The sequence below is a fragment of the Collinsella aerofaciens genome, assembly GCF_040910325.1.
Classification (GTDB): Bacteria; Actinomycetota; Coriobacteriia; order Coriobacteriales; family Coriobacteriaceae; genus Collinsella; species Collinsella aerofaciens_BL.
On the sequence record NZ_JBDGAV010000001.1, the window covers coordinates 194,324 to 251,994 of the forward strand.

Here is a 57,671-nt window from a genome sequence, read left to right on the forward strand (position 1 = left end):
GAAGAACGTCAACACCGGTTGGCTTCTCGCGATCGCCATCGTGGGCGGCATCGCCCTCTCCGCGGCCGGCATTCTGGCCTAGTCGCGACCAAGCGCCTAACCGCTTTCCCCCGGGGGCCTGCCTGGCATCCCATACCCCAGGCAGGCTTCCATCCCCAAAATGCGACAATGGGACAGTCCCCTTGTCGCATCCTCAACGGACCGGCGACTCGGTCCAAACCACGGTAACCCTGCGAGCGCCCGGCAATGTGGCGCCGCAAAAATCGAAAGGAATGTGTCAGATGTACGAGATCGACCTTAACCTCCCTAAGCAGATCGTCGCTGACGTCCTGTCCAACCACGAGATCCACAGTGTCGCCTTCGTCGGCTGCGGTGCTTCCATGTCCGACCTGTACCCCGCCAAGTACTTCCTGGCCAACAACACGGACAAGCTGAACGTTCAGATCTTCACCGCTAACGAGTTCAACTACGACACGCCTTCCTGGGTCAACGAGCACACCTTCGTGATCACCTGCTCCCTCGGTGGCTCCACGCCCGAGACCGTCGAGGCCAACAAGACCGCCAAGAAGCACAACTGCCCGGTCGTCTCCCTCACCAACAAGGCTGGCTCCGCTCTGACCGTCGACGCCGACCACGTCATCGTTCACGGCTTTCACGCCAACTTCGCTGCCAAGTGCGAGAAGCCCGGCTATGCCATCGCTCTTGCTCTCGAGATCCTTCAGCAGACCGAGGGCTATGACAAGTACGACGACATGATCACCGGCCTCACCAACGTCTTCGATCTCTGCGAGAACGCTGCTCAGTCCTGCAAGAAGCTCGCCAAGAAGTTCGCTGAGGACTTCAAGGACGACAAGATGATTTACTTCATGGCCTCTGGTGCCTCCGAGAAGATGGCTTACTCTCACGCCGCCTTCCTGTTCACCGAGATGCAGTGGATCGACGCCGCCGCCTACAACACCGGCGAGTACTTCCACGGCCCGTTCGAGGTTTCCACCGAGGGTAAGCCCTACGTCTTCTTCATGTCCGATGGCGCTACCCGTCCGATGGACGCCCGCGCCCTCACCTTCCTTGAGCGCATGGGCGCCAAGGTCGCTCTGATCGACTCCAAGGACTACGGCCTGGCTGACGCCGTGCCCGCGAGCGTCGTCACCTACTTCAACCCGCTGCTGCACCTCGCCGTTATGCGTGAGTACGGCAACCAGATCGCCGAGGCCCGTCAGCACCCGCTGACCATGCGTCGCTACATGTGGAAGCTTTCCTACTAATCACAAGTAAGTAGACCTTACGGGTTGATTGAGAGGGGATGGGGTTTGCGCCCCGTCCCCTTTTTTGCTCTGGGGAGGGCGTGTCTGTCGCGTCGCAAATCCCAGATAAAACCTACCAAAATAAACCTGTCCCTTTTTGGCAGGTGGGAGGAGATGCGTATGATCAAGGCAGTGCTGTTTGATATGGACGGCGTGCTGGTCGATACCGAGTGGTTCTACAACCGTCGTCGCGTGGCGTTTATGGAGGAGAAGGGCTTTCGCTTTGACGAGATCCCCGATCTTTCGGGGTCTAACGAGCCGGCCATTTGGGAGGCGCTGGTGCCCGACGATGTTGAGCTGCGCGAGCGCCTGCGCGTGGAGTATAAGCAGGTCTACAGCCCGGACCACCCCGTTCCGTATGCCGAGCTGCTCAACGAGCAGACGGAGCCGGTGATGCGCGAGCTGCACGAGCGCGGCGTGAAGTGTGCTATCGCGAGCTCGTCTTATCGTGAGCTCATTGACGAGCTGGTAGAGATTGCCGGTATCGCCGATGTGCTGGACTACACCATCAGCGGTCACGAGTGCAGTGCGTTTAAGCCCGACCCCGAGATCTACCTGCGTGCCATGGAGGCGCTGGGGGTGGAGCCTGCCGAGTGCCTGGTTATCGAGGATTCGCCTTTAGGCATCGAGGCCGGCAAACGCTCCGGCGCCCGCGTCCTGGCACTGCGTCCGCACGAGGGCGTCAACCTCGATCAATCGCGAGCCGATGCCGTTATCGATAATCTGACCGACATTCTGGCCGCTTTGTAGTGTCAATCCGCCGCGAGAAGCACGGGTTCACGCGTCTTTTGCTGCGGATTGGCTTAATTTGTCATCTATTTTGATCCGTTTGGCTTCGATTCGGACTAAGTGAGTAGACTTTTTGGCGCAGGCCGAGCACAATGCATATCTTCCTTTGTAAAACCGCAGGTCACAGAGTTGGCGGTTTTGGGTGTGCTCGGCAGATCGTAAAAAGTCTACTCACTTGTAATTTGGGCCTTTGGTCGTGGGGGTTGTTGGTCCCGCTTTGGTTGTCGAGGGAGGGTGAATTGAAGCGCCCCCGTACACTCCATGCTACAATCGCGGGCATGCCCCACAACTACATCTGCCTTCGAAAGGAGCCTGCGTGGCGAACGCCATCGATCAGCTCACGGACCGAGTGCTCGTGCTCGGCCGCCTTACCATCGTCCGCCGCGCCATTACTGCCGTGGCGGTCACCATTTCCGCCGTTCTCCAGACATTCCTGATCCAGGCGTTCATTCGGCCCGCCGACCTGCTTCCGAGCGGTCTTACCGGCGTCGCGGTCCTGCTCGATCGCGTTACCTCGCTGGGCGGCGTTCACATCGACATCTCTCTCGGTATGCTCGCGCTCAACATTCCCGTGGCGCTCCTATGCTGGAGCGGCATTAGCAAGCGCTTCGTCATCTTCTCGATGATGCAGGTCGTGCTCTCGTCGCTGTTCCTCAACGTCTTTCACTTCGCGCCGTTTTTGGGCGACAAGATTATGCTCATCATTTTTGGCGGCGTGGTCTCGGGTCTGGGCGCTGCCATCGCGCTTAAGTCCGGCGCATCCACCGGCGGCACCGACTTTATCGCGCTGTGGGTTTCCAACCACACGGGCAAGACCATCTGGGGCGTCATCTTTGGTTTCAATTGCTTTATCCTGGCGATCTTTGGCTTTATGTTTGGCTGGGACAAGGCGGCGTACTCCATTGTGTTCCAGTTTATTTCGACCAAGACCATCGACAGTTTCTATCGTCGCTACGACCGCGTAACGCTGCAGATCACGACGCGCAAGGCGGACGAGGTCATGACCGCCTATGTTGACCATTTTCAGCATGGCATTAGCTGTGCCGAGGTCATTGGCGGATACAGCCGCGAGAAGATGTACCTGCTGCACGCCGTTGTATCGACCTACGAGAGCCAGGACATTATCAAGCTGGTGTGCGACATTGATCCCGGGGCCGTGATCAACGTGTTCCACACGCTCAACTTTGTGGGCGGCTGGTGGGGCGGTCATGTCGACGAGCCCATGCCCACGGCCGTTCCCGATCCCGACAAGCCCGCACGCATGGCCAGCAGGCAGGCGCGCCTCAGCGAGCAGGACAGCCTGCAGCAGGACGACGGCAAGTAGGGTTTTGGCATTTTGCCGGCCTAGCGCAATCCTGTCCGCTTGAGCCTCCCGAAAGCCTCGCTGCTTTCGGGAGGCTCTCGTTTGCCCAGATAAAACCTACCAAAATGAAGCTGTCGCTTTTTGGTAGGGAGGGTGTATCGTTTTATCAATATGAGGTAACATGAAACTAGACGTTATATACGTATTAGTTATTTCAATATTCCGATAAGAGTGATTAGATATGCCTGCGCCCAAAAATGCACCGCTTTACCAGCAGATTTACGACGAAATCAAGGATGCGATCGAGAAAGGTGTTTATGCACCCAAGGAGCGTATTCCGTCCGAGCTTGAGCTAGCCGAGCAGTACGACGTGAGCCGCATTACGGTGCGCCGCGCCGTCGAGGAGCTGTGCTCCGATGGCTACCTGGTTAAGCAGCAGGGCCGTGGCACCTTTGTCTCCACGCCGCACATCAACCGCCAGTTCCACGCTTCGACGCTGCAGACGTTTACCGCGCTGTGTGCCGATAATGGCATGAAGGCGGGCGCGCATGTGGTCGATCGCCAGATTGTGCCGGCACGTCAAAACGAGATGGAGTTCTTTGGCCTGCAGAAGGACGCGCTGCTGTTGCACATCAAGCGCGTGCGTACGGCCGACGGCGAGCCCATCTTTGAGGAGAACATCTTTGTGCCGTTTGACGCCTACCGTGAGCTGTTGACGGCCGATCTTGAGGACAAGTCGATTTTTGCCGAGGTCGAGCGTGTTGGCGGAACGCCGATTGTCTCGGTTGGCTACCGTACGGTCAAGGCCGTTCGAGCTAACGCCGAGCAGGCGGCCGAGCTGGGCATTGCTCCGCACGATCCGCTGCTCAACCTGCGTGCCGGCTTTACCGGTCCCGATGACGAGCCGGTTTTGATGGGTAAGCAGTACTACGTGGGTAGCCGCTACGTCATGGTGATGTAGGGTTGGTTCCGCCGTTCTGACGAACGGCGGACCGGCCGACGCTGCGCCTTTGGTTACGCGGTTTTACCAAACCGCGTAACGGCTCGACGCTGCAAGCCCGCCAGAGCGGCAATCTGCCTTTCAACTTCGGCGGCATGATCAGAAGTTTTGTTCCGCCGTTCTGACGAACGACGGACCTGCCGACGCTGCAAACGCCCCTAAGCGGCAATCTGACGTTCAATCGTCGGTCGCGTACCGAAGTACGCTTCCCTCCTCTTTCACGTCACCTTGCTCGCTTAGGGGCGTTTTCACTGACTTATGCTCAACCGGCAACGTTTTCGCGCTTGTCAAGATGGTCATTGGGGACGTTCTTAAACGACTAGTCATTCAAGAACGTCCCCAATGACTACCTGCAGAATGAGCGTGGATAATCTCCCGTTTTTGGCTCGGTGACGGTCTCAAAGTGGGAGATTATCCACGCTCGTTTGGCAAGTGTCCGAAAATCCACGGTTGCCCGCCTTGGATCGTATTGCCCGTGGTCGGCAGCCGGGCGACGCCGGTCCGCGTGGCGGCGTATAATCGGCGGCAGATGACTTGGACGTTAGGAAACCATGACCGATAGCATGCAGCAGATGGCGCTCGACACGCTCGGCGCCTATTTTGGCTACACCTCGTTTCGCCCGGGGCAGGACCGCATGGTGGATGCGATTCTTGCCGGCCGCGATGCGCTCGGCGTTATGCCCACAGGCGCCGGCAAGTCCATTTGCTACCAGGTCCCCGCGCTCATGCTGCCTGGTATCACCTTTGTGGTGAGCCCGTTGCTGTCGCTTATGGAGGACCAGACCCGCGCGCTGCTCGCGGCGGGTGCGCGCCCCAGCTATCTCAACTCCAGTCTTACTCCGGCCCAGCAAAACACCGTGCTCAAGCGGGCGCGCGAGGGCCGCTACCAGCTTATGTACGTGGCGCCCGAGCGCCTGCTCGAGCCGCGCTTTTTGGCCTTTGCGCAGGAGGCTGCGGCCGAAGGCGGCATCGGCGTTCCGCTCGTGGCCATTGACGAGGCCCACTGCGTAAGCCAATGGGGCCAGGATTTTCGCCCCGCCTACCTGCAGATTCGCGAGTTCATCGATTCCCTGCCGCAGCGCCCGATTGTGGCGGCCTTTACCGCTACGGCGACCGAGCGCGTGCGCGCGGACATTCAGCAGATGCTCGGCCTGCAAAATCCCGCGACGGTGGTGACGGGTTTTGATCGCAAGAACCTCTACTTTGGTTGCGAGGAGATGGGCGACAAGGCCAAGGCTGTGTGGGTGCGCGACTACGTGATCGCGCATTCGAGCGAGAGCGGCATCGTGTATTGCTCGACCCGCAAGACGGTCGACGCGCTGGCCGCGGAGCTTGCCGAGGTACTGGGCCCCAGCGGCATTCGCGTTGGCCGCTACCATGCCGGCATGGGCAACGACGCCCGCCGCCAGAGCCAGCGTGCCTTTATCGACGACGACATTCAGGTGATGGTTGCCACCAACGCCTTTGGCATGGGCATCGACAAGCCCAACGTGCGCTATGTGATTCACAACAACGTGCCCGAGAGCATCGAGGCCTACTACCAGGAAGCGGGCCGCGCCGGCCGCGATGGCGATCCGGCAAGCTGCCACTTGCTGTGGAACGGTAACGATTTCCGTATGCGCCGCTTTTTGATCGACCGCGGCGATGCGGCCGACGAGGCGCTCGACGACGAGCAGCGCGCGTGGGCGCTCCAGAACCGTTATCGCCTGCTCAGCCAGATGGAGGGCTACTGCAATACCACCGGCTGCCTGCGCGAATACATGCTGCGCTACTTTGGCGACGAGGCTGCGGCCGAGCATGCGGCAGCCGCCGCGGGCGGCATGGCAGACGACGCCGACGGCTGCGGCAACTGCAGCAACTGCCTCACGCAGTTCGAGGTCGAGGATGTCACCGATATGGCCCGCGCCGCTGTGCGTTATGTGGCCACGCGTCCCATGCGCTTTGGCAAGTCGCTCATCGCCGATGTGCTTCACGGCGGCAACACCGAGCGAATTCGCCAGATGCGTCTGGACGAGGACCGCGGCTACGGTGAGCTGTCGAGCGAATCGGTCGGGCGCATCAAGGACATCATCGGCCAGCTGTGCGGTCGCGGCTACCTGGCCACCTCGCAGGGGCAGTACCCGGTCGTGGGGCTGGGCCCGCGTGCCACCGAGGTCGAGGACGAGGCGTTCGCCTTTACCATTAAGCGTCGCGCGTCCAAGCGCAAGGCCTCGACCCGCGCCCGCCGCGCGGTGGATCTGCTGCGCGAGGAAGCCGAGCTGGATCAGCGCCCGCGCGTGGGCGACGATGCCGAGCTGTTCGAGCGCCTGCGTGCCCTGCGCAAGGAAATCTCGACGGAGCTGGAGATGGCGCCGTACATGGTCTTTTCCGACAAGGCCCTGCGCGGCCTGTGCCGCCTGCGCCCGCAGACACGCGACGAGCTGATCCAGGTCAACGGCATCGGCGAGAAAAAGGCCGACGCCTTTGGTGAGCAGTTTATGGCGGCGATTGAAGAATTTGAGTCCGAGCATGCGCGGGATGGAGCGTAACGATGGTAGCCGATAACAAGACCGAACGTTCCGAGCACGCCGAGGTGTCCGCCGTGCCGCTGTACCAGCAGGTCATGGACGACCTAAAGGGCGAGATCGCGCGCGGCGTGTACCCAGCCGGCTCGCGCATCCCTGCCGAGATGGAGCTCGCGAAGTCCTACGGCGTGGGGCGCATCACGGTGCGCCGTGCCATCGAGGAGCTGTCGCGCGCGGGGTATCTCAACCGCCAGCAGGGGAGGGGTACCTTTGTGTGCGCTCCCAAACTCAAGCGCAAGATTCGCCAGAAGGGTGACGTCCAGAGTTTTACTGAGGGTTGTGCTGCCAACGACATGGCGCCGGGTGCGCGTCTGGTGACGCGCACGGTGGTCGCGGCGACGCGCGAGGATGCGGCGTTCTTTGGCGTGGAGCCCGGCTGCGAGCTCATCGTGGTCGAGCGCGTGCGCACGGCCGACGGCATCCCCGTTATGCTCGAGAACAACGCCTTTGTGCTCGCCGACCATCCCTACCTGCAGACGCTGGCCGACGAGGACCTCACCGATAACTCGATCTTTGCGCTCGTTGCCGAGCATTCGGGTCGCGCGCCGCTCAAGTCCGACCCCTGCACCGTGGAGATTGCGCTTGCCGATGCTCAAGCGGCCCCGCTGCTGGAGGTGCCGGTCGGCGAGCCGCTCTTCTATATGGAGGCTTACTTTACCGATGAGGACGAGCGGCCCTTGCTGCTCGGACGCCAAAAGATCGTGGGCTCGCGCTACGTCTTCGACATCTAACGTCCACAGATAGAACAATATAGAACAAATTTGCCGAGATAACTTCACGGGCGTTGTTGCACGTGTTATAAATAGGACAACATAGAACGACAGCAGGTACGAGCTGCCGTCGCTCAAAGCCGCCCCACAAGGAGGAACATCAGGATGAACGCACATGATCTGGTTCAGGAAATCATCGAGCGCAAAGGCAGGATCGAGAACGTCTTTTGGATCGCCTGCGGCGGTTCGATGATCGACCTGATGCCGGCCAACGAGCTGCTCAAGCGCGAGGCCACCACTTTTACTTCGACGGTCTACACGGCACGCGAGTTTTGCCTGATGGCCCCCAAGAGCCTAGGGCCGAAGTCGCTCGTTATTGCCTGCAGCCACAGCGGCAACACGCAGGAGGTCATCGACGGCTGCGAGATGGCGCTGGCCGCCGGCGCCGAGGTCGTTGCCCTCACCGACTGCGAGGGCTCCAAGATCGACAACGGCAAGTGGACCACCTGGGTCTACCCCTGGGGCGAGGGCGTGCCGCAGGCCGAGGTGCCTCAGGGTATCGGCGCCCTGATGGCTGCCGAGTTGCTCGACCAGCAGGAGGGTTACGAGGCGCTTGCCGACATGTATGCCGGTCTTAAGCAGATGGATGCCCTGTTGCCCGCTGCCCGCGAGAAGGTCAACGCCGAGCTGGGCGCCCGTTTTGCCGAGCTCTGCCAGCAGCACAAGTTCTTCTATATCCTGGGCTCCGGCCCCAACTTTAGCCAGACCTACGCCATGGCGATCTGTTCGCTCATGGAGATGCAATGGCAGCACTGCTGCTATATTCACTCCGGCGAGTACTTCCACGGCCCGTTCGAGGCCACCGAGCCCGGCGTGTTCTACTTTGTACAGCTCGGATCGGGCGAGTGCCGCCCCATGGAGGAGCGCGCTCTTGCGTTCCTCAACACGCACACCGATACGATTATGGTGCTCGACGCGCTTGAGTACGGCGTGGGCGAGGTGCCTGCCAGCGTGCGTTCGTTCCTGGAGCCGATCTTCTTCTACAACATGAGCTGCGAGCTGCGCGCCGCCCGCGGCAAGGTCTTCGACCACAGCCCCGAGGTTCGTCGCTACATGGGCATCGAGCAGTACTAGGTACCGGGAATTATCTTTTTTGACGGGGTCTGCGCTGCGTGCGGGCCCCGTTTTGCGTTGTGGCGGCTGGATTCGTGTCTGCGCGAAAACGAAGGTGAATACTTTTCCGCGAAGTGAACGACCTATTTTGGACCCACGAAGCATCCACACTTTTTGACGGCAGAACCGCAGGAAAAACTCGGCGAAACCGCAGGAAACGGCATCTGAAAAGTGTCGATGCTTCGGGGGCTCGTTTTTGCTCGTTCACTTCGCGGAAAAGTATTCACCTTCGATTCGCAAGGGCACTGCGTGAGTCAAAAAAGCGGGCCGCGCCGGGGATTTCCGGCGCGGCCCGCTTAGTATCGTGCTTCGATTCGCAAGGTTGCGGCAGCCAGCGGCCTACTTTGCGTCGTAGGCCTCGGCGTCCCACCAGTCGAGCTGGGCGATGTTGTCACGGATGTGCTGGCAGCTCTTGTGGAAGCCCTCGAGCTCGTGCTCGGACAGGTCCAGCGTATAGACCTCCTCGACGCCCTCGGCACCGATCACGCACGGCAGGGAGGTAAAGATGCCCTCTTCGCCATACTGGCCGGTCATGAGCGTGGAGGCGGAAAGCACGGCGTGCTCGTTGTGCAGCACGGCGGCGCAGACGCGCGCGGCGGAGTTGGCGACGGCGTACTCGGTGCACTGCTTGCCCTGGTAGGTCACATAGCCGCCCTTGCGCGCGAGCTCCTCGACCTCCATGTGGTCAAAGGCGTACTTGTCGGGGTTTTCGGCCTGAAGCTCGTTGAGGCTCTTGCCGGCGATGGTCGCGGCCTTAAAGGCGGCAAGCTGGCTAAAGCCGTGCTCGCCGATCATGTAGGCGTCGATGGACTTGGGGCTCACGCCGACCTTCTTGGAGATCTCGGTGCGCAGGCGGGCGGAGTCCAGGCCGCAGCCCGAGCCGATGATCTTCTTGGGATCGTAGCCGGTCAGGTGCCACAGCTCGGTGCACACGACGTCGCAGGGGTTGGAGATGCTCACAAAGATGCCGTCGAAGCCGGCGTCGACGATGCGCTTGGCAAAGGAGCGGGCGGCGTCGGTGGTAAAGAACAGCTCGCCGTCGCGGTTGCCGGCGGCCAGCGCGACCTTACCGGCGGCGTTGACGATGACATCGCAGCAGGCCAGCTCCTCGTAGTGGTCGTAGCAGTTGACGATCTTGGTGTTGTACGGGACAAACGAAAGGGAGTCGCGCAGGTCCTGGACCTCGGATGTCACCTTGGCCTCGTTGATATCGCACAGGTACAGCTCGTCGGCAATGCCCTGCATAAGCAGGCTGTTGGCGACATGTGCTCCTACGTGGCCCTGGCCGACCACACCGATCTTACGCGTCTGGTACATATATGTATCCTTTCGGCCGAGTTTTTCGCGTCGAACCATTGTAGCGTCCTGCCGTCACTTTGCTAGGCTAAAGCGAAGTAGTTTTTTGGGACATGCCTTAATTTCTACTTTTGGAGCGATTTGGGCCGCTGACGGCATCGCTGGGCGATGTGCTCGCGCGGATGGGGCCGCTCGTTGTACCATAGCTGCAACTGACTCGTAAGGAGCATCCATGCCCATTCGCATCCCCGACGCCCTCCCTGCCGCCGCGCAGCTCGAGAGCGAGAACATCTTTGTCATGACCGAGTACCGCGCGTTGCACCAGGACATCCGTCCGCTGCGTGTGCTCATCCTCAACCTCATGCCCACCAAGATCGCCACCGAGACGCAAATCATGCGCAAGCTCTCCAATACGCCGCTGCAGGTGGAGGTGGACCTGCTGCGCACCAAGACGCACGAGGCCACGCACGTAAGCGCCGGCCACCTGGAGACGTTCTACCGCACGTTCGACGACATCCGCGACATCCACTACGACGGCCTGATCATCACGGGCGCGCCGGTGGAGCAGATGCCGTTCGAAGAGGTCGACTACTGGCCCGAACTCTGCCAGATCATGGATTGGTCCACCACGCACGTGCACTCTACACTGCACATTTGTTGGGGCGCGCAGGCCGGCCTGTACCATCATTACGGTATCCAGAAGTACGATCTGCCGGCAAAGGCGAGCGGCGTGTTCGAGCATTATCTAGTGAAGCCGAAAAGCCCGCTGGTCCGCGGCTTTGACGACCGCTTCTATGCCGTACATTCGCGCAACACCGACGTGCGCCGCGAGGACGTGGAGGCCGAGCCGCAGCTTGAGGTCGTGGCCGTGTCCGACGAGGTGGGCCTGTACATCGTCAAGTCGACCGACAGCCGTCGCTTCTTTGTCTTTGGTCACCCCGAGTACGATACCGACACGCTGCGCCTGGAGTACGAGCGCGACGTGAAGCGCGGCCTCAACCCTCAGGTGCCGGCGCACTACTTTCCGGGTGACGACCCCACCGCCGAGCCGCGCAACGTCTGGCGCAGCCAGGCTCAGCTGTTCTACACCAACTGGCTCAACTACTACGTCTACCAGACCACACCCTACGACCTGGCCCGCGCCGGCGAGGAGCACTAGGCTACGGCTGCTGCTGTGCCGGCGGCGTGACGAGCGTGGATATCCGGACGGACGAGCGTGGATTTTCGGACATTTACAAATCGAGCGTGGATAATCTCCCACTTTTGGCTTGAAACTAGGCTCAAAACGGGAGATTATCCACGCTCATTTTTTAGGCATGTAGATGCCGATGGCTCGGCTAAGCGACGGTGCGTGCAGAGGCAAAGTCGCATTTGGCGTAGTCTTGAATCTCGACGGGTTTTTCTTTCTGATAATCCGATGGACCAAGGCCTCAAAATGTGGAGACAGGGACCTCTCGACAACCGCCCTACCTGCAGATATAAGACATCAGCCTAAAACGTCCAAAACCGTCAAGCATTTGGTCAGCGCCTGGACGGTATTTGGTCAGACTTCGCATGAAACCGTCTGGTACGTTTGCGCCGTTCCAAGATTTGGGAGGCGACATGGGAAACATGACGGCGAATCAAAGGCTTGCAAGTCACATTAAAGCATGCGAACAGCAGATGAGCTGCGTGTACGCGCGCACGGCGGCGGAGGCAAAGCAGATTCAGCGGCGGGCGGAGGCGGGAAGTCTCGAAGCGGTCATGCCGGGGCTGTATGCGCGTCCGGAATACTGGTCCGAGCTCAAGTTTCGGCAGCGTTATCTGCATCGGGTGCGGGCGCTTGCGCAAAAGCACCCCGACTGGACATTTTGCTCCTATACGGCGGCTGTTATCTATGGCCTTTCGGTTTCGCATGCCAATTTGACGCACATCCATATCGCCGCGATGCCGCCCCAATCGACGACGCCGGGCTCTCAGGTCATTCGTCATCGCTATGCTCGTCAAACACGGGCCACCCAGATGGATATCGCCGTAACCGATATCGATCAAACGATTACGGATTGCTTGGTCGATGCATCGTTTGTCGAGGGACTGATCATCGCGGATTCGGCGCTCCATGAGCAACTTTTGTCGAAGGAGCATCTCGTTGAGACTGTCGACAAGCTTGGCCTGAATCGTCGCGGTGTTGTGACGGCGCGCAGGGTTGCACGATGTGCCGATGGGCTGTCGGAAAGCGGCGGCGAGTCCAAGGCGCGTGCCCTGATGATCGAGCGCGGCTGGCAGACGCCGGAGTTGCAAGTTGAGCTGTTCGACCCGGTTGAGCCGGGACGACCGTATCGCGTCGACTACTTGTGGCGCGTGGGCGACCGGCTGATTATCGGGGAGTTCGACGGATTTGTTAAAAGCGAGAAGGCGGCGGAGGAGGGCAAGCTCGCGAAGACGCAGTTCGATGAGCGCCAGCGCGAGTCGAGGCTTTCGCTGCTTGATAACTGCAAGATCGTGCGCTTGTGCTGGGATGATCTAAGGGATCCGACAAAGTTCGATCGCAAGCTCAAGGTCGCCGGCGTGCCGCGTGCGTGCTGAGGCAGTTGCAGAGCGTTTGGCTGCACAAGCGTGGAAAATCGGACGGACGAGCGTGGATTTTCGGATGCTTGTTGAATGAGCGTGGATAATCTCCCGTTTTTAGCTCGTAAGGGGGCTCAAAGTGGGAGATTTTCCACGCTCATCTTGCGGGTGCGATACAGCGGCGGCTAGGCGCTGACGATGTGGGACAGCGGCAGGTCGTGCGCATCGGTGGGAACGTGGTCGACGCGTTGCTCGTCAAAGGCGATGCCGACGACCTGGCATGTTGCCGAAAGCGTGGGCAGGTAGCGGTCGTAACAGCCGCCGCCGTAGCCCAGGCGCGCGCCGGTGCGGTCGAAAGCCACGAGCGGCACGACAACCATGTCGAGCTCGGCGGCGGGCACGATGGGGAAGTGGTCGCTGTCGACGTCCGTGGCTGCGAAGGCCCGCGTAGGGTGGGCGATAAACGGGGCCTCGGACGCATCGCCGGCAGAGACTGCCCGCATGCACGTGCGCTGGCCGCATGCGGCGGCGTCGCTTGCCGAGAGCATGCACGGATAGGCTACGCGCCAGCCACGCGCGGCGGCCGCGGCGGCAAACGCGGCGGGGTCGACTTCGGAACCCATCGCGGCATAGACGGCAACGGTGTGCGGTGCCGCGGCACCCAAGCGATCCATCAGCTCAACAAGCCGCGCGCATACAACAGCAGACTTCGCCGCCCGCACATCCAAATCAATCGCATCGCGCCGAGCAATCACCGCCCGCCGCAACTCAGCCTTATCCATCCCAGCCTCATCTCCCAAACCTTCCAAAAAGGGACAGGTTTATTTTGGCAGGTTTTTTCTGGGCAAACGCGATATGGGCAGTAAAGTCACCGCAAATATGCCTGTGAACTGCGCCCTTTGTGGTTGTTTGGGCCTATGCGTTAATGCTATAACGCCGCAGCGATTGCTTCAGTCACAAACTTATTGAGTGACTCACCCTTCTTTGCCGCTGCCAGCGCTGCTTGCTTGTGGAGCTCAGAGCCCGTTCTTACGTTGAACGAGCCCTTAAAAGCCCGCTCGGGTTCCTTGCCCTTCTCGGCGCAAAACTCAAGGTAATCGTCGACGGCGTCGTGGAAGCATTGCTCCACTTCTTCAGCCGTGGAGCCTTCAAATATGATTGCGTCCCTAATGCCGGTGACCATACCTGTTAGCACATGCTGTTCGGCATCGAACTCGACTGGGGCGAAATAACCCTTGTATGCCAAAACGTTACTCATGACTACCTCCGACATCTTGCAGAAATCGAACGATGTTTCGAATGGTCCCCGCTGTCAATTCGTCAGATGGATGTGGCGCGTGCATTACGAACATCCTGCCATCCGATGGCCTGTAGAAGCGAACGCGCGATCCGGATGTCTTGCCTTTGTTGTCCATTTCAAAGCCATATGAAGCCATGACTTTTAAAAAATCGGTATACCGATACGTCGAAGGGCAGCTAAGCAGTTGGGCGATGAGTTTATCGGTCCGAGTCATCCCGCCTCACATTCTGCAACTATATCCTAGTTGCAATTTAGGTCCGATGCAAGCACCCCTACTATAGAACATATGTACGTATGGAACAAGTGTTCGAAGCACCACAAAGGCACCTGTCCCCTTTGCGGTGGTTTTTGCTGAAGGGCGGATGTCTGCGGCGGTTTGTCTCGATCTGTAACAGTAACTCGACATAAATGGGCCTAGATGTTACAGATCGAGACAAAACTGGTGGGACGGGCTGAGCTGCCCCGCCCAAGCGGCGGAAAAGAAAAGGTAGATTTTTAGGCATGTCCCAAAAATCTACCTTTGTGCGTTAGCCCAGCAGGTCGATGACGTTAAAGCCGGCGTTGCTCTTGGCGATGACGTCTCGGCCGCCAAAGACACAGGTGGGCGACGCGGCTGCGATGCGCGTCACGTCGGCGCCGAGCGAGCGCAGCTCAGCGGGCGTGGCGGCGAGCATCTGGGCGCGACGCTCCTCGCGCGCATGCGGATCGAGCCCGGCCAGGTAGGTCGTGTTGCGGCGCTTGGTGAGCGCGTACGGCTTCACCGGCGCGTCCATGCCGCTTACGCAGCTCACGATAAAGCCCTCAAAGGCGGCTTCGTCGGGCTCAAAGCTGCCGAGCCATTCGCCTGCGCGCTCCACGCGCTCAATCGAAGGATCGATCGCCGGGTCGCGGTAGGTGTAGAACGCCGTCTGGCGCTCGCCGGCTGCGCGGAATCCGCAGCCGTACGCACCGCCCTTCACGCGAATCTCGTTCCACAGGTAGTCGTAAGAGAGCGCGTTGGCAGCCACGGCCCAAGCGCCTGTCACGTCAATGCCCAGGCGACGCGGATCGCACGCACGCGCGGCAAAGCAGATGTCGCTGGGGATCACGAAAGCCTCGTGGCGGTCGCACGGCGCCGGCACCACGAGCGCGTTGCGGCCGGCATCGGCGCCGTCGCCCGTGCCAAGCCCCAGGTCGCCCGCGGCATCCCAGTACGCGTCAAAGTCTTCGTCGCTGCCGGTAAAGCTCGCCATGCAGCCATCGGCCACAAAGATGCGGTCTGCCAGCGTGGCAAGCTTGGCGCGCAGGTCGTCCAGTCGCTCGTCAAAGTGGTCAAGCAGATCGCGCAGGAACAAGTAGAAGTCCACGCCCGAAAGCTGCTCGCGCACTACGGCCGAAGGTGAGCTGTAGCTCATCGCGCGACCGAGCGCCGCCGAGTGACCGTTGTTGATAAAGCCCTGCTCAAGCCCAATGCGAATCTGCGTGAGCACGTCGCGCATGCGGTCGGCGTCGGCATCGAGCAAAAGCGTGCTCGACCACACCTCGCGCGGCAGGCTCGCCAGCGCATCGATCTTCTCGGACAGGGCTCCGGCGCTCACCAGCAGATAGGGGCGCACGCCGTCCACGTCGGGCTGGGTCATGACCTCGGTCGTAAAGCTCAAAAAGCCCAGCTTGCCGGCGAGCAAGTTGTCGAGCTCCTCGGCCGAGTGCTCGCGCGTGGGCAGCTGCTTAAGCAGGCGGCAGAGCAGTGTCACATAGGGCAGGTCCTCAAACGCGACGCAGCTCAGGTCGAAATACTGCATGGCGTAGGCCAAACGGTTGGTGGGGATGCCGTGGCGCAGGCAGGGGATGGGCGCGGTCGTGTCTACGACCAGCGGCGGCTCGGGGCGCGCCTCGCCAATGTCGGACACGCGCAGGCGCGGCAGCGTGGCCTTGGCCTCGGGCGTGTCTTCCGCCTCCTGTGCGGCACGCAGCGCGGCCGTGCGCTCGACCATGTCGGCCAGCTCGGCATCAGTCATGGCATCGCACTTGGCTGCCAGCTCGGCGGCCTCGGCACCCTCCGAACCCTCGGCGGCGTCCACCGGCACCAGCTCGACCAGTGCCATGTGATTGTTCTGCAGCACCAGCTCGCGCAGCAGGTCCTCAAAATAGCTGCCGTCCAGCTCGCTACGCAGCTCCTCGTACACCGGGCCGTACTTGAGCGCCAGCGTCGCGGCGTCGTCATCGTAGAGCCACGTGCTCAGCGCGTCGCACGCAATGGCCACGCCGTCGGCGATACCGTAGTCGCGCTGGCGCAGGTCGTATTCGTTGCTGCTGATGATGGCTTCCAGGCGCTCGCGCGGAACGCCATGCTCGCATAGGTCGCGGCAGGCGTCCTGGAACACGCGGCGCAGCTCGCGCGCCACGCCGGGCTGCGCGTTTTGCAGCATGATGAGCTCGTAGGGCTGCAGGCTCTCGGCCGCGGTGTAGCTCACCACGTTGCCGCCCAGGCCTGCGGCCAGAATGGCCTTCTTAACCGGCGCTTCGTTGGAGCCCAGCAGTGCCTCAAACAGAATGTCCGCCGCGATCGTGCGCTTGCGGTCGAGCGCGCTGCCCAGCACCAGACCCAAGCCCACCAGGGCGTTTTCGGGCGAGGTGGCCATCTCGACGCGCTTGTACTCGCAGGTCACGGGCGCCTGCACGTCCAGCGGATTGGGCGCCAGCGTGGATGGGTCCTCGCCGGCGGCGACGGCAGCGTCCATGCGGCGGCTCGCAGCACTCGGCTGCGACAGATAGCGCTCGTCCAAAAACGCCAGCGCGCGGTCCACGTCCAGGTCGCCGTAGAGTGTGATGTAGGAGTTGGAAGGATTGTAGTGGCGCGCGTGCGTGTCCAGGAACTGCTCGTAGGTGAGCGCGGGGATTGCGCGCGGGTCGCCGCCGCTTTCGTGCGCATAGGCGGTGTCGGGATAGAGCGCGGCGTTGACGGCGTCGTCCAGCACGCTCATGGGGTCGGACAGCGCGCCCTTCATCTCGTTGAACACCACGCCGTTATAGCGCAGCGTGCCCTCGCGCAGGCTCGCGCCGCCGCCCTCGCCCTCGGCGCCCTCCGGCAGGTCCAGCTCGTAGTGCCAGCCCTCCTGCTCAAAAATGGTGGGTTTGGTATAGATGGCCGGGTTGAACACCGCGTCCAGGTACACGTCCATCAGGTTGTACAAATCCTGCTCGTTGGTGGTGGCAACGGGGTAGATGGTCTTGTCGGGGTAGGTCATGGCGTTGAGGAACGTCTGCATGGAGCTCTTGATCAGGTCGACAAACGGCTCCTTGACGGGAAACTTGGCCGATCCGCACAGCACCGAGTGCTCAAGAATATGGAACACGCCGGTGGAATCGGCCGGCGGCGTCTTAAAGCCAATGGCAAAGGCCTTGTTTTCGTCGTCGCACGCCAGGTACAGCAGGCGAGCACCCGAGGCAGTGTGGCGCAGCACGTAAGCGTCAGAGTCGAGCTCGGGCACGGTCTCGCAGCGCTCGACGGTAAAGCCGTGGCAGGTGGTGCCGGGCACCAGCAGCGCGGCGGCAGCGGCGCGCGGGTCGGTTGAGGTGGTAGGCATATGCAGTCTCCTTTGACGCCCCAGCGGGGGCGAATCGAGTCGAATCCTCGAGAGTATACCCATATGGGGCCGCGACTCTGCGGCGAACTGACGACGATGCAGCCGGATTGGGCATAGGCCCCGCGTGACCGCCGCACGAGCGTGGAAATTTGGACACTCGCCAAACGAGCGTGGACTTTCGGGCGAAATCGGCCGCCAAAAGCCCCAAAAACCGTCCAAATATCCACTCTCGATATCCGACCCTCCGAAAATCCTCGCTCGTCCATCACTCGCGTATCTCTCGTCTCTCATTCGTCTCTAATATGAGAGATGACAGGAAGATGAGAGAAAAATATGAGAGATAACTGAGCAGCAAAGAGACAGGCAATCATGGTATTGTCTCAATACCGATTGTTCTACCAGCAAAAATATGTATAAATGAAGCAAATGGTAGACATTCCATCTCTATCTATCTTTCTATCTCTAAGCCGAGAGATAGAAAGATAGATGAGAGATAATTACGAGAGATAACTGAGAGACGAGGGAAATCTATCCGTGGCATTCTCCGCAGGACCGAGCGAAAGGACGTGCAGATGAACGAAAACGAGCTGACCGGTCTGCTTGAGTCTTTAAGGCGTATGGGCTCGGATGACCTTAGCGTCGAAGTAAAAGAGAGCGCCATGACGCTTTCCCGCGACGTATGGGAAACGGTCAGCGCTTTCGCAAACACCGCCGGCGGCATCATCGTGCTCGGAGTGAGCGAGCGCGCGGGTTTTGTCCCAGTTGCAAACTTTGAGACCGAGAAGGTGCTCAACCAATTCGTGGCAGGCATGGGTGATGCGGGAGGTCGAGGAAAGCTGGCCAATCCGCCCAAATACACGATCGAGCGAGTGGAGCTTCAGGGCGCCATCGTTCTCGTCATTACCATTGAGGAGCTCGATCCGTCGAGCAAGCCCTGCTATGTCATAGAGCGGGGCGCCCAGGGCGGCAGCTACAAGCGCATCGATGACAAAGATGTGCCGCTTTCATCGACCGAAGTCCTGTCCTTGTCGTCGTATGAACGAACGAGCCCCAGTGATCGCGATGCAGTGCCGGGCGCGGGCGTGGGCGACCTCGACGAGGCCCTGATTGACCGCACGATAGAGCGTGCTTTCTCGCTGACGCCCCGAGCTATGCGCGGCGCGACGGACAAGAAAACAAAGCTGGAGCGCCTGAGTTTCCTCGACTCCCAGGGTAATGTGACTAAGGCCGGGCTCCTGGCTGCGGGCACCTACCCTCAGCAGTTTTATCCCAAGCTCTTTATCGATGTGGCGGTCCATGCCGGAACGCAGAAGGGCGCCGCGGGTTCGTTGAGGTTCATGGACCGCACAATCTGTGAGGGAACGTCGGGCGAGATGATCTCGGATGCTGTCGTGGCCGTCGCCAAGAATTTGCGGCGAACCTCGACCGTCCAAGGCGTCTCGCGTGTCGACTCGCTTGAGATTCCCGAGGAGGTTCTGCGTGAGGCAATCGCAAACGCCGTAATCCATCGAGAATACGGGGATCGGTTCTGTGGACAATCGATTGCCGTCGACGTCTTTGACGATCGTGTCGAGGTGACGAATCCTGGCGGCCTATACGGGGGAAAGACTCGCGAGAACTTGTTTGACGGCAGCTCCCGATGCCGTAACGCGACGCTCGTGAAACTCATGTCGATTGTTCCACTGCCGGATGGCGCAGGCTCGCTGGCTGACGGAAATGGCTCGGGCATCCCGATGATGATCGATGCCATGCGCGCGCATGGTCTGGTAGAGCCCCTGTTCTGCCCGGGGTTCGATCGGTTCAAGGTTGTACTTTACCGTTCAAAGATCGAGCCGGTCGATCATGGCGGGGGCTTAATTGTGACGGCACTCAAACACTACGGCGAGCTGGGGACGCGTGAGCTAGCAGAACGCACGGGGCTTACAATTTCCCAGGTTAGGTCGCGCGTCAACGCGCTCATTGCTCAAGGCGAGCTTGAGCCCACGGCGCCGGCGACGAGCCGCAACCGCAAGTATCGACTGTCAGAGCGCGTGGAATAAATGCGTTAGTGGACGAGGCGAACCAATAATCGACCCTCAATTGGCGCCCACTAAGATAAAGCGGTTGTTGCTCAGTCGACGGTGATGCTAAAGACTCGGCTTACGCCGGCATGGCCCCGAACCCGTCCATCAAGAACAGCCTAAGAACCAGCTTGATGACATATCCCGGTTTGACTTCTGCCGCGTCAAAGACGTGGCGCTCGGCGAGCTCGCTGCAGTATGCATAGATGTCGCGGATAAGGTCCGCGCCCGAAAGCGTAAACATGTAGCCTGCGTCCGAAAGCGCATTGGGCGCGGCAGGCAACTTGGCCATGTGACAGAACGTTTGCAGGTCGGGCGCCATAACGTTCTGGTAGTCGAGGTGGCCGTTGGCATCCTGCGCGGCAAGCTCCAATTGGCGCACAAAATCCAGCGCCGCCGCTAACACAAAGCTCGGCGTAGGCGCATTGACGTCCTGAGTGGTCGCCACAAGCCTGCCCGCCGCCTGCGTGACAAGCCAAGCGACCTCGCGCTGGCAACGCACGGCCTTGCGCGTAACCGGCTTGATGGACGAAGAAGAAACGCTCCCCTTAGGCGGATTCGAGGCAGCCATAAGACCCTCCCATGAACGACCCGGCCCAACAAGCCCGGATGAAACACGTGCTACATCAGTATACAGGGAAGTGGGGCAGCGGGGTACAAACGCGCCAGCGGCAAACCGAGAGCATCAACGATGTGCCGATCGCGGAATGAGATCTCGTAATAATTGACTCTCGGCCATATTATTGAGGGGCATGACTCGCGTTCGTATGGTTGTAGGTGCTGGCGATGAACGACATTGACCTTGCTGTTCCGTTGATGGATGGACCAAGCTATGACCGCGCCTGCAGTCTCGTGCCTTCCGAATACGTTGAGGCATGGGAGTGGTTTCTGGGTGAGGAACAGCGCGGCGGCGTTTGGACCAGCCTTCCGCACCACACCAAGGAAGATAGCCCTCAGTATCAGTATCGTTTGAGAATTGGCTCGGACTTCTTTCCCGTAACGCGGGATTCAGGGATCTTCTGGCCGGGCCAGGATCGGGTGAAGCAAGATCCCAATAAGATCTTTGCGCTTTCGGTCCATAACTCTAAAAAGAGCTTCTACACCGATGTACCTCCGCTCTATTTGGACGATGGTACGTGGGTCATTAAGTATTCGGTCCAAGCGCCAGGCGCCGTTGGTTCTCGAGACCAGAATTACAACCGTAAAATGCTCAACTGCATGGAATGTGGCGTTCCAGTCGGAGTCATATTTGCAACCGAGGTGGGCTACAAGGTGCTCGGCCTTGCGTTTGTTGAACGGTTCGAGCCCGAAAACGGATGGTTTGTTCTGCACGGTCCTGTTCATAAAGGCGGACCGGACCCCCGTTTTGCGCCCGACATGAGCTATCTGAAGCACATGCCCGTCGATATTGAGTTTGCCGGACAGGGTACGACCGACGACGAAAAGGTCCGCTATGCGTTAAGGCGCGAGCGATTGGGGCAGCAATGGTTCCGCAAGCAGCTCGTTGCCGCCTATGATGGCCGTTGCGCGGTGTCGGACTGCGGCGTCAGCGAAGCTCTGGAGGCTGCACATATCGAGAATTACTCGGGACCCAAATCGCAGGTTGCCAGCAACGGCATTCTGCTTCGGCGCGACTTACATGCTTTATTCGATGCTCATCTGATTTCGTTTGAGCCTGTTTGCGGCGAATATCGGCTGTGCGGATCGTACCTGCTGGATAAGACCGACTACGCTTCCTTTGCGGGTGCGACGCTAAGGCAGCCGGATGAGCGTCAGTGGCGACCCGATACGGTGTTTCTTGAGGCACATCGCATTGAGTTCGATCGCTCGGAAAAGAAGCGTGAAAAGGCGGGGCTTCTGCCGTATTAGCGTATTTGGCTTTGGCATTCTTTGACGATCGTGTTGTTTGATCGGATCGCGTGGCGATGCAATCTCGCGCACGCCCGCCGGTGCATGCTCTTCCTGATTTGTATAGCGAGAGGGGAGCGTGTATGAGCTGGCGAGGCGATATTGCGATGGGGAAGTACGGAAAACTGCCGTGTGCCCTTATAGACAACAATATGTTTCCGAGCGTAGAGGTTGATTGCGGGTCGTTTGTCGTCACCTGCCCTTGCTGCGGCTCGCAAATACCGTGTCTCGACATTCGGTTTATCGATGCGCGCGACAGACTCAGCGACGAAGTGAGAAAACGGACAGGCGTTCATATGCCGGTGTATCCGGAGAAATGCCCTGTTTGTGGCCTCGATATCGTGTACGACGCCGGCGACGAGGGATAGGTGATGCGGAGGAGTTGGCTGTGAGTGTCTTTTGCCTCTACAAATAAATCCCCTCACCGAGTTGCTTGTGGAACTCGGCGTGATGGTCGCGTGCCCAGGTAAAGAGCGCCTGGTCAAAGTCGGTACGCGTGACCGGGACGCCAAAGACGCCGGCAACTTCGACGCGTATAAACTCCAGTGCCGGCAGCTTGTTGATGGCAGTGAGGGCAAACGGGGACGAGGGCTCCTCGAACAGATAGCGGCTGCCTTGCAGCGCGTCGCAACTGGTGCACGTGTTGCCGAGCGACGGGGCTTTGGAGGCTCGCGCGCCTACGGGCTTGTAGCCGCAGCGCTTATGAAGGTAGTCGCGGATCTCGCCCGGTACGCAGCCAAGAGCGGGCACGATGGCGAGTGCGTTGGCGTTGGCCGTGTCGATGGCAATGTACCCGGCTTCGTTGGGCGCGTGCGCGATGGCGATGCTCTCGTCGTTATCGGTTCGATAGGGAATGCCGAAGGCTGCGACCGAGGTCTCTTTGTGACACTTCCAGCACTCGCGCTTGCCCAGTACTAGATATATATACGGCGCTGAGGGGTCGGATCGGTCAACATCGGGCAGCCACTCGGCAAAGGGCTCGGGGTTGACGCCGCTGGGTACATACCAGATCTTCTTGGTCCGGTCCCATTTGGCGCCCAGCGCCTTGGCTTCTTCTTTGTGTGAAAAAGGGACATCGAGCTCGGTGCGCATCGTGGCTCCTTGGTGCTGCAGGTGTAAGTGGCTCAAGGATACCGCAGGGCGCGGGCATCGCGGCGTTTTGCTGGGAAGCTGCGGTGCGGACTGGTTGGTTACGCCCTGGATAAATTGGCAAGTAGATGGTCGGCTTTTGGCCAGTTGGGCGGTTGGAGCAGCTTCCGGCGCAGTTTTGTGCCTGGCTATTGTTGATGTTGGGGTATTGAATTTGTTTGGCAGCCATTCGTCAGGTGAATTGATGTTACGTTGCGATGACGGTTGGAACTGCCAGCGGATTTAGCGACATAAAACAAAACAGCCCAGAGGACATAGCCTCTGAGCTGCGAACATTTGGTGGGCGTTAGAAGATTTGAACTTCTGACCTCTTCCGTGTCAGGGAAGCGCTCTCCCCCTGAGCTAAACGCCCGATCAAGGGTGCGCAAGCGCGCAAGGGATAATATAACGGAGCCTGAACTCGGTGGCAAGAACATTTTTAAAAATCGCTTACATTGTGGAATTCGGGGGCTTTGTCGTATCCATTTCAAAAGAGCCTGCTGCCGCGATTTGGCTGTCGCATAATGCAAGGCCATTGCGGTATCGAGCTATGGAAAGACACCTACGGAATTGTCCTACCGATAAGCGGACAAGCCTTCGGCTGGTGCCTTTGCCGTGGTAAGGTAAGCCGAATTGTTTCCAGGCTGTTTCGGGGGAGCGGAATGAGCAAAGAGTGTGTCGAGCAGGTCGAAGGCGCAGGGGCTTCGGTGCCGATGACCGATATATCGAACATTGATGTGCCCGAGGGCACCGACGAGCTCAGCCGCAACACCCGTCGCGCATGGCGCGACCGCCTGAACAGCGCTTCGACGCGCAAGATGATCACGGGCGTCTTGGCTACGCTGGTGGGCGGTTCGTTTTGGGGCTTCTCGGGCACCAGCGCGAGTTTTTTGTTCGATACCTACCATGTCGATACGCTGTGGCTTATGAGCGTGCGTCAGATTCTCGCCGGCCTGCTCTTTATGGCTGTGGTTGTCACGCGCGACCGCGCACGCCTGGTCAAGCTTTGGACGACGCCCGCTGATCGCAAGCAGCTGCTGCTCTTTACCGCTTTTGGCCTGCTGTTCAACCAGTTTTGCTATCTTTCGGCCGTGCGCCTGACGAACGCCGGAACCGCGACGGTGCTCCAGTGCCTGCAGCTCGTTATCATCATGGGCTACGCCTGCGTGACCGATCGCCGTATGCCGCGTACTCGCGAAGTCATCGGCATTGGCCTGGCTCTGGGTGGAACCTTTTTAATCGCCACCGGCGGCGACCCCACCAGCCTGAATATCTCGCCGCTTGGCCTGGCAGCAGGTCTTATGTGTGCGGTCAGCGCCGCGTGTATGGCGGTGATTCCCGCCAAGATCCTGCCCGAATACGGCAGCCCCATCGTCACGGGCTCGGCAATGCTCACGGCGGGCGTGGTCTCGTGCGTCTTCGTGCAGCCCTGGGCGCATATGCCGGCGCTCGACGCTGCCGGCATCGAGGCGCTCGCGGTGTTCGTGGTTATCGGCTCGTTTTTTGCTTACATGCTTTATATGCAGGGCGTTAAGGACATCGGCTCGGTGCGCGCGAGCCTCATCGGAACTGTGGAGCCGGTTTCGGCGACCATCACCAGCGCCGTTATGCTGGGGACGGTGTTTTTGCCGACCGACCTTATCGGCTTTGTCATGATCATCGTGATGATGTTCCTCACGGTGTAGCTGGCGCCTCCGCCAAGACAGAAAAGGTGTTGTGCCGCATTTTCGCCAATTGATGTCCGTGTCTGGAGTTTAGCTGTCGATGCTCAAAATGCCATAAACTAGTAACGTTATGGACTTTTTCATTGCGACTCAATTGCGAGGATTTCTTTATGGCTGGTAATCACTTTAAGGGCAGCGATAGCGGCCGCCCTGCAGTTCCGCCGCGTCCGAACGGGGCTGGTAAGGCCGGCACGCCGGGCGGCGCTGGACAGGGCGGTTCCGGTAAGCGCGTGTCCCCGGGCGAGACGGCGATGTTTACCGCTCTGTACGAGCAGTCTCAAAAGGCAAAAAAGACCGGCCGTGCAAGAGGAAATGTCTTTGCGGGCGGTGCAACCTCTGCGTCGCAGCCGAGCGGGGCTCCTTCGGTACCTGCGAACAACGCAGGTGCTGCCAACGCCGCGAATGGCGCCGGCAACGTTAATGCCGGCAAGGCCGACAACAATACTCCCTCTGCCGGTGGCGCGGGGCTTACGGGTAACCTCGGCACGATTTACACCGGCGCCTCCGAGACAGGCACGTTCGCCCGCCTGGATGATAGCGGTGCCGAGTTTGCGGGCTCGGGTTCCAAGGAAGATTATTACGATTTTGGCTTGAACTACGGTAGCGATGCTTCGTCGAGTTCGACCTCTGACGGTCTGGTCCGTCATCGCCATCGCAAGGGCGAGCGCAAAAAGCGTCACACCGGCGCCATTATTGCCGCTGTAGTCGCGGTGCTTCTCGTTGCGCTTGGCGCAAGCGGCTTTATGCTGCTTAACTCGGCAAAGACCGTAAAGAGCGAAGCGAAGGAGGCTGTCGAGATCGTCGGTGGCCTTAAGGACAAGGTCACGTCGGGCGATTTTTCGACGCTGCCTGACGACGCGAAGAAGATCGATGAGCTCTGTAACAGCATGAAGGCGGAGACCTCGAGCCCGCTGTGGACGGCGGCTTCGTTTATCCCAGTGTATGGCAGCGATATCAATGCGGCCCGCACCATGATTGACGCCCTGTCCGATGTCTCGAGCAATGCGCTGGTTCCCATGGCCGATAACCTTTCGCAGGCTACGCCCGGCAAGCTGTTCCAGGACGGCATGATTAACGTGTCCGCGCTGCAGGCGGTCGCCGATTCGCTTTCCAGCAGCTCGAAGGTGTTCAAGAGCGCCAACGAGAAGGTCCAGGGCATTGGCGATACTCATATTTCCCAGGTGACCGAGCTGGTCGATAAGGCCAAGGACGGCTTTGCCACCCTCAACGGCGCGGTTGACGCGGCGGAGAAGGTCGCCCCCGTCCTTCCCCAGATGCTCGGCGCCAACGGCCAGACGCGCAACTACCTTATGTACGCCATGAACAACGTCGAGATTCGTGCCTGCGGCGGCTTTGGCGGTTCGCAGGGCCTGATTTCGGTCACCGACGGTCAGATGTCGATTGGCGAGTTTGTTCCCCGCATTGGACTCAGCGAGGATGAGGCGGTCGAGAGCGTCGACGAAGAGGATGAGGCGCTGTTCGGCAACCACAGCAACCTGTACAACTCGGGCAATACCTATTCGCCTGATTGGCCCAGCAACTCGCAGCGTGTCGCCGCGCTGTGGAAGTCCCAGTATGGACAGGACGTTGATGGCGTCATCGGTATCGACCCGGTGTTCCTGCAGTATCTGCTGGGCCTGGTCGGTAACGTGTCACTGCCCGACGGAACGGTTGTCGACGGCACCAACGCCGCAAAGGTCCTCATGCACGATGTGTACTGGAACTATCCGGTCGAGGAGTCGGACGGCATCTTTGCATCCGTCGCCAGCGCTGCCTTCGACAAGGTCCTTGGCGGTATCGGCGATGTCGATGTTACGAAGCTTGTCAGCGCCGTTGAGCGCGGTGCCGAAGAGGGCCGCCTGATCGCGTGGATGAGAAACGATGATGAGCAGAATGCCATCAAAGAGACGGGCATTGACGCTTCGCTGCCCGATCCGGATGATCCGAGTGCCGATCCCGTTGCCGGCGTTTACTTTAACAACCTGAGCTTCTCCAAGCTCGACTGGTATCTGAACGCCGACACGCAGATCGGCCAGGGCATCAAGAACGGCGACGGCACGTGCTCCTATCACATCACCGTTACCCTGACGAACATCATGACGCAGGAGGAGGCTGGCAAGCTGCCCGACTACGTTGCGGCGAGCGCGCCCGATGCCGCGCGTGACGACGAGCGTCTGAATGTCTCGTTGTTTGCCCCGACGGGTGGCAACATCAGTGACCTTACGGTTGAGGGTACCCAGTTTGGTCTTGGTGCCGCTACGTGGCATGGAATCCCCTTCTATTCGGGCACCGTTGACCTGCATGCTGGCGAGACGACGACGATCACGTATACGCTGACCACGTCGGCCGAGGCGGGGGACAAGCCTCTTACGCTGCGTCAGACCCCTACATGCCAGGCGGCTCGCGACAGCGCGTCGGCGTAGGGTTTTTCTGGTAGCGCAGATAATCGAGTACCATTTTGGGGCGGACAGGCAATCTGTCCGCCCCTATTTTGTAAGGAGAGCGCATGAAGTACTTTGGCACCGACGGCTTTCGCGGTGAGGCCAACGTTGGGCTGACGGTAGAGCACGCTTATAAGATTGGCCGTTTTGTGGGCTGGTATTACGGCGCCAACCGCGAGCGCAAGGCACGCGTCATCGTGGGCAAGGACACGCGTCGCTCGAGTTATATGTTCGAGGCGGCGCTGGTGAGCGGTCTGGTCGCGAGCGGTGCGGACGCCTATATGCTGCACGTGATCCCCACGCCGGGCGTGGCGCATCAGACCGTGGAGGGCTGCTTCGATTGCGGCATCATGATCAGCGCGAGCCACAACCCGTTTTGCGATAACGGCATTAAGCTCGTCAACAGCGACGGCTTTAAGATGGACGAGGACGTACTGGAGCTCATCGAGGACTACATCGATGGCAAGAGCGAGGTGCCGCTGGCCACGGGCAACCACATCGGCGCCACGGTGGACTACATGCAGGGCCGCAACCGCTACATTGCTTCGCTCATCGCCAGCGTGAACTTTTCGCTGCAGGGCGTCAAGATCGGTATCGACTGCGCCAACGGCTCGGCTTCCTCGGTGGCCAAGCCGGTGTTCGACGCGCTGGGCGCTGACGTGCGCGTGATCAACGCCGCGCCCGATGGTTTTAACATCAACGTCGACTGCGGCTCCACGCATATGGAGCGTCTGCAGCGCCATGTGGTGGAGCAGGGCCTGGACGTGGGTTTTGCCTACGACGGCGATGCCGACCGCTGCCTGGCCGTGGATGAGCGCGGTCGCGTGGTAGACGGCGACCAGATCCTGTACGTGTGCGGCGTGTATCTGAACAAGCACGGGCGACTCTCGGGCGGTACCGTGGTGCCGACGATTGCCAGCAACTTTGGCCTGGTCAAGTCGCTGGAGCTTGCCGGTCTGAGCGCCGTGACCAGCGGCGTGGGCGACCGTCACGTGTATGCCAAGATGCGCGAGGGCGGCTACAGCCTGGGTGGCGAGCAGACGGGCCATACGATCTTTGGCGATATCGAGCGCACGGGCGACGGCATTATGACCTCGCTGCGCGTGATGGAAGTGATTCGTGCCGAGCGCGAGACGCTCTCGCAGCTCACGGCTCCGTGCAAGCTGCTGCCGCAGGCGCAGGTGGCCGTGCACGTGGCGGACAAGGACGCCGCGCTCGAGAACATGGGCGTGCAGAACGCCATCGCCGAGGCCGAGGCTGCGCTGGCAGGCGAGGGCCGCGTGCTCGTGCGCAAGAGCGGAACCGAGTCGGTTATCCGCGTGCTGGCCGAGGCGCCCGACCAAGCATCCGCCGATGCCGCCATGAAGCGCATCGCCAACGCGCTCGAGGCTCTGTAAGGTAGTCATTGGGGACGTTCTTAAACAACTAGGTGGAAAGGGGGCGCCGCGGATTGGTTCCGCGGCGTCCCCTTTGCGTTGACGTGTCGGTTATGCCTTACAGCTCGTAGAGCGTGGTGAACTTGTCCTGCAGGTAGCTGCAGTAGTAGCGGGCATCGAACGCCATGCCGCATGCGCCCTTGATGAGTTCCGGCGCGTCCTTGGCGCGGCCCCACTGCCAAATGTGCTCGCCCAGCCAGGCGCGGACGGGCGCCAGATCGCCGCTCGCACAGGCGCCATTGAGGTCGACGCCGTCGCGGCACATGGCCGGCACAAACATGGCATCGTAGGCGCTACCCAGCGCATACGTGGGGAAGTAGCCAAACGAGCCGCCGCTCCAGTGCGTATCTTGCAGGCAGCCGCGTGTGTCGTCGGGAACGGGAATGCCCAGGTACTCGTCCATAAAGCGATTCCAAAGCGCGGGGATGTCCTTGGCCGTGGCCTCGCCGGCAAACAGCATGCGCTCAATCTCGTAACGCACCATGATATGCAGCGGGTAGGTGAGCTCGTCGGCCTCGGTACGGATCAGCGACGGCTGAGCGATGTTCACGGCGCGGTAGAGCGTGTCCTCGTCCACGTTGCCGTAGACCTCGGGCGCGTAGCGGCGCAGCACCTCGAGCAGCGGTCCCATAAAGGCGCGGCTGCGGCCCACGGTGTTCTCGAAAAAGCGGCTCTGGCTCTCGTGGATGCCCATGGAGGTGCCGCCCTCCAGGCACGTGCGCGCGTAGGCGGGGTTCACGCCCAGCTCGTACATGGCGTGGCCGGCCTCGTGGATGATGCTGTAGACGTTGGAGATGCAATCGTCCTCGTAGATGTGCGTGGCGATGCGCGCGTCGCCCACCGAGAAGCCCTCGCTAAACGGATGCTCGGTAAAGGCAAGCGTGGTGTCGTCCAGGTCCAGGCCGACGAGTTTCATCAGGTCGAAGCTCATGGCGCGCTGGGCGGCCTCGGGCACGCGGGCGTGCAAAAAGTCTGCAGCGGGCTGCTGGCCGCGCTCGCCGATGGCGTGCACGAGCGGCACGACCGTGGCCTTAACCTCGTCGCAAAACGCATCGAAGCTCTCGGTGGAAAGGCCGCGCTCGTACTGGTCGAGCCACGCGTCGTATGGGTCGCGCTTGGGGTCCATGAGCTCGGCCTGATGCTTGAGCTGGCTGACGATTTTGTCCACATAGGGCTCAAAGCTCGCCCAGTCGTTGGCCGCTTTGGCCTTGTGCCACACGGCGTCGGCCTCGCAGGTGAGCCTGGTCCAGGCCTCGGCCTCCTCGGTGGGGATGACGCTTGCCTCGCGCTGGTCGCGGCCGAGCACGCGAATCTCGTCAAGCAGCTGCGGGTCGTCGATCTTTCCGCCGGTGACGGTCTCGCGTGCCAGCGAACGTACAAGTTCGACAGACTTTTCGCTGGTCAGGAGCTTATGGTGCTCGCCGGCAAGGGTGCCCATGGCGTCGGCACGGGCGGCGGCACCGTTGGCGGGAGCAATGGTCGCGCCGTCAAACTCGGCAATCTTGAGCAGGTACTCGCGGGTCCACAGTTTGCCTTCGAGCTTGCGGAATTTTTTGACGGCCTTATCGACCTTCATGCCTTTGGGCGTCTTGCCCGCTGCGGGCTTGGCCTTCTTATCGTGCTTCTTTTCCATACCATATCCTTGATCTCGCGAGCCGAACGCCACGGCTGGGCGCACGGCCAGTTTGCACAGCTACCTGCCTTGTACCCAGCACGAACAAAACGGAACGCGGCGATACGCCCACACAATGTGGTATCCTATAGCCCAATGCGTTGACGGAGAGGGTTTTGCCCGCCGCGTCGCCGGCAAGAGAGGGAAGGTCATGGGCTGCAAGCCTTTCTGCGGTGACAAGGGCCAAGCGTTCACTCCCGAGCAGCGACCTCAACGGGCACGCGGCCAGCGGCGGCGAAGCCCCAGTAGGGAAGCCGTGAGCCTCGCGACAAGGGGCGCAGAGTGGGCACGGCGGGCCAGACATCCGCCGGGTCAAACAAGGTGGTACCGCGGAATTCAACCGTCCTTGGGCAATGCACATGCCCGAGGACGGTTTTTTTGTTACCGAACCGGGCCGCGTTTTCGCAACGTCAGACGGCGGCAGCCGCCTCGGCAAGCGGGGAGCGCGAGAGACGAAAGGGAAGACATGAGTCTGATTGATGATCTGGTCAAACTCGAGGAAGAGGCCAAGGAGCTCGTCGCAGGCGCCGACGATGCCGCAAAGCTCGAGGCCGCGCGCGTTGAGCTGCTCGGCCGCAAGGGTCGTATTACCGGCCTGATGCGCATGATGGGCAAGCTCGCCCCCGAGGATCGTCCCGTGATGGGCAAGCGCGCCAACGAGATGCGCCAGCTGATCGAGGGCATGCTCGACGAGCGCACCACCGAGATGAAGGCCGCCGCCCTCAAGCACGCACTCGAGCACGAGGCCGTCGACATCACACTGCCGGGCATCCGTCCGCAGATCGGTCACCAGCACCTGATCAAGCAGATTATCGAGGAGGCCGAGGACATCTTCTGCGGCATCGGCTACACCGTCGAGTCCGGCCCCATGGTCGATACCTCCTACTACAACTTCACCGCGCTCAATGCTCCCATGGATCACCCGAGCCGCTCGGCCCGCGATACCTTCTACGTGGTCGACAACAACCCCGGCAGCGTCGCGCACCCCGAGGCTCACGCCCACGGCGAGTCCGATGTGCTGCTGCGTACCCAGACCTCGGGCGTGCAGATCCACACCATGGAGTCGCAGAAGCCGCCCATCTACATGATCTGCCCGGGCACCGTCTACCGTCCCGACACGGCCGACGCTTGCCACCTGCCGCAGTTCAACCAGATCGAGGGCCTGGTCGTTGACGAGGGCATCACCTTTGGCGATCTTAAGGGCACGCTCGACTACTTTGTTAAGTGCATGTTTGGCGAGGACCGCAAAACGCGTTACCGCCCGCACTTCTTCCCCTTCACCGAGCCTTCCTGCGAGGTGGACGTGAGCTGCCACGTCTGCGGCGGCAAGGGCTGCAACTTCTGCAAGCACAGCGGCTGGATCGAGATCCTGGGCTGCGGCATGGTCGACCCCAACGTCCTGATCAACTGCGGCATCGACCCCGAGAAGTACACCGGCTTCGCCTTTGGTATTGGTGCCGAGCGCGTCGCAGCCCTGCGCTACGACCTGCCCGACCTCAGAACTCTCATGACAGGCGATATGCGTTTTCTGAATCAGTTCTAGGCTGCGGCTTGCCCAAGCACGGCACCTCGGCGCTCATTCGTCGCTTGCGTACCAAAGTACGCGGCGCTCCTCTTTCGGGCCGATCTGCCGCACTTGGACAACCCTCGCTTTGTAAGGAATGTTCACAAAGTTGAAGTTTCCACCTGCATCTCTTCGCAGGCTTTCAGTATGAAAGGAGAGCTAGATGCGTGTTTCTTACGACTGGCTCAAGACCATGATCGATATTCCGGAGGATCCCAAGACCCTTTCGGACGAATATATCCGTACCGGCACCGAAGTCGAGGCGATCGACACCGTGGGCGAGTCCTTCGACCACGTGGTGACTGCCAAGGTGCTCACCAAGACCCCGCACCCCGATAGCGACCATATGTATGTGTGCTCGGTCGACGTAGGCGACAAGAACCTCGACGCCGACGGCAACCCCGCTCCGCTGCAGATCGTCTGCGGCGCGCAGAACTTCGAGGCCGGTGACCACATCGTCACGGCCATGATTGGCGCTGTCCTGCCCGGCGACGTCAAGATCAAGAAGAGCAAGCTTCGCGGCGTCGTGTCCATGGGCATGAACTGCTCCGCGCGCGAGCTCGGCTTGGGCGGCGACCACTCCGGCATCATGATCCTGCCCGAGGACACGCCCTGCGGTATGCCGTTTGCCGAGTACGTGGGCTCGAGCGACACCGTGCTCGACTGTGAGATCACGCCCAATCGTCCCGACTGCCTGTCCATGATCGGCATGGCCCGCGAGACCGGTGCCATCTTCGATCGCGATTTCCACGTTGAGCTGCCCGCCATCAAGGCCGAGACCGGCCGCGCGACCGACGACGAGCTTTCGGTCGAGATTGCCGACGAGGGCCTGTGCGACCGCTACGTCGCCCGCATCGTGCGCAACGTGAAGGTCGGCCCGTCGCCCGACTGGATGGTCAAGCGCCTCAACGCCCTGGGCGTGCGCCCGCACAACAATATCGTCGACATCACCAACTATGTGATGATGCTCACCGGTCAGCCGCTGCACGCCTTTGACCTGGACACCTTTGCCGAGCGCGAGGGCAGGCGTCGCGTGGTGGTTCGCGCCGCCCAGCAGGATGAGAAGTTCACGACGCTCGACGGCGAGGAGCGTGTGCTCGACGCCGGCATGGGCCTTATCACCGACGGCGAGCGCCCCGTGGCGTTGGCCGGCGTTATGGGCGGCATGGATTCCGAGATCGAGGACGACACCGTCGACGTGATGGTCGAGAGTGCCTGCTTCAACGCCGGCCGCACCTCGCACACCAGCCGCGATCTGTCGCTGATCTCCGACGCCTCCATTCGATTTGAGCGCCAGGTCGACGAGACCGGCTGCGTGGATGTCGCCAACGTTACCTGCGCGCTGATCGAGGAGATCGCCGGCGGCGAGGTTGCTCCCGGCTATGTCGACGTTTTCCCCGCGCCAAAGACCATCGACAGCATTAAGCTGCGCCTGGCCCGCGTGCACGCCATCTGCGGCGCCGACATCGATCCCGATTTTATCGAGCGTTCGCTCACCCGTCTGGGCTGCACCGTCGAGCGCGACGGCGAGGACTTTATGGTTACCCCGCCGAGCTTCCGTCCCGACCTGCCGCGCGAGATTGACCTGATCGAGGAGGTCCTGCGCCTGTGGGGCATGGGCCGCGTGACGGCGACCATCCCGGCTGCCAAGAACCACATCGGCGGCCTGACCCGCGAGCAAAAGCTCACCCGCAAGGTCGGCGAGATCCTGCGTGCCTGTGGCCTCAACGAGACCACGACCTTTGGCTTTGCCGCCCCGGGCGACCTGGAGAAGATCGGCATGTCCACCGAGGGCCGCGGCTGCCCCGTGGTGCTCATGAACCCGCTGGTAGCCGAGCAGACCGAGATGCGTCGTTCGCTGCTGCCGGGCCTGCTGCAGTCCGTTGCCTATAACGAGGCCCACGGCACGCCCAACGTGCACCTGTACGAGGTCGGCAGCCTGTTCCACGGTCGTGAGAACGCCAGCCTGCCCAAGGAGACCAAGTCCGTGGCGGGCGTGCTCTCGGGTCAGTGGAGCGAGCAGTCCTGGACCATGAAGTACCGCAAGCTGCGCTTCTTCTTTGGCAAGGGCATTGTCGAGGAGCTGCTCGCCCAGCTGCGCATCGAGAAGGTTCGCTTCCGTCCCGTCGAGGGCGAGGGCTACGCTTTCTTGCAGCCGGGCCGTGCCGCCGAGGTTCTGTCCGGCGGTACCGTGCTGGGCTGGGTTGGCGAGATTCACCCCAAGGCGCGCGAGGCTATGGGCATCGACGAGGTCGTCGTTGCCTTTGAGCTCGATCTGGACAAGCTGATCAAGGGCGCCCGCAACCAGGAGAACTACCGCGAGTTCTCGCAGTACCCGGCTGTTGAGCACGACCTTGCTATCGTGGTCGACAACACCGTGACCTGCGAGGATCTTGAGCGCCGCATTACCAGCGCCGGCGGCAAACTGCTCGAGGGCGTGCGCCTGTTCGACGTCTACCGCGATCCGGTCCGTGTGGGCGTGGGCAAGAAGTCCATGGCCTTTGCGCTTACGTATCGCTCCGACGACCACACGCTCACCAGCGAAGAGGTCGAGAAGGCGCACCAGAAGATCGTCACCAAGGTGTGCAAGGGCGTAAACGGCGAGGTCCGCGGCTAGGGCTTGCGCCGGGAGCGCAGGGCCTAGTGGCGGTTGCTGTGAGGCCCTGCGTGACCGCGGTGTTCGGAAAAGGCACCGTTGAACCTGCATATATGACACGCGCATTACATAGCGGCGTGCTGCTTTGTCGGCAGCGCGCCGTTTTGCTATGATAGCCGGCGGCGTGTTACGAATATGACAATACGTAACACTGACAAGGTGATTTAAGCGGCGTTGCAATTCTGTGCGCCGATAACCGGGAGGCGTACATGCACATTCCAGATAATTATCTGTCCCCGCAGACCGATGCCGTCATGGCGGTGGCAATGGTGCCCGTTTGGGTCCATTGCATCAAAAAGGTGCGCGCCACGCTCGATCGCGAGCACATGGCTTTCCTGGGCATCTGCGCCGCGTTCTCCTTCCTGCTCATGATGTTCAACGTGCCGCTGCCCGGCGGCACCACAGGCCACGCCGTCGGCGGTGCCCTCATTGCGCTGCTGCTAGGCCCAGAGGCCGCGGCCATCGCTGTCTCGGTCGCGCTGGCGCTACAGGCGCTGCTGTTTGGCGACGGCGGCATCCTGTCCTTTGGCGCCAACTGCTTTAACATGGCCTTCGTGCTGCCGTTTGTTGCCGCCATGGTATTCCGCGCGCTCAACAGCCGCCTGCACGATAAGAGCTGGGGCACCTCGGTTTCTGCCATCGTAAGCGGCTGGGTCGGCCTGTGCCTAGCGGCCCTGTGCGCGGCAATCGAGTTTGGTATTCAGCCGATGCTCTTTACCAACGCTTCGGGCGCGCCGCTGTACTGCCCCTTCCCGCTGTCCGTGGCTATTCCGGCAATGTTGATCCCGCATATGCTGGTTGCCGGCGTGATCGAGGGCGTGGCGACGGCTGCCATCTACGGTTTCATTAAGAAGACTGCGCCGAGCGTTATCGTCGGGCCCGAGGCCGTCGATGGCCAGCTTGCTGCCGAGGGCGCTGCTGCCAAGAAGACCTCGCTGGTCCCCACGCTCATCCTGGTCGCCGTGCTTGTCGTGGCCACGCCGCTGGGCCTGCTAGCCACGGGTGACGCCTGGGGCGAGTGGGACGCCGAGGGCGCCGCGACTGCCGTTCAGGAGGCTGGCGACAACAGCCTGCAGGCTTCGGTCGGCCTCGATACCCCGACCTTTGCAGACGCTCTGCCCACGGGCGATTATCTGCAGGCCTATTCCGAGGAGCAGGGCCTTGGCTTTGCCGGCCAGGCCGCGATGTATATTCTTTCGGGCGTGATTGGCGTGGCGGTGCTCACCATCGCATTCCGCCTGGTCTCGCTGACGGTCAAGGAAAGCGGTGCTCATGGCAATAGCCGAGCTGCCTAGCTGGCTTGCGGTCGAGCAGCGATACGAGCCCGCGGGGGCTCGGCATCGTGTGATGCAAAAGAATGTCCTGCACCTGGCGAGCCTGCTTGAGCGGGTTCGCCTGGGTGGAGGCGCGCACGAGGGCGGGTCGATGGTCGACCGCGCCCTTTCTTGCGTTTCGGCTCCGGTGCGCCTGGTGGGGATGTTCGTTTGCGTCCTGTGCGTGTGTCTGACGCAGAGTCCGCTGTACCTCATGTTGATGGCGGCTATCGCGCTGGTGCTCGTTGCCGTGCGCCCCGTACGCGGGCTGCGGGCAACCTTTGTGCCGGCGCTGGCTGCCGCGGGGCTTGCGGTGGTTCTGGCACTGCCTGCCCTGCTGCTGGGCGCGTCTGCCACGAGCGCCATGCTTAAGATTGCGCTCAAGACCTTCATTAATGTGTCGCTGGTGCTGGGCGTTTCGTGGACCCTCACGTGGAGCCGCATGTCGGCGGCGCTCAAGATGCTGCATCTGCCCGACGAGGTTATCTTTACCTTCGATATGGCGCTCAAGCACATCGAGGTGCTGGGTCGCACGGCGCACAATCTGTGCGAATCGGTCATGCTGCGCAGCGTTGGCCATGCGCCTGAGGGATTTTCGCGTACCGATTCGATCGCGGGTATCATGGGCATGACCTTTATCAAGGCGATGGAATGCAGCCGCGCGATGGACGAGGCCATGCTGTGCCGCGGCTTCGCCGGCGTGTATCCGGCGCCTGCACGGAGCGGCTTTGGCTGGCGCGATGCGGTTTACGCGGCCGGCGTTGCGTTGCTCGCCGTGTTGTGCGCGGTGCTGTAGCGCGGACGGTCGAACCGTCGATGTGAGTAGGGAAGGGCGACGTTTTGGCAAACGATACGAATAACGCGATGGGTGCGAGCGGTGCTGCCGGCACCGAGGTCACGCCGATCATCGAGTTTCGCGACGTGCTGTTTTCCTATGCGGGTCATACGGTGATCGACGGCATTTCATTGCAGGTGAACCGTGGGGAGCTCGTTGCTCTGCTCGGTCCCAACGGCTGCGGCAAGACGACGATCATGCGCCTTATCAACGGCCTTGAACTTGTGGACGCGGGTGCGTATCTGTTTGACGGGCATGCGGTCGATGCGGCATATCTCAAGGATTCCGCGACGGCCCAGCGGTTCCATCAGCGCGTGGGCTTTGTGTTCCAGAATGCCGATGCGCAGCTCTTTTGCGCCACGGTGGGCGAGGAGGTCGCGTTTGGCCCGGCTCAAATGGGGCTGCCGGCAGACGAGCTCGAGCGTCGCGTCCGCGACGCCATGGAGCTGTTCCAGGTTGCCGATCTGGTCGATGCCTCGCCCTATCAGCTTTCGGGCGGGCAAAAGAAGCGCGTGGCGCTGGCTGCCGTCGTGTCGATGAACCCGGATATCCTGGTGCTCGACGAGCCTACCAACGGACTTGACGAGGACTCTTGCGACATCGTGGTCAACTTTCTACTGGCCTATGTTGCTGCCGGTAAGACGGTCTTGATGAGCACGCACCATCAGGATTTGGTACGACGCCTGGGTGCCCGTGCAATCTTTATCGATCGATATCACCATGTGGTCGAGGCGCCGGTATCGTCGTATGGAACCGAGAGCGGCGTTGTGGAATAGTTGCTGCGTGGAGCGTGCGTAGCCGCCCGCGCGGCTTTGCCGTGATGGTATAGTTATCCAGGTTTTTATGGGGGTGGCTATGCCAAGCTGGAACATTCATATCGCTCAGACGGAGCGTTTGCTGGAGCGCACCGGTGCGCTTGCCAATAGCGTGCGCGACCGCAATGCCTTTTTGTTTGGCTGCGTGGTTCCGGATATCTTCGTGGGCTATATGGTCCCTGGCATCGCCGATCCCATCCCGTACCGCATTACGCACTTTGCAAAGCCCGAGCCTATCCCTAAGCCTCGTGAGCATGAGTTCTGGGATACCTATGTGGCACCGTTGCTTAAAAGTTCGCCCACCGGTGCGCCAGCTGCCGCGACCTCGATTGTCGAGGAGCGCGAGCGACTCAATCGGGTGCATTATCCCCAACGTTACAAGGACGCCGAGCCGGTCGCCGGTCCCGGTGCTAGCGAGCTTTCGCTCGCGCCCGATGACGTGGCGCAGTCGCTGCTCGATCTGACGCTGGGCGTTTGGTCGCATCTGGTGGCCGATACCGTATGGAATACGCGTGTGAATCAGTACCTGGAGGCGCACGGCGGCAAGCCGTGCGAGGAATTCCGCATTAAAAAGCAAGGCGACTTTGACTGGTTTGGCAAGACACTCGGCATCGTTTCGATACCGCGCGCGACCGATCGCCTGTATACTGCGGCGACCCGTTTTGGTCAGTATCCCATCCATAAGGAGTATGTGCTCAAGACCATCGGCGTTATGCACGAGATTGTACGCGAAAACCCCGGCGAGTCCGATCATCCGCCGTATCGCCTGCTAACCGAGGAGTTTTTCGATACAACGTTTACCGAGGTCATCGAGCTAACCGAGGCGGGATTTGCGGCTCGCGTCGAATCGCCCGATATGCCTGCGCTTCCCCTGATTGCTAGCTGCTAGCTGGCCGGCTTGGCGGTGAATAGCTCAACCCAATTGACAAGTAGCTCTTGCCGCAGGGTGACTTCGGCGGCGCGCTCCTGTTTGGTCTTTGGGGTGTAGGAAAGTCCAGCCTTTTTATGGATGAGCTCGGCTATGTGGTCGAAGCTCTTCTTATCCTTAATCTGGCCAAAGGTAATTTGGATGACGTCGTAGCCCATGCTTGTGAGCGCGGTGGCGCGCTCGGCATCGGAGAGGCTCGCGGCTTCGCTGTCGTGGGCGGAGCGGCCTTGGCATTCAAGGATGACACCCATGCTGTCGGTGGCGCTTTCGATGAGGATATCGGCGTAGCAGCAGGTTTTGTCATACAGCGAGCGCGCGGCGTCGCTGAGTGGGATGCGCACGTTGTTTGCGATGTTGATGCCCATGCCGCCCTCGTCGCGGGGGAGCGAGATAAGCATGGAGGTCTGTACTTCGAAGGGCGAGGCGGTCTGTCCTGTCATGCGTTCGGCGGCCCAGCGGAGCTGCTTAACACCGCGCAGGCCTGCGGCCTGCTTGGCGAACGCGGCGATATCCGCTGCGGAAAGAAGCGGCGTGCGCTTCCACAGGTTGGTATCCTTGCCGTTGACGTCGATAACCCGCTCCCAGCCGCAGTTGGGTGGAATGAGCTTAAGCGAAATAGCTTCATCAAGTTGCCGTTGCGCTCGTTTGCAGGGTGTATACACAGCAAACGAGCTGCACATCTCATAACACGCCATAAGCAGCTGGTTGCGTGAGACCTGCGTAGCAAGGTTGAGCAGTGTGAACTCGGGCGATGTGACATCAAACCCATGCTCGGTTTGCCTAAACGACCCGGGAGGCGGCTCTTGGGTCAGGAGGTGCGATTTAAACAGGCTTCGCGACCCGGATTGTGCCCGAGTGAATACAATCCTGTGAAGCGGTGCGTGAAGCAGGTCTTTTACAACTGCATGACTTCCGAGGCCGCAACATCTGCGATCCATATTGCCAAGGCTAATGGCAGGGTAAAGGCCTAATATCTGTGGCGGGATACGGTGATAGTAAAAAGCGGATTGACCGCATAGCGTCAGGTCCATGACGTCCTCCTGGTCGAAATATGCTTTTGGACCGTGCGATGCCAGTGTCAATTCGGAAGTATGCGGCAAAATCTAAACCTTGTGAGCAGACCTGGCTTTTGAGGCTAGTTTATCAGGCATTTTGTTGCGAAAAAACGGGGTGTGCTCGGAGGTATCAGAATTTGCCGCATACTTCCGAAAAGCAGGTCAATCCGGCTCTTGCTAAAACGATTTAGCAGCGTCGGTTAAGGTGTGGGTTTGCCACCGGGCGAACACTTTTAGCGCTTGGGACTTTATTCATTGGGTCTCGAAGGGTGGATTTCGCGCTTTTGGTAAAGAAATGAGTGTGTGTTTTGCCGTGCGCCGGCATTGGCACAGAAAAAGGGCCCGGAAGGCTTCGCCTTCCGGGCCCTTTGCGATGCAAGTGTGCTTGCAAGTACGACTTAGCGCACCTGAGCGACGTAAGCGACGTTGGTCGAGGAGACCTTGTCCTCGAGCTGGACGCTCATGCGGGGATCGCCAGCGGTGGCGACGGTCAGGTCGCCGGCCTCGACGTAGCCGAGCTCCTTAGCGGTCTCGATCGCCTTGACGATCGTGCCGTTGACGGTGCCCTGGGTAATCTCTGCCTGGTGCGGGATGACGCCCCAGTACATGATCATCTGCTGGACGGCCCACTCGTGGCGGGAGAAAGCGCAGATCGGCATGTTGGGACGGAAGTGCGAGATCAGGCGAGCGGTACGACCGGTGGTCGTGGGCACGGTGATGCACTTGGCGCCAACGGTGGTGGCCATGTTCACAGCGGACATACCCACAACGTTGTTGACAACGCGGGTGCCGTGAGCGTCAGCCGGAACCTCGAGCGGAGCGTGAGCCGGGAGGTACTTCTCGGTCTCGAGAGCAATGCTGGCCTGCATCTTGACGGCCTCGACCGGGTACTTACCGGCAGCGGACTCGCCAGAGAGCATGACGGCGTCGGTGCCGTCGTAGATGGCGTTAGCGACGTCAGCAACCTCGGCGCGCGTCGGGCGCGGGTTCTGCTGCATGGAGTCGAGCATCTGCGTAGCGGTGATAACGGGCTTGTAGGCCGCGTTGCACTTGGCGATGATCTCCTTCTGGATGTGGGGAACGAGCTCGGGCTTGATCTCGATGCCCAGGTCGCCACGGGCGACCATGATGCCGTCGGAAGCCTCGAGGATCTCGTCGAAGTTCTCGACGCCCAGGGCGCACTCGATCTTCGGGAAGATCGTCACGTGCTCGCCACCGTTCTCGCGGCAAAGCTTGCGGATGCCGCGGACGGACTCGCCGTCACGGATGAAGGAAGCGGCGATGTAGTCGATGTTCTCGGTCAGGCCAAAGAGGATGTCCTGACGATCGCGCTCGGTGATGGCGGGCAGAGAGATGTTGACGTTGGGCATGTTGACGCCCTTGCGCTCGCCGATCAGGCCGTCGTTCTTAACGACGCAGGTCATGTCCTGGCCGTCGACGGACTCGACCTCGAGGGCAACCAGGCCGTCATCGATCAGGATGAGGGAGCCCTTCTCGACCTCGGAGGGCAGAGCCAGGTAGTCGAGGGAGATGTGCTCAGCGGTGCCATGGAAATCCTCGGACGTGGGCTGAGCGGTGACGACGATCCTGTCGCCGGTCTTGACGGCAACCTTCTTGCCGTCGACCAAGAGGCCGGTGCGGACCTCGGGGCCCTTGGTGTCGAGCAGGATGCCGACGGGCATACCGAGCTCCTTGGAAATACGACGGACGCGCTCGATGCGACCGTGGTGCTCGTCGTAGGATCCGTGCGAGAAGTTAAAACGGGCGACGTTCATGCCCGCCTTGATCATCTCGCGGATGGTCTCGTCGCTATCGCAGGCGGGACCCATGGTGCATACAATCTTGGTGCGCTTGTACATTCAGACCTCCATCTGACATCGTCTTGCGCTGATAGATAAACCATAAGAAATAAAACTGAGATGATTATAACGAAATGCCGACCGAATACCCCAAAAAATCGACCGTATGCCGAATTAGAAGTTCATTTTTTGCGGAAAAACGGTATATGCAAAAACTTTACCAACCGTTCTAACCGCTGCTATCTGGGCGATATTTCAGTCTGACGATGCGCCGAAGAAAAAACGTTTTATCAATGTTGAGCATCACACTGTCTGCACCGTTGCGCCTGTGCCGTGTTTCCAGATGGAATGTTTTGGCTAGACGCGTCGCTTTGGGGTACCATAGCTCCACTATCAACTGCCGCTCAGCACGGCAGCCTTGATGAGCCCTTGCCCTTCTCCTGGGAATTATGATCGGGCATCAATCTGCTGAGTGGCCCGAATCCCAGGAGGGGACTCTATATGCAAAAGGAATACCTGTCCGCCGCGGCGGAGGTGCTCAGCGACCAGGGTGTCGATGAGAACCTTGGCCTGAGCAACGACGAGGCGTCGTCGCGCCTCGCCAAGACAGGCCCTAACAAGCTTGAGGAAGCCGAGAAGACTCCGCTGTGGAAGCGCTTCTTTGAGCAGATGGCAGACCCCATGGTCATCATGCTGATTGTTGCCGCCGTTATCAGCGCACTTACGGGCATGGTCAAGGGCGAGCCCGATTTTGCCGACGTCGCCATCATCATGTTCGTCGTTATCGTCAACTCGGTGCTGGGCGTGGTCCAGGAAGCCAAGAGCGAGGAGGCCCTCGAGGCCCTGCAGGAAATGAGCGCGGCGCAGTCCAAGGTGCTGCGCGACGGCAAGCTCGTGCACCTGCCGAGCGCCGAGCTCGTGCCCGGCGACGTGATCATGCTCGAGGCGGGCGACTCCGTCCCGGCCGACTGCCGCGTGCTCGAGAGCGCCACGATGAAGATCGAAGAGGCCGCACTGACCGGCGAGTCCGTGCCGGTCGAGAAGCACACCAACGTGATTGAGCTTGCCGCGGGCACTGACGACGTGCCGCTCGGCGACCGCAAGAACATGTGCTACATGGGCTCTACCGTGGTGTACGGTCGCGGTCGCGCCGTCGTGGTCGGCACCGGCATGGATACCGAGATGGGCAAGATTGCCGGCGCCCTGGCCGAGGCCAAGGAAGAGCTCACGCCGTTGCAGGTGAAGCTCGCCGAGCTCAGCCGCATCCTTACCATTATGGTTATCGTCATCTGCGTCGTCATCTTTGGCGTCGACATCATCCGTCACGGCGTGGGCAACGTCCTTACCGACCCGACTGCCCTGCTCGATACCTTTATGGTCGCCGTCTCGCTCGCCGTCGCCGCCATCCCCGAGGGCCTGGTCGCCGTCGTGACCATCGTCCTTTCGCTCGGCGTGACCAAGATGGCCAAGCGCCAGGCGATTATCCGCAAGCTTTCTGCTGTCGAGACGCTCGGCTGCACGCAGACCATCTGCTCGGACAAGACCGGCACGCTTACCCAGAACAAGATGACCGTCGTCAAGCACGAGCTCGCTGCGCCCAAGGAGAAGTTCTTGGCCGGCATGGCGCTGTGCTCCGATGCCCAGTGGGACGAGGAGCTGGGCGAGGCCGTGGGCGAGCCGACCGAGTGTGCGCTCGTCAACGACGCCGGCAAGGCGGGCCTCACCGGCCTGACTGCCGAGCACCCGCGCGTGGGCGAGGCCCCGTTCGACTCGGGCCGTAAGATGATGTCCGTGGTCGTCGAGACCCTGGACGGCGAGTACGAGCAGTACACCAAGGGCGCGCCCGACGTGGTGATCGGCCTGTGCACCCATATCTACGAGGGCGATAAGGTCGTCCCCCTGACCGAGGAGCGTCGCGCCGAGCTCGTGGCAGCCAACAAGGCCATGGCCGACGAGGCCCTGCGCGTGCTGGCGCTGGCGAGCCGCACCTACACCGAGGTTCCCGCCGACTGCAGCCCCGCTGCGCTCGAGCATGACCTGGTCTTCTGCGGCCTGTCCGGCATGATCGACCCGGTCCGTCCCGAGGTGGCCGATGCTATCCGCGAGGCGCACGATGCCGGTATCCGCACCGTCATGATCACGGGCGACCACATCGACACCGCCGTGGCCATCGCCAAGCAGCTGGGCATCGTCGCCGATCGCAGCCAGGCCATCACCGGTGCCGACCTCGATCGCATGAGCGACGAGGAGCTCGACGCGCACATCGAGGACTACGGCGTGTACGCTCGCGTCCAGCCCGAGCACAAGACTCGTATCGTCGAGGCTTGGAAGTCGCGCGACCAGATCGTGGCCATGACGGGCGACGGCGTCAACGATGCCCCGTCCATCAAGCGCGCCGACATCGGCGTTGGCATGGGCATTACCGGCACCGACGTCACCAAGAACGTTGCCGACATGGTGCTTGCCGACGACAACTTCGCCACCATCATCGGCGCCTGCGAAGAGGGCCGTCGCATCTACGACAACATCCGCAAGGTCATCCAGTTCCTGCTTTCGGCCAACCTTGCCGAGGTCTTCTCGGTGTTTATCGCCACGCTCATCGGCTTTACTATCTTCCAGCCGGTGCAGCTGCTGTGGGTGAACCTGGTCACCGACTGCTTCCCCGCGCTCGCGCTGGGCATGGAGGACGCCGAGGGCGACATCATGAAGCGCAAGCCGCGCAACGCCAAGGACGGTGTCTTTGCCGGTCACATGGGCCTGGACTGCGTGGTCCAGGGTCTGATCATCACCGTGCTGGTGCTGGCGAGCTTCTTTGTGGGCGTGTACTTTGACATGGGCTACATCCACATCGTCGATATGATCGCCGGCAATGCCGACGAGGAAGGCGTGATGATGGCGTTCATCACGCTCAACATGGTCGAGATTTTCCACTGCTTCAATATGCGCAGCCGTCGTGCGTCGCTGTTCACCATGAAGAAGCAGAACAAGTGGCTGTGGGCTTCTGCCGCGCTGGCACTGGTGCTGACGGTGATCGTGACCGTGCAGCCGACGCTTGCCGAGATGTTCTTTGGCCCCGTGACGCTTGAGCTCAAGGGCGTTCTTGCCGCGCTGGGCCTGGCCTTCCTGATCATCCCGCTGATGGAGATCTACAAGGCGATCATGCGCGCGGTCGAGAAGGAGTAGGTCGAAAGGCCATCCTTCCCACCGGCCCGACCGCCTGCGGGGTTTCTTCTTCGCTGGTCCTCGCGCTTCGCGCTGCGGGATCGCTCAGAAGAAACCCCTCCCGGCGGGCGGGCCTTCGGATGACCTCTCGGGACCGTAAGCTGAGGAAAAGTTTGTGAGCTGGTCGGGCTTTGCCCGGCCAGCTCTTTTTGATTTAAAATACCTGCTCAGTTGTGATTTATGGTGCTGGGAGGCGCTTGTGGGCAAGGCTAAGGCTAAGGCGAAGAAAAAGACGACGGGGGCGCGGGCTAAGCGCGATCGTCGTCGGAAGCTTGCGACCGAGGCCCCCGCGTCTGCCGAGGAGCTGCTGGCAAGCGTGCCGGGACTTGACGCGCTGCAGGACGTTCCGGCGTTTGATGACCTGCCGGTCGATGAAACCCAGCAGACTGCCTTTGATGATTTCTGCACACATACCGAGGAGCCCGAGCAGATGCGGCTTGGCGCCGTGGTGCGCTTGGATCGCGGGTTTCCGCTGGTGGCGACTGCCGACGACACCTTTCGCGCCGAGCATGCCGTGGGGTTTGCCAAATCGCGCGGCGAGGATGAGGTCCTGCTGCCTGCCGTGGGAGACCGTGTGGCGGTGCGCCGCGCTCCCGGGCACGATATGGGCGTGATTGAGTGCGTGCTGCCGCGCCGTACGAGCTTTGAGCGTTGGCGCGGCCGTGCCCGCGGAGAGCGCCAGGTGCTCTGCTCCAACGTGGATAGCGTGCTAATCGTGCAGGCACTCGGTGCCGGCGAGGTGCTGCTCGACCGCGTGGCGCGCTCGCTGGTGTTGGCGCTCGACTGCGATGCCGAGCCGGTGGTGGTGCTCACCAAAGCTGACCGCTGCGATGCCGAGGAGCTCGAGCGCGATCTGGACCGCGTGCGCCGCCTGGTGGGTCCGGACGTGCGCGTGATCGTGACGTCCTCTGCCGAGGGGCGCGGCCTGGACGAGGTTCGTTCCTGCGTGCCTGCCGGGAGCTGCGCCATGATTCTGGGCGAGTCGGGTGCCGGCAAGTCGACGCTGCTCAATGCGCTGCTGGGCCACGATACGTTGGCGACTGGCGGTGTGCGCGAACGCGACGACCAGGGCCGTCACACTACCGTTGCGCGCGTGATGGTGGCACTGCCGGGCGACGCCGGCGTGATCGCCGATGCCCCGGGCCTGCGCAGCCTACCGCTCGTGGGTCACGAGCGGGGTCTGGCGCGCGCCTTCCCCGAGATTGTCGAGGCATCGCGCGCGTGCCGATTTGGCGATTGCACGCATACCCATGAGCCGGGTTGCGCCGTTCGCGAGGCCGAGGACGCCGGGCAGATCGACAGCCTGCGTCTGGAAACGTTCCAAAACCTGGCGTCATCCATGCGCGTGAGCGCCCAAATGCTCGATCCCGATGTCCATCTGTAATTGATTTTTCCTATGACAGCCGTCTCCCAACTGTTCGGGAGACGGCTTTTTTTGCTGCGGAAAAGCCTTGAAGCATGCAGTTTGCTGACGTGCTGACCAAAACCTTGCCACGAGCTTGACGGGCTGGTTAGTTTTTGGTCAGCGATTGGTTTGACATCGAAAACCAAGATCGCGATTGCGCCGCTTTGCGCTCTGACCGCCCAGACAATGGTGGTACGGGCATTCGCCCGGCACTGCCATGAGAGGAGCGGCCGTGAACAAGAGCAAGCGCATCGCCATCAGTCTGGTCGCGGGCGTGCTCGCTGCTCTGCTCTGCATGGTTTACGGCTCGTCGATCCGCTCGCAAGCCGAACAGGTCCAGGCTGAGACCTTGGCCAAGTACGGTGGCGATCGCGTCGAGGTATGCGTCGCGGCGCGTGATATCGATGTGGGCGAGACCCTCGATGAGACCAATGTCATAACCCAAGAATGGCTGACGAGTCTGCTGCCGCGTGACGCGGCGACCGAGCTGCGCCAGGTGCGCGGCGACGTGACGACTTCGCGTATTCCCAAAAACGCCGTGATCTGCAATGTCTACACCAAGGCCGAGAGCCACAAGCTCGAGGTGCCTAAGGGCAAAATCGCCGTTTCGGTGGCGGTCGATGCCGAGCACTCGGTCGGCGGCGCCACGGGCGTGGGCAGCTACGTGGATGTGTATGTGCAAAAAGACGGCGTAACCGATCGACTGTGCGGCGCGTACGTGATCGATACCAGTGAGGATTCCGGTGCCACGCGCGAGGGCAAGATCGAATGGGTGACGCTGGCGGCTGACCCCGAAGACGTCAAGGAACTGCTGGGAGCCTCGGGCAAGGGAACGGTCAGCTTGACGATTCCCGCCACGGCGCGCGGCAAAAAGAGCGGAGGCGACAAGTGATGAAGGCGATCTGGCTTGCGTGCTGCGCGTGCGGCGATTACGGGCTGTTGCAGCGGGAAGTCGAGGGCCGTGATGCGGGTGCACAGGTGCTTCGCGTAGGTGACCTGGACGGGCTGGTTTCCATGGCTCGGGCGTTTCCGTCGCGCCGCGGGGCTGCCATCATCGCGGCGTCTCTGTTTGATACCGAAGATGTGCGCAAGACTGTTGCGCGCCTGACGGCCGAAGGCCGCGTGAGTCGCGTGGTCGTGTTGATAGAAGCACTCGATCCGTCGGATATCGAGGGGCTGTTTCGCGCAGGGGCGACCGAGGTCATCGCTGCGCACAGTATATGCGGCAACGGGTGCGCGGGCGAGGGAGCGGTTGATTCCGATCGGCGCATGACGATTGAGCCCGATGCTTTTGTTGATAGGGAACCCGGGGCGCCTCGCGCTACAAGAGGCCCGCGTGTTGATGATTATGGAAAAGCGGAAGCCGAGCATGGTCGGCGCCCCCGGAACCCCCTTGTATACGATGACGCTGGAGGGCCGGCGCAGCATGCTGGCGATTCCCCGGCTGTAGATATGGGATACGTGCACGGCGTGAATCTGGCGGATGAACTCGACGAAGTTGAGGGCTTTGCCGGGTGCGGCGAGTTGTCGCTGATGCAGCATGAGCAGATTGCGCAGAACGAGCCTGCCTCGCAGACCGAACAAGCTGCCATGCCGGCCTGGACGCAGCGTGTAGTTGCGGCGGAGGAGACGGGGACGCTGTCACCGACGCCCGCCCCGCCGCCTCCGATGCCGCCGGCAGACGCTGCCGCTTCGCCGCATCGAGCTCCGGTCGTCTGCGTCATTTCGGGCTCGGGCGGTTGCGGCAAGTCGACGATCGTTGCCACCATGGCACACGCATCGTCGCTGTTGGGCTTGCGTGCCGCCGTGCTCGACCTGGACCTGATGTTTGGAAACCTTTACGACTTGTTAGGCGTCGATGCTCCGCGCGATATGGCGGCACTTATCGAGCCGTCGGCGGCGGGCACGCTCACCGAGCCGGATATCGTAGCCGCATCGATGCGCGTCGCCCCGGGCGTTACGCTCTGGGGTCCCGTCGCGGCGCCCGAGCAAGCCGAGCTCATGGCACGTCCGGTGGAGCTACTGCTTGATGTCCTGCGTCGCGAATCCGACGTGGTCTTTATCGATACCTCGGTCTTTTGGGGCGACGCCGTGGCGGCTGCGGTGGCGGCGAGCGACCGTTGCCTGGTCGTTGGCGATGCTGCGGTGTCGTCCGCGACATCGGCGTCGCGCGTCATTGAACTGGCAAGTCGAGTAGGTGTGCCGCGCACGCGCATGAGCGCCGTGTTCAACCGGTTCGGTGCGCGCGGGGCAGACGAGGACGTCGCCATGCGCTTTGAGATTGCCTGTGCGTTGAGCTCCAAGATTCGTATCGCCGATGGCGGGCAGGATCTCGCCGCGCTCATGGCGTTTGGGCGCGCTGACGAGGCAGTGGGTCAGACGAGCGCTTTCGCGACCAGCATGCGCGAGGCCACGCGCGAGATGCTCGTGGAACTGGGGTGCGCCGTCGGCCCTTGGAGCGATATGGTCGCCGACCGTGCGACGCGTACCGAACGCCCGCGTATCCGCCTTCCCTGGTCGCGCGAGGGTGATCAGCGATGAGCCTGCAAACGAGGATTAAGGCTGCCGGCGCTGCAGCGGCGGCAGCGCCTGTAGATGCGGGGCGTCGCCGCGCGGTGAAACGACGCACCAAGCGCGCCGTGATGGACCGCATGGGTTACGACGAAGTGGCGCGTATCAGCGCCTATGTCGACCCGGCACTTGCCCGCTCGGAATTGCGTCCTGCGGTGGAGGCGGCGCTCAATGTTGAGGAGCCGACCGATCTCGCGACGCCCGAGCGCGAGACCATCATCGACGAGATTTTGGATGACGTGGTGGGCTTGGGGCCGTTGCAGCCGCTCATCGAGGACGATACCGTTACCGAGATCATGATCAACGGCTGCCGCTCGGCCTTCTTTGAACGCGGCGGCGTCTTGCACCCCATCGAGCATGCGTTTGAGGATGATGAGCAGATCCGTGTGCTTATCGACCGCATCATCTCGCCACTTGGCCGCCGTATCGACGAGCGCAGCCCCATCGTCAACGCCCGCCTCAAAACGGGCTATCGCGTCAACGCGGTGATTCCGCCTGTGGCGATTGACGGACCGATTCTCACCATCCGAAAGTTCTCGGACCGCATTTGCTCGCTGGACGAGCTTGTGGGGCTGGGGTCGCTGCCGCTTTGGTATGCGCAGCTGTTGTCGTGCGCGGTGTCGCTGCGACAGGACCTGGCGGTTGCGGGAGGCACGGGATCTGGTAAGACCACCCTGCTCAACGCGTTGTCATGTGAGATTTCCACCGGCGAGCGCATCGTGACGATCGAGGACTCTGCCGAGCTCAAGTTTGCACATCATCCGCACGTGGTGCGCCTAGAGGCGCGCGAGGCTTCAATTGAGGGCGAGGGTGCGGTGACGATCCGCGACCTGGTGACCAATGCCCTGCGCATGCGCCCCGACCGCATCGTGGTGGGCGAGGTGCGCGGTGCCGAGTGCTGCGACATGTTGCAGGCCATGAACACGGGCCACGACGGGTCGCTCACCACACTTCATGCGGGTTCCGAGCAGGAGACCGTGGTGCGTCTGACGTTGCTTGCACGTTATGGCATCGATCTGCCGAGCGAGCTCATCGAGGAGCAGATTGCCATGGCGCTCGACGGCATCGTGATGTCCGAGCGCCACGCCGATGGCAGGCGTTTCGTCTCCTCGTATTCGGGGGTGCGTCGCGCCGCGTCGGGCGGCGTAGAGCTCGAGCGCTATGTGACTTTCGATGCCGCCGAGCGCACCTGGAAGCTTGACCGCGAGCCGCCGTTTATCGCAGAAGGCCTGCGGTCGGGGACGCTCACACAAGAGGAGGTGGACGAATGGAGGTCGCTGTGCCCCTCGTCGTAGGGGGTTTGGCAGGGTTTTCTGTTGCGACGGCGTGCGGGGCGGAACCTCGTGTGCCGCAGGTACCGCCGGCGGAGCTGGCGCGTCAGGCGCTCGAGACGGTGGCAGAGAAGCTGCCGCGTGAGCTGGTGGAAAACGATCTGTTGAAAAAGATCGCCCGTTCGTGGGCATCGCTGGCTCCGGCGCGTCGCCTTGGCCTCGCGATCGAGGATGCTTCGGGGCGTTTGGCGTTTCTGCTGCTATCGAGCGGTGTCTGCTGCGTTTTGCTAACGATGGTGTCGTTATCGCCCCTCGGATTTGCCTTGGGACTTGTTGCTCCGTTTGCCGTTGGCGCCGCTCGGGATGGCTTTGAGAGCCGGCGCGAGCAACACGATGCAGAAGAGGCCATGCCCGAGGCGTTTACCGCACTTTCCATGTCGCTTGCCTCGGGACATTCACTGGCCCAGGGCATGCGCTTTGTGGGCGCTCATGCGCAAGAACCGGTGCATACCGAGTTTTTGCGGGTGGCGGCGGCAATCGATTGCGGCATCTCGGCGACCGACGCGCTCGATGACTTGCTCGTGCGCATCGACGCCCCTGGCCTTTCGCTTGTGACCTTGGCGCTTAAGGTGTCTCAGCGCACCGGTGCTCCGCTTGCCGACTTACTGTCCGAGGCGTCGAGCATGGTGGGGGAGCGCATTGAGCTCAAGCGCCGCCTGGATGTTAAGACGTCGCAGGCTCGCATGTCTGCGCATATGGTCGCGGCGATGCCGACGGGCATGTGCGCGGTGTTGGCGCTGCTTTCGGCAGATTTTCGTCGCGGTCTTGCGACGCCTGCCGGCGCGGGCACTGTGGTGCTGGGTCTTGCCCTCAACGCCGTTGCCCTGGTGGTTATCCGGCGCATTATGCGGGTGAAGCTATGAGCGCCCCGGCTGCAGTTGCGGCTTGCCTGTGCGCTCTGAGTGTATTTGTCGCAACGGGTTTGGATCGGGCGGATGCACGCAAGATCGCAGAGGCCTGCAAGCGCGAGGCGGTGCTGGTCGCTGCCGCGGGTCGCTCGGTGGTCGATGCTCTGGCCGCGCGAATGAAGGGCGCGGTTGGAGCGGGCGGCCCGGCGCGAGTATCGCTCGGCGAAGTGTCCGAGATGATCGATGTTGTGCGCTTGGGTCTTTCGGCCGGTCTTTCGTTTGATGCGGCGCTTGAGATTTTCTGCGCCAACCGCCGGTCAGTGCTGGCTCTTCGACTTGAGCGGGCCTGCATGGCGTGGCAGGTGGGCGTGGGCACGCGTGAGGACGAGCTGTTGGCCGCCGCACGCGACCTGGACGTGCGAGCGCTCGAGACCTTTGCCATCACGGTGGGGCAGGCGCTCGCTCTGGGTGCCCCACTTGCCGAGACACTGGCCGCTCAAAGTCGCGAGATCCGTGCGGCTCATCGCGCCGCGGTCGAGCGCGAGATCGAGCGTGCGCCCGTCAAGCTGCTGATTCCCACCGGCACGCTCATCTTGCCGGCGTTGCTTCTGTCCATATTGGGCCCGCTGTTGGGAGCAGGCGGGATGATGTAGGGAGGAATACATGAACACGATGACTGACGTTGCTGGCAAGGTCTGGAGCTGGGCTGTTTGCCAGTCAATTCGCGCTCGCCAGCATGCCGGGGAGCTACTGCAGGAGGAGAGTGCGCAGGGCACCACCGAATACGCCATCTTGGTCGGCGTGCTCGTGGTGATCGCCATCATTGCCATTGTCGCATTTAAGGGCAAGGTCCAAGATCTATGGAACGCTATCAGCGAGGGCATCAACAGCCTGTAGAGGGCAGGCGGCCTGCCGGCGCACTGCTGGTGTTTGCCTGTGTGGTTGTGGCGGTGGCAGTGGCGGTTTGGGGGCTAAACGCCGCGCGGCAGCAGCGTCCTGGGGCCGTCTTCGATTCGGGCTCAGATTCGGCGGTGGCGTCTCAAAAAGATGAGATGCGAGATGCGGACGATTCGGATGTCGCTGTCACGGCGCAAACCTTTCTGCGGATGCTCGACAAGCGGTCTGGCACTGCGACGGATTCGCCTGAGGACAACGCGATTGCGGTCCGGCTTGCATGGTCCGAGGACCGACCGATGACCGAGGCAGCGGCGGATATGTTACGCGCCTACCGCGAGGTGCCAACGGCCCAGCTCGCCCTGAGCGGCTATCTCGATATTAAGGGCAACGTATGGGGCGCCATCGTGCGCGATGGGCGCGGCTGGGTCGATATGGTGACGGTTGCCGCGGATGCTGGCGATGCTTCGTGTCGTCTGCGCGCCGTGCGTCTGGTCCCGCAAACAATAAGCTCAAAGGAGGGATCGTGAAATGCATGGCATTCTGCGTGAGGAATCTGCCCAGGCGACGGTCGAATACGCCATCGTCACGGTGGCGCTGTTATCGATCGTGCTGGCGATTGTGGGACTTTGGCGTGCTGGCACCGATGGACGCTTGGCGGCGCTGGTTGAGCGGGCGGCATCCCATGGCGTTGCCTCGACGTCGGTTATCGACGCCGCTGCGGGCGCTAAGGACATCGCGTTGTATTGATATCGCGCGCGAGGACCGGGCGCAGTCTACGGTCGAGGCCGCTTTTTTGCTGCCGACGTTTCTGACGCTCATCCTTCTCGCACTGCAACCGGTGTGCCTGCTTTATACGCGCGCGGTCATGGAGTCTGCCGCCGCCGAGACCGCGCGGCTCATGACCACGACGACGGCGGAGGACGACGATCTTAAGGAGTTCACCCTCCGCCGGCTTGCCGCAGTGCCCAACGTTTCGATCTTTCATGCCGGCGGGCCGTTGTCGTGGGATGTCGAGCTTAGCCGGGCCGATGCGGGCGGCGTCTCGTCCGTGTCCGTTTCCGGCGAGGTCAAGCCGTTGCCTGTGATCGGTGCGTTTGCGCAGGTTATGGGTGGTACCGCCGAGGGCGGCTACGTTGAGCTCAAGGTCGATGTCTCGTATCAATCACGTCCCGAATGGCTGGAGGGAGATTATGATTCGTGGATTGCTGCATGGGATTAAGCGTTTCTGGTCTAGACGCGTTTTGACGCGCCGTCCGAGCTGCCATCGCAAGCGAGGCGGCTTTATGGGTCGAGCCGGTATCGACCTGTTTATCGAAGACGGTGCCTACACCACGCTTTCCTCTGCGGTGGTCATCTTGGTGGTGCTCACGCTGCTGTTTTCGTCGACGGCGGCGATATGGAGCATGTCGCGCGCGGGGGACACCCAGGTGGCTGCCGATAGCGGCGCGCTGGCAGGCGCCAATGTGGTGTCGTCCTATCACACGGCTGCCACGGTGGTGGATGCGAGCATTTTGAGTTTGGGCCTGGCGGGGTTTGCCACGATCGGGACGGGCCTGGTCGCCATCCTCATCCCGGGCGCCGAACCAGTTGCCGGCAATATGGTCGACACCGGGATTGAGATTATTAAAACGCGCAACAAGTTTGCCAAAAGCGCATCGGAAGGCTTACAGAAAATCGAGACGGCTCTGCCGTATCTGATCGCCGCGCGTGCCACGCAGGCGGTCTCGGCGCAGGATACCGATAATGTGACCTATACCGGTACGGCGCTTGCCGTGCCCAGGACATCCGAGTCGGACTTCGCTGCGCTCGAGGGGTCCGAGATCTCGACCGATGCCATTAAAGACACATCGGATGATTTAGAGCGTGCGGCCGAGGAGCTGCGGAAGGCTTCTGAGGACACGGCGAAGGCTAAAGAGCGCGCTTGGCTGGCGGATTGTGGCGGGTCGGACGAGAGTTCGATTGGCAAGTACTCGTGTATGTGGGAGCGTGCGAAAAAACTAGCAGAACTATCTGACAGCCAGAACCGTCATGAAAAGTCGAGCATCACATGGGAGCCGCAAATAGCGCTCGATCGCGCGAAAACCTATTACCGACAGCGCTTGGCGAATGAAAAACCTCAGGGATCGAGCGTCGAGATGAAAGCGCAGTCAGCCGCTCGAAAAGCGTTCTATGCCTATGCGATTGAAGAGGTCGATCGAGCATACATAAAAGATGATGGCGAACGGTTTTCTGCCTATATCCCACTATTGCCGCGTGTCCCAAACGAGGTGCGGCCGACCGAACTTTACACCGATGCCGCATGGCCTGTAAGCAACAACGACGGCAGAACATACCTGCATTATGGAGTCGAATGCCCCGTCTATCAGAAAGGGACTCCGAGTGGGCTGGCATCTGTTGCTGATTATGATGGTCGTGATACATGCGAAGCGTGCGGCTTCGGCGTGGTTACGCTTGGAAGCGCCCTCATGCCGCCATCGTTCATCGAAAACGGCTTCGAGTACCACTTTGACAAGTTCAAAGAGGCTCTGGAAGACTACGTCGAATGCCGCAACAAAGAGCTCGAGCTCGAGCGTCAGACCGAAGACGAGGCCGATCGTGCGGGCAATACGTTTGACCAGGCCATCAAGGAGCTTTCGGGCGAGCGTCCGCGTATCGCTCCGCCCGGTCGCAACGGCGTGGTCGCCTTTGCGGTTACGGGTGCCATCTCGAGCCCCGACGAGCTCAACTCTTCGTTTAACACGGCAGTCAGGCTTGGCAATCGCGGTGCTATCTCTGGCGCGGTGCTGGCACCCGATGACGCGACGGCGCAAAACAACGTGCTTTCGCGATTTTTCTCGACATTGAAGGAACGCTCGGGCGGCGTTGCCGGCGTGCTCGACGGCGTCATGGATGTTTGGGGACGGCTGCTCGTAGGATACGGTGATATTCAAGGTTCGGCCGACGAACTTATGGACGAGATGATTAAAGGCCTAGGAGGGGGCAGCGGCGCGTTGGGCTCCATCGCATCGTGGCTCGGCGATACCGTTTCGGCGTCCGTGGCGGCGCTGGGTTTGGAACCGTGCGACTTGCGCCTGCGAAAGCCGGTGCTGACCGATTCTGCCAACGTCATTAAGAGTCCGGGGTCTGACATTGCGGGTCTCTCTCAAGCGCAAGACAAACTGCGAAGTATTCCGTTGGGCGTGACCGATCCCAAGGCGCTTTGCGAGGCGTTGGAATATCAAGTCGAACGCACCATTAGCGGTACGGTGTTCACACTTGCGGAGATTCCTCTGCCCGGCGGCGGCTCCATCCCGCTCACCGTCGATGTCGCCACGCTGGTTGGCGCTCTGGGCGGTGGGTCGTAATGAGTATCCGCATGCGTCTGCGCGAGGAGCGCGCCCAAGCGACGGTGGAGATGGCAGTGGTTACGCCCGTTTTGCTGGTGCTGGCACTCATCGTGTACAACGTCATGATCTTTGCCGGCGCTGTCGCGCGCTTCGACCGCGTGGTGCCCGACATCGTGCTAGCGCATGCCGTGGCGTCGGAGGGGGAGGGCGACGAAAGCTCTGCCGATGCCTCGGCGACGGTCCAGACTCAAATTCTGAATGCCATGGAAGGCTATGACTTGCAGATCGAAGTGTCGAGCGAGCAAGGCGCGAAGGCATCAGATGGTGGCCTGCTCTCCCTATCCGGTACGTTTAGGACCTACACCTGCACCATGCACTATGAGCCGTGGCCGACTTCTCTCAGCATCGCTGGCGTTCCGCTGGGGGCGCCGACAACGTTGTCGCACGAGCGCGCGGTGACGGTCGATCCATGGCATCCGGGGGTGGTCATGTGACCGCGGTCTCGTCCTACATCGCCTACGCGCGGGCACTCAATAGGCTGGGTTGGACGCCGGCCGAGTTTGTGGTGGCGGAGTCGTTTGTCGTGCGCCTGCGCGGCATGCTGGGACGGCGTCCGGTTGCCGCCAACGGCCTGTCGCTCGTCATGGCGTTTCCACGCTGCTCTTCGGTCCATACGTGTTTTATGGCCTATCCCATCGACATCGCCTTCATCGATCGCGACGGCAATATCCTCGCGCGCTACGAAAACGTTCGTCCTTGGCACATGTGCTCCTGCCTCGGCGCCTGGACCGTACTAGAGCGTCCTTCAATCATTGTTTCGACTCCTGCTCTCCAACGCGTGCCGGCTTAAGAATTGGCGACAGTGGACTTTCGTCATACGAAATTGGGTAAGATGGAGGAGAAGATGCATGGATGTTGAGATCCATCCCAACGCTAAAAAGCACCTGACGGAAAAGCAGGTGCTTAGCGCTTGGCTTGCGGTTACTGAGTGCATTCGTCGCGAGCCGAAGGACGAGCCGCCGAGATGGCTTGCAATTGGATGGCTCTCAGACGGACGAAGCGTGGAGCTTGTCGCGGTCGAGCTTGTCCGTGGGTGGCTTATCATTCATGCCTTGTCTCCAGTCCAGAAGAAATTTTGGCAGGAGATTGAACAGGCTCGGCAAAGGGGTCGATGATGGGCAAGACGTATACGGCCGCTAATGGTCAGGTTGTAACGGATGAAATGATTGACGCGTGGTGCGAGTCGTACGAGCGCGGAGAGTTTCCGGATGGCGAACACACCGTTGGTGGGATCGTGCATGGACGGCCCCCGCTCTCAGGTGAGGGGACGGCAACGCTGTCGGTCAAGATTCCTCTGGGAATGAAGGAGGCCATTCGTCGACGGGCGGCTGCCGAGGGGATGACGCCAAGTGAGTTTGCCCGTGCGGCTCTGAGTGAAAAACTTCTTGCTGCCGGCTGATGCCTCTGACGTGCCGATTTATAGAACCGAGGCTGTGCTCAAAAACTTTTTTAAAATTCTCGGTTGACCGGAACGCGTCCTTGGTTATACTAATCAAGCCTTGAAACAAGGCACACCTCAAATGGCTGGGTAGCTCAGTTGGTAGAGCAGAGGACTGAAAATCCTCGTGTCAGGGGTTCGATTCCCTTCCCCGCCACCTTGAATTGACTAGGACCTCTGCAAAGGGGTCCTTTTCTTTTATTGAGGGCTCTGCGGAAATTGCGTCCCGGAATTTGGCTTCAGAGTGGGATGCGTTTTCCGCTTTGAGGCCGCTTGGGAAAGCGCGACCCGGAATCCGGCGTCAGAATGGGATGTGCTTTCCTTTTGCGGTCTTTGGCGGAAACTGCGTCCCAGATCCCGCGCTCAGAACGGGATGCGCTTTTCGGCCGCCTACTTCCGGCGCATATGTACATCTCGGCGCGCCATCTCGGGCCCGCCCAGATATTCCTCCCGCTTTTGCGCCACTTTACAGACCGTTCGGTCGTCTGTCCGCACGCGCGGGTATACTCAAAACGATACTTTTCCTGTGCAATACGATGCAGGCTCGGCCTGCACGATCCGAAGGGGGCAGTGATGGAGAGGATACTCGGCGTTAATCTCTCTGGCTGGTTTATTCCCGAGCCTTGGGTGACCCCGTCGCTATACGCGGCGACCGGTGCATCCAATGCGGCCGAGCTGCAGGAGGCCATGGGCACCGCCGCCTATAACGAACGCATGCGCCGTCATTACGAGACGTTTGTGAGTGAAGACGATTTTCGCCGTATGGCGCAGATCGGTCTCAATGCCGTGCGTCTGCCGGTGCCCTGGTATGCCTTTGGCTCGCAGGAGTCCGATGCGTCCTACATCTCGGTTGTCGACTACATCGACCGTGCAATTGAGTGGGCTGCCAAGTACGACATCCGCGTGCTGCTCGATCTGGCAACTGTGCCCGGTGGCCAGGGCGATTCCAACGATTCGCCCACCACGCCGGAGGCTGTTGCCGAGTGGCATTCGTCCACCAACGGCCGTCATGTCGCACTCGACGTGCTCGAGCGCTTGGCCGATCGCTACGGCGAGGCCGAGAGCCTGCTGGGCATTGAGCTGCTGGATACGCCACAGATGAGCGTCCGCAAGAGTCTCTTTACCATGACGGATGGCATTCCGGCCCACTACCTGCGCAATTTCTATCGCGATGCCTACGAGCTCGTCCGTTCGTATATGCCCGAGGATAAGATCGTCGTCTTCTCGTCGTCGGGGCATCCCAGCGAGTGGAAGCATTTTATGCGCGGCGCCAAGTACAAGAACGTCTACATGGACCTTCACCTGTACCATTACCGTGACGAGTATGCGCTCGACATCACGAGTCCCCGCGGGCTGACGACGGCGATTTCGCGTAACAAGCGCGAGCTTAAAGAAGCGATCTCGACTGGGTTCCCCGTGCTGGTGGGCGAATGGTCGGGTGCGGCGATCTTTGCCAACTCGTCGGTTACGCCCGAGGGGCGCAATGCCTACGAGCGCGTGTTTATCGCCAACCAGCTGGCTTCGTTTGCGCCGGCTGCCGGTTGGTTCTTCCAAACGTGGAAGACCGAGAAGCGCATTGCAGCGTGGGACGCCCGCGCGGCGCTCGGCACGCTCGAGCGCGGCATGATTGAATAGGTTGATATGACGCAAAACAGCGCCCATACGGGCAAACTCTATGTGGTCGGCA

At 61.1% G+C, this 57,671-nt stretch carries 48 protein-coding genes and 2 tRNA genes (1 of these 50 cut by a window edge); 39 read left to right on the top strand and 11 right to left on the bottom strand.

Going from position 1 to position 57,671, the window contains the following annotated elements; all coding sequences use genetic code 11:
• The first annotated feature begins 272 nt into the window (after positions 1-272).
• From AB5Z25_RS00795 to AB5Z25_RS00825, 7 genes are all read left to right on the top strand, one after another.
• Positions 273-1,265, top strand: a complete 993-nt coding sequence (locus AB5Z25_RS00795) for an SIS domain-containing protein (RefSeq protein ID WP_195239518.1) — start codon at positions 273-275, stop codon at positions 1,263-1,265.
• A gap of 159 nt (positions 1,266-1,424) precedes the next feature.
• Complete coding sequence (locus tag AB5Z25_RS00800) at positions 1,425-2,054, top strand: HAD family hydrolase (RefSeq protein WP_368134552.1); 630 nt, start codon at positions 1,425-1,427, stop codon at positions 2,052-2,054.
• Positions 2,055-2,409: 355 nt separating this feature from the next.
• Positions 2,410-3,417, top strand: coding sequence for a YitT family protein (locus AB5Z25_RS00805; protein ID WP_368134553.1), 1,008 nt, complete (start codon positions 2,410-2,412; stop codon positions 3,415-3,417).
• Positions 3,418-3,637: 220 nt separating this feature from the next.
• On the top strand, positions 3,638-4,357 hold the full coding sequence (locus tag AB5Z25_RS00810; protein WP_368134554.1) for a GntR family transcriptional regulator: 720 nt from the start codon (positions 3,638-3,640) through the stop codon (positions 4,355-4,357).
• A gap of 590 nt (positions 4,358-4,947) precedes the next feature.
• The gene (locus tag AB5Z25_RS00815) at positions 4,948-6,924 is read left to right on the top strand and encodes a RecQ family ATP-dependent DNA helicase (RefSeq protein WP_368134555.1); all 1,977 of its coding nucleotides are present in this window, start codon (positions 4,948-4,950) and stop codon (positions 6,922-6,924) included.
• A 2-nt stretch (positions 6,925-6,926) separates the two neighbouring features.
• Entirely contained in the window at positions 6,927-7,691 is a 765-nt protein-coding gene (locus tag AB5Z25_RS00820; RefSeq protein WP_368134556.1) for a GntR family transcriptional regulator, read from the top strand.
• A 144-nt stretch (positions 7,692-7,835) separates the two neighbouring features.
• Positions 7,836-8,804: an SIS domain-containing protein gene (locus AB5Z25_RS00825; RefSeq protein ID WP_368134557.1), complete on the top strand. Its 969-nt coding sequence runs from the start codon at positions 7,836-7,838 to the stop codon at positions 8,802-8,804.
• Between the two features lie 378 nt (positions 8,805-9,182).
• On the opposite strand, the gene AB5Z25_RS00830 is transcribed toward AB5Z25_RS00825, so the two are convergent.
• Entirely contained in the window at positions 9,183-10,160 is a 978-nt protein-coding gene (locus AB5Z25_RS00830) for an L-lactate dehydrogenase (RefSeq protein WP_117583846.1), read from the bottom strand.
• Positions 10,161-10,371: 211 nt separating this feature from the next.
• Here AB5Z25_RS00830 and metA point away from each other — a divergent pair, with 211 nt between their 5' ends.
• A complete protein-coding gene (metA, locus tag AB5Z25_RS00835; RefSeq protein WP_368134558.1) occupies positions 10,372-11,298 on the top strand; it encodes a homoserine O-acetyltransferase MetA in 927 nt (308 codons plus the stop codon).
• Between the two features lie 443 nt (positions 11,299-11,741).
• Positions 11,742-12,704, top strand: coding sequence for a hypothetical protein (locus AB5Z25_RS00840; RefSeq protein WP_346964789.1), 963 nt, complete (start codon positions 11,742-11,744; stop codon positions 12,702-12,704).
• A 167-nt stretch (positions 12,705-12,871) separates the two neighbouring features.
• Here AB5Z25_RS00840 and AB5Z25_RS00845 read toward each other — a convergent pair whose 3' ends face one another.
• The 4 genes from AB5Z25_RS00845 to AB5Z25_RS00860 form a co-directional block, all read right to left on the bottom strand.
• Positions 12,872-13,468 carry a 5-formyltetrahydrofolate cyclo-ligase gene (locus AB5Z25_RS00845; protein ID WP_368134559.1) on the bottom strand — a complete coding sequence of 199 codons (597 nt, stop codon included), beginning with the start codon at positions 13,466-13,468 and terminating at the stop codon, positions 12,872-12,874.
• A 146-nt stretch (positions 13,469-13,614) separates the two neighbouring features.
• Complete coding sequence (locus tag AB5Z25_RS00850) at positions 13,615-13,944, bottom strand: type II toxin-antitoxin system HicB family antitoxin (protein WP_195239528.1); 330 nt, start codon at positions 13,942-13,944, stop codon at positions 13,615-13,617.
• Entirely contained in the window at positions 13,937-14,200 is a 264-nt protein-coding gene (locus tag AB5Z25_RS00855) for a type II toxin-antitoxin system HicA family toxin (protein WP_117839829.1), read from the bottom strand. The genes AB5Z25_RS00850 and AB5Z25_RS00855 overlap by 8 nt, the downstream gene beginning before the upstream one ends.
• 313 nt (positions 14,201-14,513) lie before the next feature.
• On the bottom strand, positions 14,514-17,552 hold the full coding sequence (locus tag AB5Z25_RS00860) for an insulinase family protein (protein ID WP_368134560.1): 3,039 nt from the start codon (positions 17,550-17,552) through the stop codon (positions 14,514-14,516).
• Between the two features lie 572 nt (positions 17,553-18,124).
• Here AB5Z25_RS00860 and AB5Z25_RS00865 point away from each other — a divergent pair.
• Entirely contained in the window at positions 18,125-19,591 is a 1,467-nt protein-coding gene (locus AB5Z25_RS00865; protein WP_368134561.1) for an ATP-binding protein, read from the top strand.
• A 100-nt stretch (positions 19,592-19,691) separates the two neighbouring features.
• Here AB5Z25_RS00865 and AB5Z25_RS00870 read toward each other — a convergent pair whose 3' ends face one another.
• Positions 19,692-20,183 carry a hypothetical protein gene (locus AB5Z25_RS00870; protein WP_368134562.1) on the bottom strand — a complete coding sequence of 164 codons (492 nt, stop codon included), beginning with the start codon at positions 20,181-20,183 and terminating at the stop codon, positions 19,692-19,694.
• A 215-nt stretch (positions 20,184-20,398) separates the two neighbouring features.
• Between AB5Z25_RS00870 and AB5Z25_RS00875 the strand changes: the two genes are divergently transcribed.
• Positions 20,399-21,481, top strand: a complete 1,083-nt coding sequence (locus AB5Z25_RS00875; RefSeq protein WP_368134563.1) for an HNH endonuclease — start codon at positions 20,399-20,401, stop codon at positions 21,479-21,481.
• 444 nt (positions 21,482-21,925) lie between these two features.
• On the opposite strand, the gene AB5Z25_RS00880 is transcribed toward AB5Z25_RS00875, so the two are convergent.
• Both AB5Z25_RS00880 and AB5Z25_RS00885 read right to left on the bottom strand, forming a co-directional pair.
• Positions 21,926-22,612 carry a DUF5710 domain-containing protein gene (locus tag AB5Z25_RS00880; RefSeq protein ID WP_368134564.1) on the bottom strand — a complete coding sequence of 229 codons (687 nt, stop codon included), beginning with the start codon at positions 22,610-22,612 and terminating at the stop codon, positions 21,926-21,928.
• A gap of 334 nt (positions 22,613-22,946) precedes the next feature.
• Positions 22,947-23,021 (bottom strand) — tRNA-Val (locus AB5Z25_RS00885).
• Positions 23,022-23,310: 289 nt separating this feature from the next.
• On the opposite strand from AB5Z25_RS00885, the gene AB5Z25_RS00890 reads away from it, so the two are divergent.
• From AB5Z25_RS00890 to glmM, 3 genes are all read left to right on the top strand, one after another.
• Positions 23,311-24,333 (top strand): DMT family transporter, encoded by a 1,023-nt coding sequence (locus AB5Z25_RS00890; protein ID WP_192919570.1) that lies wholly within the window; start codon positions 23,311-23,313, stop codon positions 24,331-24,333.
• A 149-nt stretch (positions 24,334-24,482) separates the two neighbouring features.
• A complete protein-coding gene (locus tag AB5Z25_RS00895) occupies positions 24,483-26,795 on the top strand; it encodes a DUF4012 domain-containing protein (protein WP_368134565.1) in 2,313 nt (770 codons plus the stop codon).
• Between the two features lie 83 nt (positions 26,796-26,878).
• Positions 26,879-28,210, top strand: coding sequence for a phosphoglucosamine mutase (glmM, locus tag AB5Z25_RS00900; RefSeq protein ID WP_196022477.1), 1,332 nt, complete (start codon positions 26,879-26,881; stop codon positions 28,208-28,210).
• A 97-nt stretch (positions 28,211-28,307) separates the two neighbouring features.
• Here glmM and AB5Z25_RS00905 read toward each other — a convergent pair whose 3' ends face one another.
• A complete protein-coding gene (locus tag AB5Z25_RS00905; protein ID WP_368134566.1) occupies positions 28,308-29,882 on the bottom strand; it encodes a carboxypeptidase M32 in 1,575 nt (524 codons plus the stop codon).
• Positions 29,883-30,387: 505 nt separating this feature from the next.
• Here AB5Z25_RS00905 and pheS point away from each other — a divergent pair.
• The 6 genes from pheS (at position 30,388) to AB5Z25_RS00935 (ending at position 37,993) form a co-directional block, all read left to right on the top strand.
• Positions 30,388-31,464, top strand: coding sequence for a phenylalanine--tRNA ligase subunit alpha (gene pheS / locus AB5Z25_RS00910; protein ID WP_040359117.1), 1,077 nt, complete (start codon positions 30,388-30,390; stop codon positions 31,462-31,464).
• Positions 31,465-31,648: 184 nt separating this feature from the next.
• Positions 31,649-34,102 (top strand): phenylalanine--tRNA ligase subunit beta, encoded by a 2,454-nt coding sequence (gene pheT / locus AB5Z25_RS00915; RefSeq protein ID WP_368134567.1) that lies wholly within the window; start codon positions 31,649-31,651, stop codon positions 34,100-34,102.
• 248 nt (positions 34,103-34,350) lie between these two features.
• Entirely contained in the window at positions 34,351-35,436 is a 1,086-nt protein-coding gene (gene cbiM / locus AB5Z25_RS00920; RefSeq protein ID WP_368134568.1) for a cobalt transporter CbiM, read from the top strand.
• Positions 35,414-36,250, top strand: coding sequence for an energy-coupling factor transporter transmembrane component T family protein (locus AB5Z25_RS00925; protein WP_368134569.1), 837 nt, complete (start codon positions 35,414-35,416; stop codon positions 36,248-36,250). Before cbiM ends, AB5Z25_RS00925 begins: the two co-directional genes overlap by 23 nt.
• Positions 36,251-36,294: 44 nt before the next feature.
• Entirely contained in the window at positions 36,295-37,065 is a 771-nt protein-coding gene (locus AB5Z25_RS00930; RefSeq protein WP_052044000.1) for an energy-coupling factor ABC transporter ATP-binding protein, read from the top strand.
• Positions 37,066-37,144: 79 nt separating this feature from the next.
• Positions 37,145-37,993: a hypothetical protein gene (locus tag AB5Z25_RS00935; RefSeq protein ID WP_052044001.1), complete on the top strand. Its 849-nt coding sequence runs from the start codon at positions 37,145-37,147 to the stop codon at positions 37,991-37,993.
• Here AB5Z25_RS00935 and AB5Z25_RS00940 read toward each other — a convergent pair.
• Together AB5Z25_RS00940 and pyk are read right to left on the bottom strand one after the other, a co-directional pair.
• Positions 37,990-38,727, bottom strand: a complete 738-nt coding sequence (locus AB5Z25_RS00940; RefSeq protein WP_138374408.1) for a hypothetical protein — start codon at positions 38,725-38,727, stop codon at positions 37,990-37,992. The two genes, AB5Z25_RS00935 and AB5Z25_RS00940, sit on opposite strands and share 4 nt — an antisense overlap.
• A 758-nt stretch (positions 38,728-39,485) precedes the next feature.
• The gene (gene pyk, locus AB5Z25_RS00945; protein ID WP_368134570.1) at positions 39,486-40,946 is read right to left on the bottom strand and encodes a pyruvate kinase; all 1,461 of its coding nucleotides are present in this window, start codon (positions 40,944-40,946) and stop codon (positions 39,486-39,488) included.
• Between the two features lie 441 nt (positions 40,947-41,387).
• Between pyk and AB5Z25_RS00950 the strand changes: the two genes are divergently transcribed.
• The 19 genes from AB5Z25_RS00950 to rsmI form a co-directional block, all read left to right on the top strand.
• On the top strand, positions 41,388-44,069 hold the full coding sequence (locus tag AB5Z25_RS00950; RefSeq protein WP_368134571.1) for a cation-translocating P-type ATPase: 2,682 nt from the start codon (positions 41,388-41,390) through the stop codon (positions 44,067-44,069).
• Positions 44,070-44,538: 469 nt separating this feature from the next.
• Positions 44,539-45,492, top strand: coding sequence for a ribosome small subunit-dependent GTPase A (gene rsgA, locus AB5Z25_RS00955; RefSeq protein ID WP_192919572.1), 954 nt, complete (start codon positions 44,539-44,541; stop codon positions 45,490-45,492).
• Between the two features lie 253 nt (positions 45,493-45,745).
• On the top strand, positions 45,746-46,405 hold the full coding sequence (gene cpaB / locus AB5Z25_RS00960; RefSeq protein ID WP_368134572.1) for a Flp pilus assembly protein CpaB: 660 nt from the start codon (positions 45,746-45,748) through the stop codon (positions 46,403-46,405).
• Complete coding sequence (locus AB5Z25_RS00965) at positions 46,405-48,054, top strand: CpaE/TadZ family protein (RefSeq protein WP_368134573.1); 1,650 nt, start codon at positions 46,405-46,407, stop codon at positions 48,052-48,054. The genes cpaB and AB5Z25_RS00965 overlap by 1 nt, the downstream gene beginning before the upstream one ends.
• A complete protein-coding gene (locus AB5Z25_RS00970) occupies positions 48,051-49,379 on the top strand; it encodes a TadA family conjugal transfer-associated ATPase (protein ID WP_347486744.1) in 1,329 nt (442 codons plus the stop codon). Before AB5Z25_RS00965 ends, AB5Z25_RS00970 begins: the two co-directional genes overlap by 4 nt.
• A gap of 50 nt (positions 49,380-49,429) precedes the next feature.
• Entirely contained in the window at positions 49,430-50,278 is an 849-nt protein-coding gene (locus AB5Z25_RS00975) for a type II secretion system F family protein (RefSeq protein ID WP_271759660.1), read from the top strand.
• Complete coding sequence (locus AB5Z25_RS00980) at positions 50,275-50,916, top strand: type II secretion system F family protein (RefSeq protein ID WP_368134574.1); 642 nt, start codon at positions 50,275-50,277, stop codon at positions 50,914-50,916. Before AB5Z25_RS00975 ends, AB5Z25_RS00980 begins: the two co-directional genes overlap by 4 nt.
• 10 nt (positions 50,917-50,926) lie before the next feature.
• Positions 50,927-51,160, top strand: coding sequence for a hypothetical protein (locus AB5Z25_RS00985; protein ID WP_006235091.1), 234 nt, complete (start codon positions 50,927-50,929; stop codon positions 51,158-51,160).
• Entirely contained in the window at positions 51,124-51,687 is a 564-nt protein-coding gene (locus tag AB5Z25_RS00990) for a hypothetical protein (RefSeq protein ID WP_368134575.1), read from the top strand. Before AB5Z25_RS00985 ends, AB5Z25_RS00990 begins: the two co-directional genes overlap by 37 nt.
• 1 nt (position 51,688) lies before the next feature.
• Positions 51,689-51,907, top strand: coding sequence for a hypothetical protein (locus AB5Z25_RS00995; RefSeq protein ID WP_316365221.1), 219 nt, complete (start codon positions 51,689-51,691; stop codon positions 51,905-51,907).
• The gene (locus tag AB5Z25_RS01000; RefSeq protein WP_195521636.1) at positions 51,843-52,379 is read left to right on the top strand and encodes a TadE/TadG family type IV pilus assembly protein; all 537 of its coding nucleotides are present in this window, start codon (positions 51,843-51,845) and stop codon (positions 52,377-52,379) included. Before AB5Z25_RS00995 ends, AB5Z25_RS01000 begins: the two co-directional genes overlap by 65 nt.
• Complete coding sequence (locus tag AB5Z25_RS01005) at positions 52,351-54,504, top strand: hypothetical protein (RefSeq protein WP_368134576.1); 2,154 nt, start codon at positions 52,351-52,353, stop codon at positions 54,502-54,504. Before AB5Z25_RS01000 ends, AB5Z25_RS01005 begins: the two co-directional genes overlap by 29 nt.
• Positions 54,504-54,980, top strand: a complete 477-nt coding sequence (locus AB5Z25_RS01010) for a TadE/TadG family type IV pilus assembly protein (RefSeq protein ID WP_138374418.1) — start codon at positions 54,504-54,506, stop codon at positions 54,978-54,980. The genes AB5Z25_RS01005 and AB5Z25_RS01010 overlap by 1 nt, the downstream gene beginning before the upstream one ends.
• Positions 54,956-55,336 (top strand): DUF192 domain-containing protein, encoded by a 381-nt coding sequence (locus AB5Z25_RS01015; protein WP_368134577.1) that lies wholly within the window; start codon positions 54,956-54,958, stop codon positions 55,334-55,336. The genes AB5Z25_RS01010 and AB5Z25_RS01015 overlap by 25 nt, the downstream gene beginning before the upstream one ends.
• A 58-nt stretch (positions 55,337-55,394) precedes the next feature.
• On the top strand, positions 55,395-55,661 hold the full coding sequence (locus AB5Z25_RS01020) for a hypothetical protein (protein ID WP_195362141.1): 267 nt from the start codon (positions 55,395-55,397) through the stop codon (positions 55,659-55,661).
• A complete protein-coding gene (locus AB5Z25_RS01025) occupies positions 55,658-55,945 on the top strand; it encodes an ATP-binding protein (protein ID WP_199575474.1) in 288 nt (95 codons plus the stop codon). Before AB5Z25_RS01020 ends, AB5Z25_RS01025 begins: the two co-directional genes overlap by 4 nt.
• Positions 55,946-56,068: 123 nt before the next feature.
• Positions 56,069-56,141 (top strand) — tRNA-Phe (locus AB5Z25_RS01030).
• A 416-nt stretch (positions 56,142-56,557) separates the two neighbouring features.
• Positions 56,558-57,619 carry a glycoside hydrolase family 5 protein gene (locus AB5Z25_RS01035; protein WP_055309641.1) on the top strand — a complete coding sequence of 354 codons (1,062 nt, stop codon included), beginning with the start codon at positions 56,558-56,560 and terminating at the stop codon, positions 57,617-57,619.
• A 6-nt stretch (positions 57,620-57,625) separates the two neighbouring features.
• Positions 57,626-57,671, top strand: the 5' end (the start) of a protein-coding gene (rsmI, locus tag AB5Z25_RS01040) for a 16S rRNA (cytidine(1402)-2'-O)-methyltransferase (RefSeq protein ID WP_347478070.1). The gene runs 833 nt beyond the window's last position; 46 of the gene's 879 nt are visible here — the first part of the coding sequence; it begins with the start codon at positions 57,626-57,628; its stop codon lies off the right edge, out of view.

Excerpts from the sequence above, each read along its gene's own strand:
- AB5Z25_RS00795 (WP_195239518.1), top strand. The coding sequence starts at position 273 with ATGTGTCAGATGTACGAGATCGACCTTAACCTCCCTAAGCAGATCGTC.
- AB5Z25_RS00800 (WP_368134552.1), top strand. The coding sequence starts at position 1,425 with ATGATCAAGGCAGTGCTGTTTGATATGGACGGCGTGCTGGTCGATACC.
- AB5Z25_RS00810 (WP_368134554.1), top strand. The coding sequence starts at position 3,638 with ATGCCTGCGCCCAAAAATGCACCGCTTTACCAGCAGATTTACGACGAA.
- AB5Z25_RS00815 (WP_368134555.1), top strand. The coding sequence starts at position 4,948 with ATGACCGATAGCATGCAGCAGATGGCGCTCGACACGCTCGGCGCCTAT.
- AB5Z25_RS00820 (WP_368134556.1), top strand. The coding sequence starts at position 6,927 with ATGGTAGCCGATAACAAGACCGAACGTTCCGAGCACGCCGAGGTGTCC.
- AB5Z25_RS00825 (WP_368134557.1), top strand. The coding sequence starts at position 7,836 with ATGAACGCACATGATCTGGTTCAGGAAATCATCGAGCGCAAAGGCAGG.
- AB5Z25_RS00830 (WP_117583846.1), bottom strand. The coding sequence starts at position 10,160 with ATGTACCAGACGCGTAAGATCGGTGTGGTCGGCCAGGGCCACGTAGGA.
- metA (WP_368134558.1), top strand. The coding sequence starts at position 10,372 with ATGCCCATTCGCATCCCCGACGCCCTCCCTGCCGCCGCGCAGCTCGAG.
- AB5Z25_RS00840 (WP_346964789.1), top strand. The coding sequence starts at position 11,742 with ATGGGAAACATGACGGCGAATCAAAGGCTTGCAAGTCACATTAAAGCA.
- AB5Z25_RS00845 (WP_368134559.1), bottom strand. The coding sequence starts at position 13,468 with ATGGATAAGGCTGAGTTGCGGCGGGCGGTGATTGCTCGGCGCGATGCG.
- AB5Z25_RS00850 (WP_195239528.1), bottom strand. The coding sequence starts at position 13,944 with ATGAGTAACGTTTTGGCATACAAGGGTTATTTCGCCCCAGTCGAGTTC.
- AB5Z25_RS00855 (WP_117839829.1), bottom strand. The coding sequence starts at position 14,200 with ATGACTCGGACCGATAAACTCATCGCCCAACTGCTTAGCTGCCCTTCG.
- AB5Z25_RS00860 (WP_368134560.1), bottom strand. The coding sequence starts at position 17,552 with ATGCCTACCACCTCAACCGACCCGCGCGCCGCTGCCGCCGCGCTGCTG.
- AB5Z25_RS00865 (WP_368134561.1), top strand. The coding sequence starts at position 18,125 with ATGAACGAAAACGAGCTGACCGGTCTGCTTGAGTCTTTAAGGCGTATG.
- AB5Z25_RS00870 (WP_368134562.1), bottom strand. The coding sequence starts at position 20,183 with ATGGCTGCCTCGAATCCGCCTAAGGGGAGCGTTTCTTCTTCGTCCATC.
- AB5Z25_RS00875 (WP_368134563.1), top strand. The coding sequence starts at position 20,399 with ATGAACGACATTGACCTTGCTGTTCCGTTGATGGATGGACCAAGCTAT.
- AB5Z25_RS00880 (WP_368134564.1), bottom strand. The coding sequence starts at position 22,612 with ATGCGCACCGAGCTCGATGTCCCTTTTTCACACAAAGAAGAAGCCAAG.
- AB5Z25_RS00890 (WP_192919570.1), top strand. The coding sequence starts at position 23,311 with ATGAGCAAAGAGTGTGTCGAGCAGGTCGAAGGCGCAGGGGCTTCGGTG.
- AB5Z25_RS00895 (WP_368134565.1), top strand. The coding sequence starts at position 24,483 with ATGGCTGGTAATCACTTTAAGGGCAGCGATAGCGGCCGCCCTGCAGTT.
- glmM (WP_196022477.1), top strand. The coding sequence starts at position 26,879 with ATGAAGTACTTTGGCACCGACGGCTTTCGCGGTGAGGCCAACGTTGGG.
- AB5Z25_RS00905 (WP_368134566.1), bottom strand. The coding sequence starts at position 29,882 with ATGGAAAAGAAGCACGATAAGAAGGCCAAGCCCGCAGCGGGCAAGACG.
- pheS (WP_040359117.1), top strand. The coding sequence starts at position 30,388 with ATGAGTCTGATTGATGATCTGGTCAAACTCGAGGAAGAGGCCAAGGAG.
- pheT (WP_368134567.1), top strand. The coding sequence starts at position 31,649 with ATGCGTGTTTCTTACGACTGGCTCAAGACCATGATCGATATTCCGGAG.
- cbiM (WP_368134568.1), top strand. The coding sequence starts at position 34,351 with ATGCACATTCCAGATAATTATCTGTCCCCGCAGACCGATGCCGTCATG.
- AB5Z25_RS00925 (WP_368134569.1), top strand. The coding sequence starts at position 35,414 with ATGGCAATAGCCGAGCTGCCTAGCTGGCTTGCGGTCGAGCAGCGATAC.
- AB5Z25_RS00935 (WP_052044001.1), top strand. The coding sequence starts at position 37,145 with ATGCCAAGCTGGAACATTCATATCGCTCAGACGGAGCGTTTGCTGGAG.
- AB5Z25_RS00940 (WP_138374408.1), bottom strand. The coding sequence starts at position 38,727 with ATGGCGTGTTATGAGATGTGCAGCTCGTTTGCTGTGTATACACCCTGC.
- pyk (WP_368134570.1), bottom strand. The coding sequence starts at position 40,946 with ATGTACAAGCGCACCAAGATTGTATGCACCATGGGTCCCGCCTGCGAT.
- AB5Z25_RS00950 (WP_368134571.1), top strand. The coding sequence starts at position 41,388 with ATGCAAAAGGAATACCTGTCCGCCGCGGCGGAGGTGCTCAGCGACCAG.
- rsgA (WP_192919572.1), top strand. The coding sequence starts at position 44,539 with ATGCGGCTTGGCGCCGTGGTGCGCTTGGATCGCGGGTTTCCGCTGGTG.
- AB5Z25_RS00965 (WP_368134573.1), top strand. The coding sequence starts at position 46,405 with ATGAAGGCGATCTGGCTTGCGTGCTGCGCGTGCGGCGATTACGGGCTG.
- AB5Z25_RS00970 (WP_347486744.1), top strand. The coding sequence starts at position 48,051 with ATGAGCCTGCAAACGAGGATTAAGGCTGCCGGCGCTGCAGCGGCGGCA.
- AB5Z25_RS00980 (WP_368134574.1), top strand. The coding sequence starts at position 50,275 with ATGAGCGCCCCGGCTGCAGTTGCGGCTTGCCTGTGCGCTCTGAGTGTA.
- AB5Z25_RS00985 (WP_006235091.1), top strand. The coding sequence starts at position 50,927 with ATGAACACGATGACTGACGTTGCTGGCAAGGTCTGGAGCTGGGCTGTT.
- AB5Z25_RS00990 (WP_368134575.1), top strand. The coding sequence starts at position 51,124 with ATGGAACGCTATCAGCGAGGGCATCAACAGCCTGTAGAGGGCAGGCGG.
- AB5Z25_RS00995 (WP_316365221.1), top strand. The coding sequence starts at position 51,689 with ATGCATGGCATTCTGCGTGAGGAATCTGCCCAGGCGACGGTCGAATAC.
- AB5Z25_RS01000 (WP_195521636.1), top strand. The coding sequence starts at position 51,843 with ATGGCGTTGCCTCGACGTCGGTTATCGACGCCGCTGCGGGCGCTAAGG.
- AB5Z25_RS01005 (WP_368134576.1), top strand. The coding sequence starts at position 52,351 with ATGATTCGTGGATTGCTGCATGGGATTAAGCGTTTCTGGTCTAGACGC.
- AB5Z25_RS01010 (WP_138374418.1), top strand. The coding sequence starts at position 54,504 with ATGAGTATCCGCATGCGTCTGCGCGAGGAGCGCGCCCAAGCGACGGTG.
- AB5Z25_RS01015 (WP_368134577.1), top strand. The coding sequence starts at position 54,956 with ATGGCATCCGGGGGTGGTCATGTGACCGCGGTCTCGTCCTACATCGCC.
- AB5Z25_RS01020 (WP_195362141.1), top strand. The coding sequence starts at position 55,395 with ATGGATGTTGAGATCCATCCCAACGCTAAAAAGCACCTGACGGAAAAG.
- AB5Z25_RS01025 (WP_199575474.1), top strand. The coding sequence starts at position 55,658 with ATGATGGGCAAGACGTATACGGCCGCTAATGGTCAGGTTGTAACGGAT.
- AB5Z25_RS01035 (WP_055309641.1), top strand. The coding sequence starts at position 56,558 with ATGGAGAGGATACTCGGCGTTAATCTCTCTGGCTGGTTTATTCCCGAG.